This window comes from Serratia sp. PL7 (assembly GCF_945957435.1).
In genome coordinates this window covers 1-55,126 of record NZ_CAMFLB010000037.1, presented here as the reverse complement: position 1 = coordinate 55,126, position 55,126 = coordinate 1, and the positions used below count along the sequence as shown (strand labels likewise).

The window sequence follows — 55,126 nt, the reverse complement described above, 5'->3', positions numbered from 1 at the left end:
GGTTACCGCGGGCGAACGCTACAACAAAGTGATCGATATCTGGGCTGCGGCGAACGAACGTGTTGCTAAAGCGATGATGGAAAACCTGTCGGTTGAAGACGTGGTTAACCGTGACGGCGTGGTGGAACAACAAGTTTCCTTCAACAGCATCTTTATGATGGCCGACTCCGGTGCTCGTGGTTCTGCCGCTCAGATCCGTCAGTTGGCGGGGATGCGTGGCCTGATGGCCAAGCCAGATGGCTCCATCATCGAAACGCCAATCACTGCGAACTTCCGTGAAGGTCTGAACGTACTCCAGTACTTCATCTCCACGCACGGTGCTCGTAAAGGCTTGGCGGATACCGCACTGAAAACGGCAAACTCCGGTTATCTGACCCGTCGTCTGGTTGACGTGGCGCAGGACCTGGTAGTGACCGAAGACGACTGTGGTACTCACAACGGCATCATGATGACTCCGGTTATCGAAGGTGGTGACGTTAAAGAGCCACTGCGTGAACGCGTTCTGGGTCGTGTGACCGCTGAAGATGTCATCAAGCCGGGTACGGCTGACATCCTGGTGCCACGCAACACCCTGCTGAACGAGAAGACCTGTGACCTGTTGGAAGAGAACTCTGTCGACAGCGTGAAAGTCCGTTCCGTAGTTAGCTGTGAAACCGACTTTGGTGTGTGCGCCAACTGCTATGGTCGCGACCTGGCACGTGGTCACATCATCAACAAAGGTGAAGCCATCGGCGTTATCGCGGCCCAGTCCATCGGTGAGCCGGGTACACAGCTGACGATGCGTACGTTCCACATCGGTGGTGCGGCATCTCGTGCGGCAGCAGAATCCAGCATCCAGGTGAAGAACAAAGGTAACCTGAAGCTGAGCAACGTGAAGTTCGTTATGAACGCCTCAGGCAAGCTGGTAATTACCTCGCGTAATACCGAACTGAAGCTGATCGACGAATTCGGCCGTACCAAAGAAAGCTACAAAGTGCCTTACGGTGCTGTAATGGGCAAAGGTGATGGTGCAGAAGTTAACGGCGGCGAAACCGTTGCTAACTGGGATCCACACACCATGCCGGTTGTGACCGAGGTGAGCGGTTTCATTCGCTTCGCCGATATGGTTGACGGCCAGACCATTACCCGCCAGACCGACGAACTGACCGGTTTGTCCTCTCTGGTGGTACTGGACAGCGCAGAACGTACCGGTAGCGGTAAAGACCTGCGTCCGGCACTGAAAATCGTTGATGCCAAAGGCGACGACGTATTGATCCCAGGTACTGATATGCCTGCTCAATACTTCCTGCCGGGTAAAGCGATTGTGCAGCTGGAAGACGGCATTCAGATCGGTGCGGGTGATACCCTGGCGCGTATTCCTCAGGAATCCGGCGGTACCAAGGATATTACCGGTGGTCTGCCACGCGTTGCGGATCTGTTCGAAGCACGTCGTCCGAAAGAGCCGGCAATCCTGGCTGAAATCAGCGGGATTATCTCGTTCGGTAAAGAGACCAAAGGCAAACGTCGCCTGGTAATCTCTCCACTGGACGGCAGCGACGCTTACGAAGAGATGATCCCTAAATGGCGTCAGCTCAACGTGTTCGAAGGTGAAATTGTGGAACGTGGTGACGTTGTTTCTGACGGCCCAGAATCTCCACATGACATTCTGCGTCTGCGTGGTGTGCATGCGGTTACTCGCTACATCACCAACGAAGTGCAGGAAGTTTACCGTCTGCAAGGCGTTAAGATTAACGATAAACACATCGAAGTTATCGTTCGTCAGATGCTGCGTAAAGGGACCATCGTTAGCGCTGGTAGCACCGAGTTCCTGGAAGGCGAACAGGCTGAAGTATCACGCGTTAAGATTGCTAACCGTAAACTTGCTGCTGAAGGCAAGATCGAAGCAACCTTCTCACGCGATCTGCTGGGTATCACCAAGGCTTCCTTGGCGACCGAGTCCTTCATCTCTGCTGCATCGTTCCAGGAAACGACGCGCGTTCTCACCGAAGCGGCTGTTGCCGGTAAGCGTGATGAACTGCGCGGCCTGAAAGAGAACGTGATCGTGGGCCGTCTGATCCCAGCCGGTACCGGTTACGCTTATCACCAGGATCGTATGCGCCGTAAGGCTCTGGGTGAAACTCCGGTTGTTCCGCTGGTTAGCGCGGAAGAAGCGACAGCCAACCTGGCCGAATTGCTCAACGCTGGCAACCTGGGTGGCAGTGACGAATAAGTCACCTGATCCCTGACTGTACGTTTTGCAGTGAATGACTAAAGCCCTGGCTATCCTAGCCGGGGCTTTTTGTTGTACAGTGCTGTAAAGTTAAAATAACGGAACAGGCATGGACACCTCAACTTCAGTCAGTGGCAGCAGCGCTGCCAACAGCGAAATAACCTCACCAACCCAGTACTCTCAAAGCCGGGCGCGGCGTGCCGCCTGGGGCAGCTTTGTTGGCGCCGTAGTCGATTGGTACGACTTCCTGCTGTACGGAATAGTTGCCGCTTTAGTTTTTAACACCGAATTCTTCCCGCAGGTCAGCCCAACGATGGGCACGCTGGCCGCCTTTGGCACCTTTGGCGTCGGTTTCCTGTTCCGCCCGCTAGGTGGCATGGTGTTCGGGCACTTTGGCGATAAGCTTGGCCGTAAGCGCATGCTGATGATCACCGTCTGGCTGATGGGGATCTCTACGGCGTTGATCGGCTTGCTGCCCTCGTTCGATTCAGTTGGCTGGTGGGCCCCGGTCATGCTGGTGCTGCTACGAGCGGTGCAAGGATTTGCCGTGGGGGGCGAATGGGGCGGCGCTGCCTTGCTGGCGGTAGAAAGCGCGCCGAAGAAGAGAAAAGCCTTTTACAGCAGCGGCGTACAAATTGGCTTTGGCGTCGGGCTGCTGTTGGCTACCGGCTCGGTTTCCCTGGTCAGCCTGATAGGGAGTGAGATAAATGGAGTAGGTGGAGCGAGATAAATCGAAAAATACGGGCAAATAGTGAGAAATAACGTAATGGAGATTGTAATTGTATTTCACATACTGAAAGAGAACCAAGGGCGGAAAAATTTCATTCCGCCCTCAATTTTAGTCATCATCAGGGAACAGCTCAAGGCCTGGCTGTGAACGTTTCAGAATCCGTTTTTCCACACGCTTGATCACCTTACGCAGTCCACCTTCCGTCATGCCGTATGTGATGACCAACTGCTGCCAGGGCATCCTCTTGCGCCAGTCTTCGTAAATCTGAAGATCTCGCGCCGACAACTTGAAGAAATAGTCCTGCGGGAATGTAATCAATTGACCGGCGAAATGTTCACAAATGAAATTAGCTACATTAGTGCCTAACTGATCGGCAGAGTCAGTAGGCAGGCCGTGTTCCTGAGCGACCAGTGTTACATACTCTGCCAGTTCTGTAAGTAACCAATGCCGTTTTTCTTCCATCTCGCTCTTCATACTGACCTCGCCTACTTACGGCTCAACCACTGCTTAAGCTTCTCAATGGCTTGGTGAGCCTGATCTGGCTCTTGTTTCAACCAGATCAACCGAGCTACACCAGTTTCGCCCAGTAACCAGGCATCAAGGGCTTTCTGTGATTTATCTCGCACCAGGCCAGCTTTGGCCAGATCCTGCCACAACACCCAAATCTTGCGGCCCATAGGGAAATCAGCCATAGGCACTTCGCGAGATTTGCCTGAAAACTTGAACCCACGACCACGCAGGTGGGCGAGAACGTTGGCCAGTTGCCTATCATCCATCTTGCTGCATGAGTCTTTACCGGTCAGGTTCTGCAGCATCACGCGGTAGGCATCGTCGGATACTTCCAGTTTGTTTCTGGCGATATGTATCAACTGGATGGTTTTGGCCCGGTTCATGAGTCCTCCCCGTCATCAGGTGCAGTATAGGGTTCTGGTAAGTGTGACCAGGCAATCACATCATCGTCATTGTCATACCAGCCGCTAATAGATGAACAGGTATCAACATCGACATACCCATCAACAGTGGTAACGAGCAATCGAGTGTGCATAGGCGGTTCAAGGTCATTAATGTTCCATTTGATGGCTGTAGCGTCTGACCAAGCCACCGAACATAGGCGACCGCCTAAAATATCCATGCCAGCACTAACAGTTGGAGTTTGACCATCGGGAAAGTCGACAACAAAAGTGACCTTACTCATGAGCCCCCCCTTGTGGATACTTCCAACCACGGTTGCAAAACTTGGCTCGGGCCTCGCACCACAGCTCATTAACTTCGTGCCGTGCCGCAGCTGCTGCTTTGAGCCAAAGGGGCGCTGCATCATCAAAGCAGTTGTGCTGTTCAAAGCTACGGGCTTGGGACGCGAATAAGTAGTAATCGCCAGATGGAACTCGTAGTTCATTGCTCTTGCCATCACGGATGATTTTCGGCGCAACACGCTTCAAGGTTCCTGGCTGGCCATAGCAGCGTTCTTTACCTTTCCAGCCGCGCTGTAGCGTTCCTTTATTAAGATCTCTGGTAAGCAATGCACTAATGAGATGTGCTGTAATGCCTGTGTACGCCCCCAGTTCCTTGCTGGTGCTTGGCCCCAGAATGGTTAATGCCTGGCGCAGTGATTCTGTTTTATTCAAATTATCCACTATGACCTCCCGATCCGTGCATGTTCCTGCTGAGAACCATTCACTGCATGGTGCAATTTCGCTTCTTGGCCAGCCTGGTACCCGGCAGATTTGGCAATATCATCCCCTCTGCATTTTTTGGCAGTTCTGGGATCAAGGGTTTTATGCCCAAACTCACTCTTTAGCCGGTTGTAATAGGCAGTCATCAACGTTGTCTCTGGTTCGCTGACAATGAAACTTTCAATAACCTGCTGCGCACCCAGCACCCAACCTTCGCAGAACTGGTCAGCGCGGTTGATCTTGGTGCTGCGTTTAATACTTTTACGCTGCGAGGCACTGAATTCATTCCTGGCTTTAATTAACTGCCGGGAAAGCACATCAAAGCCGTATGCGGCAATTTGTGGACGTTCATTTGGGCCATAGAAAACAACCACTCGACGAGAGACGTTATAGGAGTGATAACAACGCACACCGAACGCACTGCAAATCATATTGGCCAGGGAAGTGGCATAAGCAGGGATTTTGACCGCATTGGTAGGTGCTCCCTTGCTGCTGAACTCATCGATATCCATTAAATCGACATCGGTTTCAGTCAGGTTATGCGCCCGCATCAGGTTTTGGGCCTGGCTAATGGCATTAGCCGCTTCATTTTGATTGGTACTGCGCCTGGCTAAATTCAGCAGTTTTTTAATTTTGGTAAGATACTTTTCGTTATTCATATATCACCTTAAAAAGTATATAAGAAGACAAAGCGATTAGAACCAAGTTGGAGTAAAAAAATATGGCTACGCCGACTGATACATTCCTGTTAAAGATTTTCATGGCAAATTCCCAATGCTATTGACTGGAAATTGGCGTAAGCCAGCCAAAACTGATTTACGCCATGTTTATTTACGTTTGCGGTTAGAGGGCTTCCAGGTCACCAGTAGGTACAAATGTGTTGTAGAGTTGCCCGCAATGCGGGCATTTTAGAACCAGGTCAACACACCAAACGCCATCATGTCCTTGCATGATATTTGCCTGTTCCAAGTCAAGCTCGTTGACTTCTTTCTTACAGCTTTTGCAAGATAGGCTCATTCGCTGCTCTCCTGCTCAAATGGAATGATGGCAAAATCTTCCAGGTCGCGATTAATCGTGATGCCTGGAATGTTTTTTACCGCGTCTGGTTCATTTAAAATTGCTTCCTTATTAATTTCATCCTTAGAGCGAATAAACCGAATAAGTTTTAATTTCTTCAGCGCCTCCATGACGGACTCAACACCTTTAATGGTGCAGCTCGGTGGCCGATTGCGCCAAACGATCTCACCTGTTGTCAGGTTTACGGTCTTGGTTTTGCCGTCCTGGGTCAGTTCCTTGCGGTTCGCCTCACACCAAGTCTGGAGACCCGTTTGGAAGCTGGCGATTTCAGCCTTTAGCCTTTCCATCTCAGGGGAATGATATTGAGTGACCGCCGCGATCTGATCATTCATTTCCGTTTCGGTGCGGGTTAATTGACGCTGTAAGTCACCAAGGGTTTTAATACCCTCGATTACCTCAGTTTTCGATTGAGCGACGTACAGAGCCGCCGCAGCTTTAAGCCGCTTTTTACCTTTAGCCATTTTGCTTACCTTCTAATAAAGAGTTACTTGGTTTGTGGTACTAACTCGAACGTGATGTCTTCTGGGTCGTTTTCATAGCAGCAATCTTGAACACCAAGACCATATTTACAGGCTATTTCACCGATGAGGCTATCCAGATCGACACCTTCTGCACAGATGCGCTGATATTTTTCAAAGTCGGCCTTATCCATCTCGACGGTTTTATCTAAATGGATATGTTGATTAGCGCTGATGCTTACTTTCACTTTTTCAGTCATCACCGCTCCTCCCAAACAATCCGACAATTGCCCATTTGGCACTGATACTTTTTAAAGGGGCCATTATCATCAGAGCCATGGCAATAACGGACAGCTTTGCCATCTTTAACCAATTGCTCAGTATTGCTATCAGCCTGGACAACCAACGTTGGGCGACTGTGCTGAACAATATCAATCCTGATTACTGTAAACCCGATGGCGGTGATTGCCGTTAGAGCATGACTTGCACTACCTAACGCCATCTGAATTGACATGCTATTAATATTGACTGTGAGGTTTTGACTCATATTCATAGCGAAATGCCCCCATTAATCCGTAAATAAAAGGCCGTGTGTATAGTCATAGGTATTAATAACAATGCTGTCATCCGACTCACGAGAGCTAATACCCAAGGTCTCTGATTTGCCGTAACATTCAGCACTGAGGTTGAGATTGCAATACCCAGCAGAGACGACTGTTGCATCCTCTATTCCTGGGTACGCAACCAGCATCCGCATCGCATTGACGACATCCGCATGTACCAGGTTATCAGGGAAAATAATCGGTATTTCCCTGGCCATCGGCTTATTTACGCGCAGCATGATGTATTTCATCTACAGCCCCTTAATAACGTCAGCATTGACCACCGGCACACCGAGTTTTTCCGACAAGTTCATTGCTGCGATGGTGAGATTACTGATGGCCAGCGGATACAGCAGGCTGATCACCCCTCTTTTGCCGCCCAGATCGTGACTCAATCTGGCCTTGATGGCATCGATAGCGCTGGCGTCGAGCACGTCGGCAAGTGGCTTGCCCAGGCGCTCAAACTTGAACTTCAAAAACGCCTCCAGATGCATACCAAGCGGCGGTAAGTTGACGACCTCGCACCGTTGGACGACCTCGCGCACTTCCATGCTACGTTCAGACAGCTTGTCAGCCAGTTCTGGCTGGCCAATCAACACGATACTGAGCAGTTTCTTGAAGCCGTTCTCCAGTTCGTAGAAGCGTTTCAGGTGCTTCAGCGTGGGCAGCGGCAGGGAGTGGGCCTCTTCGATGATCAGAACGTGGCTATACCCGGCGTTGCTGCTGTCTTTGAGTACCCGGTGTAGCTGGCGGTACCGTGCCTCCTGGCTTTGTTTGATGCCTTCCAGCGGGGCCAGGGTATTAATGATGGCTTCGGCAATGGATGCCGCTTTCAGGGTTTTCCCTTTCTTGTCATTGTCCTCCATGGCAATGATGTGCGGTTCAATCACCACTACTGGCGCTCGTTCGCTGTTGATACGGTCAATCAGGTCGCGGCGCAGGGTGGATTTGCCCGAACCTGACTCGCCAATTATCGCCACAAACCCGCCATGCTTGGCGGTCTGCAACAAGGCTTCACGCACATACCGAATGTCTGGTGTGGTAAACACATCATCGGCACTCTGCAGGGCATCATCGGCGAACGGGTCGCGGAATAAACCGAAATGCTTTTTGGTCGCTGGTAGTAACACCTGTTTTGCGAGTAACATATTGTCGTCTCCTTCTTCATTTGCCTGTTGCGAGACATCGGTGCGGGTGGTCTCCGCTGCCCGCACCACTTCAAAAGCGGCCACTGCATCTATGCCGCGTCCTGTTAAATAATCACTGATAGACTGGCGGATTTCCGCCGTGCGACGCTTAGGCCAGACGGCATGATTAACCAGTTGAGATATGGTTGGTTGAGACACCCGTGCTACCGCCGCGATGGCGCTCTGCTCGATACCGTGGGCCTGCATTAAACTCTTGAGTACCAGCATGATCCCCCCTTATTGACCGTTGACGACGCGAAAACCACCACGCTGTTGCTTTGCTTGAAGGTCGCTGGCCAGTATGTCCAGCTCCTCAGCAGGAACACCGTCAGGGAACCGTTCAACGATCTGACTGTAATAATGTTTGTGCCACTCCAGCCCCTGGGCAGTAAACCGCTCACGCAGCTGCTTGGCGGCTTCAACATGCGTCAGTGGGCGTTCTTCCATGCGTGGAGCACGTACCTGAGATTCCTGGCCACGTTTCGGCAGGTACTCAGGGTGTTCGACCTGTTCCATTTCCATATATGGGTTGAACCGGCCACCGAATGGCAGCGCTTTAGCCTTGCGGGCAGCGTCGGTTTCTTCCTGGCTGTTGGTGCCATAAACAAGCTGCTCAACCTCTGCACGGTTGCGCTGGGCATCGGTGTCAGGTATCTGGCCGTACTGCTGGCCAATAACGGATGCGGTAACGGAGTAGCCCCAATCGTCTTTGGCAATGGCATAAATGGGGTAATAGGTCGTAAAACCATCCTCGCCAGTCATGACCACGCGGGCCTCATCGTCATGCCAAGGGTTGCGGCTCACCTTAAGCAGGTCGCCAACACAGGCACCTGGGATATCTTTGACACAGAATGATTTGCCCCGGAAATTGACACGTAACTGAGCAGAAACCTTGCATTCTTTCGGGGCGCTGATGGCCAGTTCACGGCAAACCTCAACAGGGGGCGCTTTCACCAATTGCTCGGCGGTGATCTTTAACCAGGCATCAGTGCGGGGCATGCCATAGCGGCCATGAACCTTGGTGCGGTTGTAGTTCATGCGCCACAAACGGGCGAAGCTGTTGAGCTGATCAATGTTATCGACCCGAACGAACCGCAGTCCTGCTTCGAAGTCGCACTCGATAATGTCACGGGCTTTCTCTACTGCACCGGTGGCGCGGGCATTGCGGGCCTTGTGCTGAAGGCACTGAATACCCAGCGACTGGCACATATTGAGCAGACTGGCAGAGACCAGCGCCGAGCCGGGGTCGGTATACAGGATGGCCGGTACACCGTGCAGAACATCGGCACCGCCACGCTCTTGCATGGCGTTGATCATCACCGTTAAAAAGTTCTCGGCGCTTTCACCACCAAAGTGGTATTCGACGTAGATCCAGTGGGTGGTATGGTCAATCAACTCAAACGACCACACACGGTCATTGACGATGCGCTCCAGGTTTTTCGGCTTGTTCTTGTAGAATTCATCACGGCCCATAACGCGCAAGCCGGAGTCGCCCTTGGTTTTTTTGTCCGGGTTCTTCAGGTAATACAGCACACACAGCGAGGCATCGACCTGCCAAACATGGTTAGGGTGCAGGCTGGCCAACTCCAGTGCTGGTGCCGGGTTCTGTAACTGATCGTAATGCAGGCGGTACCCTATCAAGGCTTTGCTGATAGCGTCGATTGACAGCGGTAAAAACTCACCAGTCTCTTCATCGATCCGGCCAGCGGTGATCATGCCGTTGGTACGCAGGTGGTTGACCACGTTCTCCAGGCTATACAGTCGCTTGTCGTTGTTGCGGCGAGATTCCAGCCATATGCCGGATATCACCAGCGCATCGTCGCGGTTCAGTGCCGTCTTGCCTGCATCAGAACGCTTTTTGCGTGAGGTTGCAGGCTGTACAGACTTCAGCTTTTTCAGCAGCGTTGAACGGGACATCTGCAACTCCTTACAGGCAGACTGATAGATAGCTTCTTTGCCCCCATGGCCTGCCGCGCTGACAGCATCTGCAATGGCGACTAAACGTTGGATAAGGGCTGGACTCATGGTTAATGTCCGTTTATCTGGTTGGTGTGCGCGAAGGCTTCCTGCAGCTTTTCGCAAACGCGGTCAGACAACCCCAGCAGGAATTCAACCTCAGACCAGTTCTCATGCTCGGTATAGAAAGTGAGCATGGTGCTCCAGTTCTTGGCCTCTTTTACCGCCGCCAGAAATTGATCACGCTGCGCCTGTTCTGCCGGGGTGCGCTTTGGTGTGATGACAACCGCAGCCAAACTCACCGCTTCATCCTGTGACAGGAGGCGCTTACCGTTGGAACGAGTTGATTCCTGTAGTAACTGGTCAACTTTATTGTTTGAATTCATGACGCTTGCCCCTTCTGGATTTGATTGATTTTCTGCAGCAGCAGGCTTTCCAGAGCTGCCGCAAAAGGCTGGGCATCTCCAGCCAGGATAGTGATCTCACCGTGATAGGTGCAGATGGTGAAACCTTGTTGCATATCGGGTACATGCCATAGCAGGGCTGCGCTGAGCGACTCCACGCTATCAACGATGGGGGAGCTGGTGCTAGGCATTGTCAGCCTCCTCACTCTCTAGGCCGTTCTTCACCCAGTCAGGGCGTGGATCAAACGGCTTGTGCTCAGGCAGGTTGAACTGCTGGCGCAGTGCTGTGATCTGATTTTCGATGTCATCCAACATGCCGGTCATAAAACCGGCGTGGGCGATGCCGGAGCTTTCGGTATGGTCTACAAGGGCGGTAAAGCCGTTTTCCAGATTGGTGAGGTCAGCCAACACGGCATGCTGCAGGATATTGACCTCCTGGGTCAGTTCAGCGCCAACTGTCTCAGGGGTTTCACGCTTGACGCGGCGGAGGAGCTTTTCTTCTAGATCGGATTTTTCATCCTGAACCTTGTTCAATTTCTCTTTGCTTTCGGCCAGGGTTTGACGGCTGATCTCTAGGTCAGTAGCCAGGTTTTCCTTCTCTCTGGTGTGCTTGGCGATCATCTCTTCGGCCAGCTCCAGCAAGGCATTCTTGTCACCTTCTTTGGCCACTTCGATTAGGGCGTTTTTCTGGTCTTCCGGCAACCGGCGGTACTGGCGCAACTCGCGGTAGCCGATACCCATACGGGACATAGAATCGAGAGCTTCTTCACCAAAGGTGCGAAGGTTGGTGATATCTCGATCAACTTGGTCAACAGAACGCCCCAGAATGCTGCAGAACTCTTCCCATGTTCCTGAGAGAAACTCCGCACCGTGCGGATTTTTAGAACCTTTAAGTTGGCGGTAGAGCTTGTTTTCCTTAACAAAAGCTAATTTTGAAGTCCGCACCGTGCGGAAAAAATCCTCAGAAGCGCCAGCCATCTGGGCCTGGCCCAACAATTGGTTCAGCAGATCCCGCTCGTCATTAAATTCACTTTGAACCGTCGCCATGATGTTCTGAGTGTCTGTCAGGTCTGGATTAAGAGGAGTGTCCGGCAATAATTCAGCAGTTGGAGTTGGTTTACGTGCCATGAGTCTTGTCCTTTAGCGAGAGCCAGCGGTAATGCGCTGTGTGATTTCATCCATCCGCGATTGCATGCGGGCGATATGTTCGGCATGAGCCGTGGCGATCTGCAGCATCTGTACGCTATGTGCGTATCGACCATTATCAAGTTGTATGGCTAGCCCCTCAGCTACCAATGTGGCCAAGTCGCGACTGATATTGGCTGGAGAGACGTTCAGCGCTTTGGCGAGTTCACCGTTAGATAGGCCGGTCATGGTGTGACCCTTCAGCGCTATTAGCACTTTCAAGGTTCTCGATGCTGATGATGAGGTGCCGGGTTTTTTAGTCATCGCTTACTCCACGTTACTGAGGATGCCTGGGGTAACTTCTCGCCCAATAAGCACTGATAGCTCGCGCAAAATTTTGTATGTCAATCTGCCGCGAGGCAGCTCGCTTCTTCCTGCCCAGCGTGTTACCGCCTGGGTTACCGTACGTGGTTCGTAACCTGCGCTCAGTGCGAACTGACGGAAATTGCTTCCCCGCTCAATCAGACGGGCCTGGATCTGTCTTTTGTTCATAATCTAGTTGTTCCCATCGGGTTATCATGTAAACATTATGCATAAGCGTACTTATTCGGAACAAATAAAGCAAGTGGGATTTATTCGAAATGAATAACAAAAGTGTAGATGCCGTACTTTCGCGCTTGGCGGGGCTCCTGAATACAGAAAATGATAGTGACCTGGCGAGAATGTTAGGAATCAACAGGCAGACTTTAGCCAGTTGGCGTAAGCGAGACTCTGTGCCTTATTCTTTTTGCATAAATTTTGCCGAGGAAAGGGGGCTATCAATCGATTGGTTGCTGACTGGACGTGGGCAGACGATCGTTGAGCCATCCTCAACAACCCCATCAACTGAAAGTAACTACAGCCAAAGCGATTTAGCCTTGCTAGAAATGATTAATCAGCTTGACCCAGAGGCAAGAAGAGACCTGTTACGAAGCGCTGAGGAAAAACGGCAATTTATTGAAATGAAAAAGAAGGTTGAGGCGTTATCCATAGAGCTCGAGCGGAATAAAAATGCGGGCTAATTTGTTCTCATTAGGAACAATTTTCATTGTAAAATAACTTATAATATAAGGATGGCTATGAACGGGTTATTAAGATTACTCACCGCAACTTTGGTGATACTCGGCCTAACTGCTTGCGATACCGTCGATGAAAAAATGATAAGAGATGCCCAAAAGCTAATTGCTGAGCAACTGAAAGATCCAGGCACAGCGAAATTTTCTGGCGTCTATATTGTTCGTGAAGAGCAAGGCACTACAGACTCAGATGACGCGCTGAAAAATGTTGCGGTATGCGGCTATGTAAATGGAAAAAATGCATTTGGTGCATATGCTGGCGCTACGCGTTTTGTTGTGCTTTTTGCGGAAATTGAAAAATCAAAAAGTTACAGCGTTATCATTGCAAAGATGGAGGGAACCAGTCAGCCATCAAAGGATGCCACTGTCGAATCGAACAAAACCTCAAAGCCAGAGTCCGTATTTGATAAGATCTATTGGAACAAACGTTGTGTTGATGAGGTTCACCCTCCTGTTTTTTCTGGTGTTAACTGGTAGATTGAACTAGATGGCTCATTTGCGGTGGCGTCAAGACTATCTCTATTGAGCATAAAAACGATACCATGTGATGTTTGTGTTTCGACAATATGAAAGGGGTAAGGATGAAGAGTTTTTTATTTATTGTTTTTTCTCTGATTGTTTTATCAGGCTGTTCTACTAAAAATTATGGTCGGCAGGGTGAAATTACTCAGTACGAACAAGATACAATGACGTGCAGAGAAATTGAGCTGGAAGAAGCAAAGGTGCATGGATTCCTAGCACATGTTGATAAAGAAAGTCAGTTTGATGGGCGTTCAGTCCTTTCGTTTCTGGGTGACTTTGGTATTGGCAACGTTATGGAAAAAGACAATGCCATTAAAAGTGCTAACACCAGGCTGGCACAATTGCAGGTCCTTCGGACTAAACGTAATTGTACGTCAACACCTACTGCGGCAACCGCCTCACCATTAAAACCTGAGTAAAATCTCAAGTATTGGCCACCTACCTGTGGCCAATGTCGGTCTTCCTTACCAATTTCTGATCACAAGCTCTCGCTGCCTGCCGGAATCTCTTCCGGCTCCCCGCAGTGTGTAGTGAACATCTACGGTATCCATCGATAGCCCGGCAAAAACGTGACGCATCTCGGGGATATCGTTCACCGAGATCAGCATTTTTCCCTCTATCGATCTTGCTAGTTCGGCCATACGTGAGTAGTTCTCAAACCCAAACTCTACCCCGTAGCCCTCAGTTTGCCAGTACGGTGGGTCGCAGTAGATTAGCGTGTGAGGCCGGTCATATTTCTCAATACACTTTGCCCAGTCCATATGCTCAATGAACGTCCTGGCCAGGCGCATATGTGCCTGTGATAAGTCCTCTTCGATACGCAGCAGGTTGAACCTTGGCGGTGATGTCATTGCCGTGCCAAAGGTCTGCCCCTCCAGCTTGCCGCCGAACGCCTGCTTCTGCAGATAGTAAAACCTCGCAGCCCGCTGAATGTCGGTCAATGTCGCCTCAGGGGTGATCTGCAACCATTCAAACAACTGCCTGCTGACCAGCGCCCATTTGAACTGCTGAATGAAGGCTTCAAGGTGGTGCTGGATAACCCGATACAGGTTCACCAGCTCGCCATTGATGTCGTTGATCACCTCAACCTTGCTCGGGGTTTTGAGGAAATACAGTGCCGCTGCGCCGCAGAACGGCTCAACGTAGCAGGTGTGTTCAGGGAATTGCGGGAGGAGGTTTTTAGCCAAACGGCGTTTACCACCTATCCAAGGTATGATCGGTGTCGCTTTCATAAACTGTAAGCCTTTTTCATATGATGAAAATGCAGTAGGCTGGATCTGTCTCGCGAGACGGACTGAGCCTTCGGTTGCTCACAGGTGCGTTCTGTGTGTGACGGCCTGCCCAGTGTTGACGCACTGGGCGGGTCGCTCTTTCTTGTTGCGGGGGTAAACTGCGTGATTTATGGCAAGGGGTATTCTATCCGTGGATAGAATGATGGAAGTGAATGCATTCTGCCAACAGGTAGAATTACCATGAGGATGTTGTGGTGGATAAAACAAGAGAAGCCCCTATTCAGGAAGCATTTGACCACCTTCAGAAGCGTATAAAACAGCTCGAAATTGAAGCAGTAAAGCAAAAAATGCTTAATGAGATTTATGAAGCAATGATTGGATGTTTGATTTTGATTAATCCTAAGCCCGAAAAACTTGATGAAGTTTGGCGAACTATTGGGAAAGATATTGGTATTGGGCTGGCGTCTCGCTATACGTCTGCGTTTGGTGAATCACCTGAATTTAAGGAGGCTGTCCACTCGGTGTTGGACTCAGACTTCACAGGTTGGAAAGCGCTTATAAATGAAGTCATTGAAATCCGAAAACCTGGTACCGAAGAGTCGGCACCAAGCTAGTAGTCATTCGATTAGTTTGCATTGGTACTGATGGTGTTGCTATGGCTGTCAGTATCAATATTCCTTTCCAAATTTTTACCTTCTAGTATTTCTTGCAGTCTTTTCCTGAAATCGGGCTTTTTCAGGAGATCACGTATCAAATCAAGTGCAACATGTCTTGGCATAGTCGAAAACATTTTAACGCTCCAGGATGAATAGTTGACGCTGGCGGGGAAACTGTCGCATGCTAATTAGCCATCCCCTTGTACGCCTCCCCCATACACAGCTCTTTTATCCGTGTATAAATCACAATCCCTAAACCACCCGGCACAATGAATTCCTCTGTTGACCTATTCATCTCAACCAAGGAAGTCACCATGTCGTTCTTGAATAAATACCGCAGTTTCCGCCGTCAGCGCTTGTTGAGCTGGCTCATTGCCGCCGTTCTGTTGCTGGTGCTGATCGCGTTTCTGTCACCGGCACAAATCGGTGTCACGGTTTACAAGCTGGCCCTGGTCTCGATTGCCGTTGTGCTGGGCTATCACCTTGATCGTGGCTTGTTCCCCTATGCTAGCCCAGGCAGCTACCTCTCTCAGGACTGGAAAACCACACCGCCATTCATGGGGACTAAGGATGTTGAATATCCGATTGTCGCGGGTTACCAACTGGTCTTTGCCGCCGTTCTGCTTCGCCGCGCCATCATCGTATTGGCGGTGGTCATTGGCGTAACAATGGGGCTCTAACTATGCATTGGCCGCAAATCACCTGGATTGTTCTGGCTTCCGTAGCCCTTGTCATGGCGTTCCTCGCACACAACCTGCCACAAACGGGCAAGCATAATTTCTGGTTGCAGGCGTTCTCCACCGTGGTCACCGCCTGGCTCCTGTGGTGCGGCGGTTTCTTCTCCCAGGCCAGTGCTGCGGGTATCCCGCTGGAGGCTCAACAACACCAGCGGGAGTTGACCCGTAATGCCCGCGCCATCTGGGGGCTGGATGCACCGGTTGCGCTGTTCGCTGCGCAAATCCATCAAGAATCCACATGGAAAGCGACAGCTCGCTCGCCGGTGGGTGCGCTGGGTCTGGCACAGTTCATGCCTGCGACCAGTGACTGGATTGCGGGCGTTTACCCCAAATCTTTAGGGGCTAACCAACCGTACAACCCGTCATGGGCCATGCGGGCATTAGTCAGTTACAACCTGTGGCACTGGGATCGCATCCTGGGTACCACCAGTGATTGTGACCGCTGGGCCTTTGTGCTGTCTGCCTACAACGGCGGTCTGGGCTGGGTGCAACGTGATCGCAAGCTGGCTACGACCAAGGGACTCGACCACTCCCGTTACTGGGGGAACGTCGAGACCGTCAATGCCGGGCGAACGGCAGCGAACTGGCGAGAGAACCGGGGTTATCCGCAGCGGATTATCCAACGCTGGCAACCTCTCTATGTCGATGCTGGATGGGGACTGGGGGTATGCCATGAAGGTTAAGTACATCGTACTGATCGCAGCGGTTCTGTTTGGGCTGCTTTTCATCACTGTCGAATTTTCGCGGGAATATGGCTACCAGGAAGGGCTGAGTGACGCCAAGCTGGAATGCCTGGAAAACCAGTTATCTGACAGCAAACAGGCACTCAATTCATTCACTAAGGCGGCAGATCTTGCAGCAGAACGGGTCAGACAGGCAGACCGCAGCCTATCTGAACGCATCGCAGAGCAGGAACAGCGCGATGAACAGACCACGAGGGATATCAAGAATGCACTCAAAAAAACGGCTGCTGACCGTGTTAAATGCGTGTTTGATGACGACAGCATGCAGCAACTCGCCGCCGCCCGTGACCGCGCCACCGCTGCTGTTACCGGCGGGATTAACGGTCACCTGTCCGGTACCGCCACTCCCTGATGACAATAGCGCGGATGCCGCGTTCGTCACGCTGAAACGGATGTACGACATCTACGCAACCTGTGCTGGCCGTCATGTCGAGCTGGTCGATTTTATAGGCAAAAGACATCATGAACCTGGAAGAATTGAGTTTTAGTTTTAGCGCCGTGCAGTGGTTGCTGACCGTGGCTATCGGTATCTATGCCTGGGTTATCAGCCGACAAGCGGCGACCAACAGCGAGGTTCTGGAGCTGCGCACCCGTGTTATTGCCCTGGAGGAGCGAGTCAAACAGATGCCAACCCAACAGCAGTTGGCCCAACTGATGGTCCAGCTCGGCGCAACAGAAGCCCAACTGAATAATATCGGCATCCAGTTAGGGGCAATGTCGCGACGTGTTGAGAGAATTGACGATTTTTTGATGAAGCAGCGAGGTGGCAAATGAAATACCAGGATTTTTTACGTGAAGACATGCGCCTGGTGACTTTGCGCATCCTGTCTGAGATGCCGGGCTATACCTCTAACAGCTCGGTGATTTTTGAAGGGCTGACGCGTTACGGCCACAACCCCAGCCGTGACCTGGTCAAATCAGAGTTGCTCTGGTTAGAAGAGCAAGGGCTGGTTTCTACCGAAGATATCGGTACCGTACTGGTCGTTCGTCTGACAGCACGAGGCGCTGATGTGGCCGCTGGCCGTGCCATCGTTCCTGGGGTGAAGCGTCCAGGCGCGGGAGGTTGAGATGGGCCGTAAATCCACCATTCACAAGTTGCCCACTGATGCCAGGGAACATATCGACAAGCTGATGCGTGATAACAGCATGACCTTGGCCGAGATGCTGGCAGACATCTGTGAGCATTTCCCTGATGCCGCCGCCGAACTCAGTACCAGCACCCTTTGGCGCTATAAGAAAGCCGGTGGTTTTGAAGAGTTCATGAACCAGATGCAGCGCCAACAACAAGCGGCCCGTATGGCCGTCAGTGCCCTGGGCGAGAACCCGGACGACAAGGCCGGAACGCTCCTGGTGCAATCGGTGATGACGCTGGTGCAGTCTGCGGCCTTCGCCGCGCAGGGCGACACCCCGGACACGGAAGAAGTGCTGCAACTCTCAATGGCCATGAAGAACACCCTGCAGGGCAGCAAGCTGAGTCGTGAAGAGCGTTCAGCCGTGATCCGCGAGGCGCGTGAGCAGCAGTTGCGCGAGCAACAGGCCAATCTGGACAAGGTCGCCTCCGCGCAAGGGCTGAGTGAAGACCAGGTGCAGTTCTGGCGCGAAAGTGTCCTGGGGATCAAGTGATGAAACCATTAGCCTCAACGGTGCGTAACGTCGAGTGGGATGAATTGCCCGCCCGCGCCCGCGACATCCCGTTCGCCTTCAATCCGTTTGCGGAAGGGGTGTTGATGGCGCATCAGGTCGAATGCCTGAAGTACAACGTATCCATCCTGGCGATCCCCAAGGGGCGACGTACCGGCATCACGTTTGCCTGGGGGCTAAACTCCACGCTGATCGCCGGTGCTCAGAAAGCCGCTGGCGGTGATAACGTCTTTTACATTGGCGACACCAAGGAAAAAGGGCTGGAGTTTATTGGCTACGTGGGGAAGTTTGCCCGCGTTATCGCCAGGCAGCAGTCGCAGGATATCTCCAACATCGAAGAGTTCCTGTTTGAAGACCAGGATGGCAAAGGCAATACCCGGCAGATCACCGCCTACCGAGTGCGTTTTGCCAGTGGATTCCAGGTCACCGCGCTCTCCTCTCGCCCGGCGAATATCCGTGGCCTGCAAGGCGTCGTCATTATCGATGAGGCCGCGTTCCACCAGGATGTTCAAGGCGTGCTGGATGCGGCAACAGCCCTCCTTATCTGGGGCGGGCGTATCGTGGTTATCAGCTCTGAGAATGGTAAGAACAACCCGTTTTATCAGTTCTGTACAGACATTGAAGCAGGTCGATATGGTGATGATGCCGCCGTTCTGCGGATCACGTTTGATGATGCGGTGACCAATGGCCTTTACGAGCGCGTATGTGCAATGAAAGGCGAAGTCGCCACGATTGAAGGTAAAAAGACCTGGTATAACCGCATCCGTAATGCCTATGGCCCGCGTAAGGCGGCAATGCGTGAAGAGTTGGACGCCATCCCCCGCGATGGGAACGGGGTGTGTATCCCCGGAGTGTGGATCGAGCGGGCCATGCCTGAAGAGCGCCCGGTCATTCGTCTGGCGCTGGACGATGAATTTATCAATAAGGGTGAGGGGGAGCGCGAATCCTGGGGTAATGCCTGGATTGAGCAGAACCTTGCCCCTGTCATGGCCACACTCGACCCTACGCTGCGGCATGTGTTCGGCATGGACTTTGCCCGCCACCGTCACTTCTCAGTGATCTGGCCCATCGCTATCACCCAAAACTTACGCCGCGTGGTGCCGTTCGCCCTTGAGCTGAACAACGTGCCTTCCGGCCTTCAGCAACAGATCCTGTTCTGGTTTATCGACCATTTACCCCGTCAATCCGGGGGCGCTATCGATGCGACTGGCCCTGGCATGGTGTTGGCCGAGTACACCGCAGACCGCTATGGCAGGCCGCGTATCGCTGAGATCAGCCTGAACCGGGCGTGGTACGGCGTGTGGATGCCGAAGTTCACTGGGCTGTTTGAAGACAACATGATTGACCTGCCGCGTGACGAGAACATTGCCCAGGACTTGCGGACGGTGGAAACCATCGACGGTATACCGATGGTGTCAAAGCTGGAGAAAAAAGACCTGAAGGACGCTGAACTGGTGCGGCACGGTGACTCGGCCATCGCCGGTTGCCTGGGAAATTACGCCACGTTGAATCTGGCTGTTGAGATTGAATTTCAGTCTACAGGAGCGCGTGACATCTTCCGGGTGTTGTCAGGCTATGGCTCAAGTCACGGTGGTGAATTTACGGAGACCGGCTTCGGTACCGTGCGTGGTAGTAATGATTTCGGAGGGTTTATATGAGTCTGTTGGGGAAGCTTAAAGGTGCATTTAAACGCCCTGTGCTGGGTCAGGAAATTGCGACCACCGGTGATGGTCGTGATATCACTCGCCCGTGGGTAGGCTCCTTGGCCTTGGCCGATGATAGCGTGCTGATGAACCGGGGTGCACCAGATCTCAAAATCTACCGTGAAGTGCTGAGTGATGATGAGGTCAAATCCGCGTTCACTCAGCGCCAGGATGCGCTGATCTCCCGCGAGATCAAGGTGGATGCTGGTGGGGATCGTCCGATTGATATCGAAGCTGCAGATGCCATGCAACGCCAGATTGATGCACTAGGCTTTGACCGTATCACCCGGCTCATGCACTACGGTGTGTTTTACGGTTACGCGGTGTCTGAGCTGATTTATGGAATACGCGACAACCTGCTGTGGATCGATGAGGTCAAGGTGCGAGACCGCAGGCGGTTTCGTTTTACGCCCAAGGGCGAACTGCGGTTGCTGACACCGGGCAACATGTTCACCGGCGAACCTTGCCCTGCGCCTTATTTCTGGTCATTCGCGACCGGGGCTGACCATGATGATGAACCGTATGGCCTTGGCCTGGCCCACTGGTTGTACTGGCCCACCTTCTTCAAGCGCAACGATATCAAGTTCTGGCTGATATTCCTGGACAAGTTCGGTATGCCGACAGTTGCCGGTAAACATCCACCAGGGGCAACGCCAGAACAAAAACGTGACCTGCTGGCACTGACCCGTGCCATATCTACCGACAGTGGCGTGGTTATGCCAGAGGGCATGGCCCTTGAGATGTTGTCTGCATCGCGTTCTGGCGCAGCGGATTATGAATCCATGTACAAAGCGATGAATGAAGCCATCCGTCGCGTGGTTGTCGGGCAAATTTCCAGTTCTGGCGGAACCTCAAAAGGTATCGGCGGCGATGAGTCCTTGCAGGCAGGTATTCTGGCCAGCATTGCAAAATCTGATGGCGATGTGATTTGTGAGTCCTGGAACCGTGGCCCCGCCACCTGGCTGACCGAACTTAATTTCCCTGGTGCAGCCGTTCCCCAGGTATCCCGCGTCTTTGATGAGCCGGAAGACCTGAAGTCCCGCGCCGAACGTGACAAGTCTATCTCTGAGACCACCGGCTACCGCCCGACATTAGCCTATGTGAAAGACACGTATGGTGGCGATTGGGAGCCAAAGCCAACCAGTGATACGCCGCCAGTAGCACCTGCAGGCAACAAGCCCAGCGAATTCGCTGAGCATAGCCACCCACAGGACGCACCCGCTGCGATGGCCATCCGTCTGAACAATGAATTGACCCCGGTCACCGATAGGTGGATGCAACAACTGCAGGAACTGGTAGACAATGTGGACTCCCTGGAAGCCTTGCGGGATGGCCTGGATAAATTGGTGCCGGATATGACGCTCGATAAGTATGCCGAGGTGTTGGCGCAGGCGATGTCCGCTGCCGCACTGGCGGGTCGCTATGAGTTCCTGGAGGCAGTCAATGGCCGGTAACGTTGGCTATGGTTCGCTGCCATTCAGCGAGCAGATTGCCTTTTTCCAGCGCAAGCTCAATACCAAAACCGATGCCTGGACAGATGTCTACGGTGCAGCCCATGACCATGAGTTTATGGTGGCCGGGGCCAATCGCGATGACCTGCTGGCCGACCTGCGTAAGGCGGTAGAACGGGCAATTACCGAAGGTCGAACGTTGCAGGATTTCCGCAAAGACTTTTCAGGTATCGTCGCGCGTTACGGCTGGAGCTATAACGGCGGGTTTGAGTGGCGTACCCGTGTTATTTATGAGACCAATCTGCGCAGCAGCTACATGGCCGGACGCTTTCAGCAGCTGATGGCCATGCGGGAAACGCATCCCTATTGGGAGTATGTTCATAGTGACGTGGTCGAGGAACCCCGTGAGGAACACCTTGCCTGGAACGGCATGATCTTACGGTGGGACGACCCGTGGTGGGTAACCCATTTCCCAATCAACGCCTGGGGATGTCAGTGTAGCGTTATCGCCTGTACCGAAGATGACCTGCGGCGCATGGGCAAGTCAGGCCCAGATACTGCGCCGCCGATCAAATGGGTTGAGCGCACAATTGGCCAGCGCAGCCCCGGTGGCCCGCGCACTGTTTTAGTACCTGAAGGCATTGATCCAGGGTTTGAACATACGCCTGGCCGCAGCCGTAACTTTAGTGGCCAGGTACCGCCACCGCGTGGTAGTCGCCCATTGCCCCCTGAGCATCTTCCGCCTTTAGACCCTTTACCCACTGCGCCTTCGCCTATTTCCCCTCCTGACCCATTGCCAGAGCCGCAACCGGTCACGCCGCCAGACTGGGAAGGCAACGCCATTGAGGAGTTTCTGGGGTCGTTTAAGGCATCGTTCACACGTGCGGCCGCTTTTCTCGATGCTGTTGGCCAGCGCCTGGCGATAGGCTTGGGCATGTTTTGGGGCAATGACGGGAACCCGGCTGACTATGCCGAGCCAGCATCGCTTGATACAGCCACCGCATTGCCGCTGATTGCTCAGGCAATCCAAACCCCTGACGAGATTTGGGTGCAGATAGTCTGGCTGGCCGACGTGCAACTGGCCGTCGTTCGCCGTCGTTATCTGGCCCGTTTCCAGGTAAGTGGTCAGGCCGAACCGGTGGCGGTGGTGTTCGAAGTGGGCCGTGATGGTTGGGCAGGTAACGTGTCAACGTCTGAGGCGATGCTGCAGTCATTGCGCCAGGGCGTGAGACTCTATCAACGGAAGGTAAACTGATGGCCGGTGCAACACTGACGTTTGATTATCAAGATGCGTTATCCACTCTGCTGGCCACTCATGCAGCATTAAGCGATCCAACACCGTTGTTGTCAGACATGGGCGAGAAGCTGCTGGAGTTTCACCAGCAGCGGTTCCGTGACCAAACGGCTCCCGATGGTACGCCGTGGGCTCCCTTATCGGCACGGTACAAAAAGCGTAAGCGCAAGAACCAGGACAAAATCCTCACGCTGGATGGCCCACTGCGTAATACCTTGCGTTGGCAAATCGCCGCGCAGGAGCTGCTGTTCGGCACTGACCGACCTTATGGCGCCATTCACCAGTTCGGCGGGACAATTGAGATGCCTGCCCGCAGTCAGCAGGCGTACTACCAGCAGGATCGTATTGCTGCCGGTGACCACCGGTTTGTCCGCAAATCGAAATCAGACTTTGCACAGTGGCATACGCTCCCTGCTTACAAGATCACTATACCTGCCAGGGAATGGCTGGGCGTCTCTGCCCAGGAGGGTGATCGTCTGGTCGAGCTGGCCAGAAATTACCTGCAGCGTTCACTAAAACAGTAACCGTCACCAACGCGCCGTAGTGACTTCTATCAGCCTGAGTGGCATGATGGGGCCAATGTGAACACCAAGCCGTATTACAATACGTTCTAATACGGCTCTCGGTGATGTTCCACCCTCCTGAATGATCTCACTGTCGTTATTCCCCCTGTCGGTAATTTAGTCCGAGGATAAATTACCGTTTGTACCGCCCTCGTTACGATGTCGCCATCTACAGTGATGGACGATAACCGAAATGCCACAATCAACCTCTACAGCCACACTTTCTGTTTTTGCTCCCGGTACCCACACCGCAATGGACGGGCGCTCTGTCACGTTCACGCTGGATGATTGCATTGATCTGGCCAGCAGTTACGACCCTGCGCTTTCTGAAGCACCGTTTGTGATCGGGCATCCGAAGCTCACCGCACCGGCTTATGGCTGGGCTGCTCGTTTCGAGGTGCGCGATGGCCTGGTCTACACCGAACCCAAGCAGGTCAACGCTGACTTTGCTGAAGCCTTCAATGCTGGCAGCTTCAAGAAACGCAGTCTTTCCCTCTATTTGCCAGATTCACCAGGCAACCCCAAACCCGGTCATTACTACCCGCGCCATGTGGGTTTTCTCGGCGCAACGCCTCCGGCTATCAAAGGTCTGCCGGATGTGTCGTTCTCTGAGGCTGATGCCCCGTTGGAGTTTGCCATTCCCTGGGAAACCGAGCTGCTGACCGACATGTTCCGGGGCTTGCGTGACTACCTGGTTGAAAAGGAAGGCGCGGAAAAAGCCGACCAGATTTTACCCCAATGGCGCATCAAATCGGTTGAGGAGCTTGCTGCTCGCGCCGCAGAAGATGCGCAAATCTCACCACTGGCGTATGCCGAGGAGTCCAATGTGTCAAAAATCGATCCGAGTGCATCCAGTGCAGCAGTTGATCTCGCTGCATGGAAGGCTGACCTCGATGCCCGAGAAGAAAGGATCAAGCTTAAGGAAAAGCAGGATCAGGAAGCTGCAGCAACCCAACGCCGTACTGACATTACCTCATTTGCCGATGGCCTGGTCACAGCGGGTCAACTGCTGCCACGCCAAAAAAACACGGTAGTGGAGCTGCTCGTCAGCTTGGCCAATGAACCTATTTCATTTGCCGATGGTTCCACCACCGTTAGCAAAACGCCGGAAGAGTTGCTGCGTTCGGTACTGAGCGAAAAGCCCAAGCTGCTCGATTTCAGTGAGAAATCGGGTCAAGGGGCTGAAGGCGACGCGCTGGATTTTGCAGACGTCAATGCCGTAGCGGAAAAGGCTCGCGAGTACCAGGAGGCGGAAGCCCAAAAAGGCCGCACCATCTCCATGACCGCTGCCGTCAACCATGTGAAAGGGGGTAACAAGTGAATATTCCAGGTTTGACCACCGGTTCACGGGCGGAGGGTGCTATCGCTGCCCGCAGCCTGGTGAACCACGGTACTGAAGAAGGTTTTTCCGCGCAGGCGATGGACGGCACCAAATTGATCACCGGCGTCACCACCATTGTTCCCGCAGATGATGGCGAGGTGTTCGACATCATCCGCAGTGGATTGGCATTGGTGATCTACGGTGCGGATATCGCCCTGGGCGATCCATTGACAGCAAACGCTGATGGGCTTGCCGTTCCTGCTGCTGCAGGTGATTGGGTCATCGGTTATGCCGAGATACCTGGCGCAGAGGGCGATATCGGCTCGGTGTGGATTAACCCTGGCAAGTTGGCTGCAGCGGCACCGTAACACACGTTATAAACCGCCATGATTCGCCGGGATCGGCTCCGGCACCCATTCTTATCTGGAGAATTACAATGGCTCAATTTCCATTCCCCGTTGATCCCCATTTGACGGCGATTTCCATTGCATATCGCAACGTTTCATTGATTGCCGATGACGTATTACCCCGCGTTCCAGTCGGTGTTAAGTCATTCAAGTGGTGGAAATACGACATTGCTCAGGGCTTCACGGTGCCTAATACCACTGTTGGCCGTACCTCACAGCCTAACCAGGTCGAGTTCCCGGCAGAAGAAGAAACCAGCTCTGCGGAGGATTTTGCCCTTGATGCACCGATCCCTCAGGACGACATCGACAACGCACCGAAAAATTATGATCCATTGGGCCATGCTACTGAGCGAACGTCGGATCTGATCGCCCTTGATCGCGAAGTCCGTGCCAGCAAACTGGTGTTCTCTCCGAATAGCTACCCTGTTGGCAACCGTCAAATCCTGGCTAGTGCCAATCAATGGAGCCATGCAGACAGTAACCCGTTAGTCGGTATTACCGATGCGCTTGATGAGTTGGTGATGCGGCCAAATATCGCCATTTTGGGACGCGTTACCGCCACGGCTTTGCGTCGCAATCCAAGCATTGTCAAAGCCTATCACGGCACGTTGGGTGACAGCGGTATGGTGCCGATGGCCTTCCTGAAAGACCTGCTGGAACTGGAAGACATCTATATCGGTTCAGCCTGGGTCAATATCGCCCGTCCTGGCCAAAAACCAGTACTGGTACGTACCTGGGCAAATCATGCTGCCTTCCATTACCGCAATCGCCTGGCCAACACCCAGGGCGGTGTGACATGGGGCTTTACGGCGCAGTTTGGCAACCGTATTTCCGGCTCTATCGCTGACCCAAATATCGGGATGCGCGGTGGCCAGAAAGTGCGTGTCGGTGAGTCAGTAAAAGAACTGTGCGTGGCTAAAGATGTTGGCTACCTGTTCCAGAATGCCGTGGCGGGGTAATCAATCCATGCCAGTGATCAAAGCCCAAAGCTCCCACCGCCAGCTCACCGATGCCGAGCTGGCGGCGATGGAGGAACTCACCGACTTGGGCAACCTGGTTGGTGATTACCTGGATGGCCTGGCCGAAAACCCGGATATCGATCCGCGCTGGTTGGCCATCGCCCGCACCAACTTGCAACAGGGTTTCATGGCAGCAAAACGCGCTGTCGCCAAACCCGCTGCATTTTGAGGAAGCGTGTCATGACAACGGCCTGGTATGTAACGCTCGCGCACCTTGCTGAACGACCTGGTGCGGTCGAACTCTCTCAAACGACCCAGCAAGCAGGAAAGCCTCCGGCCCGCCCAGAGCTTCTGGATGCGCTATTACGCGGTGAAGACACCAGCCCTTGGCCTCCGGCTGAAGTCGAGGTTGCTCTGGCCGCTGTTGAACGCATCGGAGAAGCGGTTGAGAAAGCGCAGTCGCTGATTGATGGCTTTCTCCGCCAGCGTGGCCACCGCCTGCCGTTGACAGTTATCCCGCCGATCCTCTCTGGGTGGGCATTGGATATCACCCGCTATCGGCTCCATGCTCATCGCATTACTGATGAGAAGACCGACCCCATTGTGCGTGATTATCGCGATGCATTGAGGCTGTTGAGGGATGTCGTCAAGGGGGATTACAGCTTGGGGATCGAAGATCCACTGCCTGCGGCTGGGGGCGGCCCAAACATTACCGGCCCTGGTCGCACCTTCAGCATGGGCTCCTTGCGGGACTTCGGCAAATGAGCAGCGCCCCGTTTGATATCAACCTGGTCGTTGAGCGGTTGCGGGCGATTGACCCACAACCCTTCAGCCAGGTCGGCACCATTGTGGAGTACGGCAAAGTCACCGACCTATCAGGTTTTGCGATGCCAGGCGCTTATGTCCTGATGGGGCCGGAACGGGGTACCCCTGGCAACGGTAGTCGTGCCCAGGTTGCAGAAGCGGTTATCGGCGTAGCGATTTCAGTTCGCAACTATGGCCAGGGAGCCGAGGGGTTGACGCATCAGGTTAACCCGCTAATCAGTACCGTGCGTGAACATCTGATTGGCTGGGTACCCAACAAGTTTTGCACCACCGGCATTCAATGGGTGAAGGGCGATGTGTTGGATTATGACGCTGGAACCCTAGTCTGGATGGATGTCTTTATGGTGAACCACGTTATCGGGGGCATGAGATGCAAAAAGTAACACTGAATGGGCCACATACCCATCAGGGGAAACCCGTTACGGCGGGTGACACCATCGATGTCAGCGACGAAGAGGCCAAGTGGCTTGAACGGCGCGGACGTATCGCACCACCTGCAGTGAGCCACAGCCCCATCGTGACCGCACCGCAGACAGGCAAAAAAGCAAAATCGGAGAACGACGATCATGTCGCAGATTGAAACCTATCAATACAACCAGGGCAAGGTCTACCTCGCCCGCCGTGATGCTTACGGCAAGCCACTGGCCTGGCGCTGGATCGGCGATGTGTCCGTACTCTCACTGGCTCTGTCAGTAGAGAACCTGTCCCACAAAGAGTCTTACTCTGGGCAGCGCATGACCGTTCGTCGTTTCCCCATCAGCAAAGACGGCACAGTGAGCATGACCTGGCATGAGTTCTCTGCCGATAACCTGGCTCTGGTGTTTTACGGTGAGCGAGTGGTGATCCCTGCAGGTACGGTCACAGGGGAACCGTTGCCAACCGGGATTGAGGCGGGGAGTCGAGTCACGCTGGAACATCAAAATGTCAGCGATGTTGAGATCGGGACTTTGGTACCGGGTGTAGATTTCGATATTGATGTCCTGTATGGCGCGATTGATTTCCTGAAAACGCCAGCCCCCGCTGCATTGCCGCTCACCGTCAGCTATTCCTATGCCGGGAGCACCAATACCGAGATGTTTACCCAACAACCCGAGCCACTTGCGCTGCGGTTCGACGGTATCAACCTGGCTGAAGGGGGGGCGGCGGTCATTCAGATCCTGCACAAAGTGGTCTTTGACCCGGCAGCGGCGCTGGCGATGATCAACAGCGATACCTCGCTGGCGGGGCTGGAAACGACGGCAGGTGTGCTGTTCGATACCAACCGCCCAGCTGACCCGGTACTCAGCCGCTTTGGTCGCATCATCCACGTTGCGGAGCCTGCAGAATGAGCCGGAAAACCAAAAGACCAAGGGGACCAGCAGCAAAACCCGTGGCGGTAGTACCTGATGCCAGTGATGACGTGTCAATTCTACTGCCCAACATCAATGTCACCATCGCTGGCACGCTCTTGACCGTGCGTGAGTTCACGCTGGACGATTCGCTTACCTTGCATGCCGAACTGAAGCCCATCATTACCAGCCTGGCAGATGTGATGCAGTCGGAGTATCCGGGGTTTGAGGCCGTGATGGATGTTCTGGCACAGCATGCGCATTCGTTACCGCTGTTATTGGCCCGCAGTTGTGACCAGCCATCGGAATGGGTACGCGGTCTGCCCGCCAGTGAGGGCTCGACGCTGATCGATGTGTTCTGGACGGCGAATCGGCGTTTTTTTATGAGTACTGCCATTCGGCAGGTAACGATCCGGGCCGCACTAAAGAAACCGTCAGTTTCGGCAGAGTCTTCGCCACGCTGATCCGCGCAGGCCACAACCCGGATAGGCTCGCCCACTACACCCATCGCCAGTTGATGCTGTATTACCGGGAGGCGTTGCATCTGGATAACCAGGACAGCATCGCCCGGATACTGGATGTCTATGCCGGGTTTGCGGGTGGCAAGGATGCCAACACACGTATCAACGCCCTGAAAAAGTAACTCAGGGCAATTCTCTTCCTTTATATAGGGTGCTGTCATGGCCGCTGGAAACTCTACCCTCAATCTTGCGTTACGTATCACTGCCGACATTAATGATGCCAAACAAAGCCTGGCCTCGTTGGCTGATGATATTAAAACAGTGGGCGCTGCAGCAGAGGTCAGTAATTCGCAGTGGGCAGCAGCAGCTGAGGGTCAAAAAGCCGCTGCCGAGGCTGCAAATCAGCAATCCCAGGCACAAAGAGCGGCTACAGACGCTACCGAGCAACAGGCGCAGGCCAGTCAAACTCAGGCCGATACCTCACAACAACAAGCTCAGGCACAGCAGGCCAATGCAGATACAGCCCGGGAGCAAGGGCAAGCTCAACAAGCGGTGGCTGATGCCGTTCGCCAACATACAGACGCTGAGCAAACTGCGACTAATGCCACTCGGCAGCAGACTGATGCACAGCAAGCCGCTGCAGAGGCTGCACTCAAAAACACCCAATCACAGCAGACACTGAACAGCGAACTGAATACCTCGGCGTCTCAATCACAGCGCGCGGCCCGTAGCTCTGAAGAGGTTACCGCTGCCTGGCATGCGCAAAGTGCGCGTGGCCATGAGTTGTACCAACAGGAACAGAAGGTTGCACAGGCTGAAGAGGCCGCAGCCAAAGCCGCTGAGGGCCATGCCAAAGAAGTCGACAAGCTGAAGAAAGACCTGGACAACCTGCTGGGCAGTATTGATCCCGTCACGAAAGCGTTCGCCAAGCTGGATGCGCAAGAAGAGAAACTGCGTAAATCCTATAAATCTGGCCTGATTGATACCGGTTCGTTTGATGACTATCTGGCGAAGATACAGGCTCAACGTGATGCGTTGGGGGACATGTCTGATAACCCATCAGCAAACGCACCAGGTATGTCCGGTGCGTTGCGTGAGCTGTCAGAGTTGATCCGTGAGATCACTTCTGGTGACTGGCAATCCACGCTTGATGGTCTTGACTATTTTGGGACTCGTTTGCGGGCTTTGCCTGCACTCATTACCCCAGTCAGATTGGGACTTGGCCTCACTGCTGGTGCCGTGGTCGGTGTAGCAGCGGCTATCTACTCGGTAATGGAAGACCAGGACAGGTTCAATACCAGCATTCAGCAGACAGGCAACTATGCCGGAGTTACTGCTGGCCAACTGGAGATGATGGCGCAGGCCGGTGGTGATATGACCGGCGACTACAGCCAGATGCGCGATATCCTCAATGGCCTGGTCAGCAGCGGCAAGTTTACCGGTGAAACGCTGGAGTCAGTTGCACAAGCGGCATCAGTGATGGCCGAACTCACTGGCCAATCAGCTGATCAGGTGGTTTCCGAATTCGTCAAGATGACCGACAGCGCCTCTGACTGGGCCAGAAACAGCAGCGAGCAATACCACTGGTTAGACTCTGAAACCTATCAGCGTATCCGATCACTGGAGGAACAGGGCCGCACTGAAGATGCTATTGAACTCGCCTCACAAAAATACAAAGAGGCAGCATCTGATCGTTTGGTAGACCTCGAGACGAAACTGAACTGGGTGGCCGCAGGCTGGAAAAACGTTAAAGACCGGATGAATGAAGCGATCCAAACTGCAAAAGGTGAGCTATCCGGCGCATTGGGTCTGGATTCTGAAACTGAAGCACGAGCAAAGGAAATTAAGGAACTTAGAGCCCGGATCAACGCAGCAGGCAGTGAAATGGAAATTGCTGCCCGGGGGCCACAATACGCTGAGTCACTGACTCCTTTTAAAGAGCGTTTAGCACTCTTAGAGGAAGAACAAGCTGCTGAGGAGGAAATCACTAAAGAAAAGGCCAAACAGCAGAAGATTGAAGATGATGCCATCGCTGCTTCGGATGCGATGAAACGTACCTGGGACAGCAACAAGTCAGAGATCGACAAAGAAGCCGAGGCGCTGGACAACCTCCAGAAAAAATACCAGAAAATGTGGGCTTCTGAAGGAACTCGCGAAGGACCAGGCGGTTTGCGAGACCGAGGTGTTACGTCTACTGACGGTATCAACTTCTCGGGTGGCCAGTGGGATATTGATGCGAAAGCCTTAGATACGTCAGCGAAAAAAGCCAAACAATTTAACGAGCAACTTCAGCGGCAATTAGATCTCAAGAAAGATAATACTAATGCGGCACGTGTCGAGTATGAAATTGAGCATGGCTTATTAAAGAACGCCACTGAAGAAGCGCAGAGCGACGCTCGCGTTCGAGCCGAAATATTGGATGAAGAAATTGCACGGCAAAAAGCAGCAAAAGCCGGAGCAGCCTCGGATAAAAAGTCCTTTGCCGAAAACCAGCGTTTTGTTGAGCAACTAGAGAAACAGGCAACCAAACGTACAGAGGGGGCAGCGGCTCTCCGGGCTGAAGAGATCGCCACCCGCAATTTAACGGCAGCACAGCGCCAGGCGGCTGAAACAGCGAACGCCGCTATCAATGCCCGTGAGTTTGCGACCCAGAACGTTCAGTTACAGCTCGAATATATGCGGGCTACCGGCGACACGGCGGGAGCCAGTTTGCTGCAGGCCAAAGAAAAGTTTGCTGAGTTACGTACCGAGTTTGAGGCCAGCGGTAACACTGAAGGGTTGAGTTGGCTCGACAAGCTGTTGCCAGTCACCGAAACAAAAATTCGTGTCGATGACATGAAAAAGCAGCTCGACGATCTGTTCACCTACCAAGCCCAGCAAGAAACCAGTATCCAGGCGCAAGTCCAGGGCGGTTTGCTGTCCGAGCTGCAGGGACGTCAACGGCTGATCGAGTTGCATCAAGAAGTTGGCGACAAGGTGAAAGCCTACCTGCCGCAACTGAAAGAAATGGCCGACCTACCTGGTGAAGCGGGCGAGAAAATCCGCGAGATGATCCGCCAGTTGGAGGGGCAACTCGGCAAACTCAGCCAGGCTGGTAATGAGCTGACAGTTGCATTCCGTGACGGTCTGCAGAGCGGTATCGAAAGCTCCCTGCTCGGGTTGGCCAAAGGCACAATGAGTCTTTCCGATGCTGTGCGCAACCTGGCACTGAGTATCGTCGACAGCATGGCCAAAATCGCCGCCCAGCAATTGGCTCAAATGGCTACATCCAGCCTAATAGGGTCATCGGGCGGTATGGGGGGCATGATCGGTGCGCTGTTTGCCGCCGACGGTGGCCATATTCAAGGGGCGGGTACCTCAACCAGCGATTCTATCCCGGCCATGCTCTCAAACAACGAGTTCGTGACGCGAGCCGCAGTGGTTCAACAGCAAGGCGCACTGGATTTCCTGCATGACTTCAACCGTCACGGCATGGCTGCGTTGGAAGGCTGGATGCCGCGAGTTCGCCATTCCACAGGTGGTCTTGCCGGTATTCCGGCTCCTGCAGCTGCGGCACCGATGTCGCTGCCGGAAACTAAAACGGCTAGCTCAGCGGCTACCGTGCCTGAGCAACCACTGTTCCAGCAAACATTGGTCTTTAATGCCGGTGATGCGATGTCTGCCGGATTTAATAGCCTGAGCGGTAAACGTGCAGCCATGACATTCCTCCAGGCTAACGCCCCTACGATCCGTCAAATGATGGGGATGAAATGATGAGCCGCTTACCCTGGCTGGCCGAGCCGAACTGGCAAGGCGGCATCACTGAAACGCTGGAGTGGAAGACCGACGTTCTGCCATCGCCTACGGGAGCCGAGCAGCGGATTGCCCGCCGTCTGTCTCCCCGCCGCACCTTTGAGTTCAGTATCCTGGTCGGTAACAACGACAAACAGCGGTTTGAAAATGCCCTGTTCATTGCCGGTGCTACCGAGTGGGCAATGCCGGTATTTGCCGATGTGGCCGTGCTCGATGTCGATCACCCTGCAGGCACAACGCAGATTGCCGTCTCCACATTGGGCCGCGACTTTATCGTTGGCGGTTCGGTGTTGCTGATGTCTGGTCTGGGTCTGTCAGCTGATATTGGCCTGGCGACCGTTATCGGCATTTCAATGTCAGCGATCACCCTGGCTACACCGCTGCCGGTGACCTGGCCAGCAGGTTCTTGTGTGTATCCATTGCGCCCTGCAGTGCTCACCGACCCGCCGTCATTAACCCGGCACACCGACAGTCTGTTCTCAGCTCAAATCCGTTTCCGGGTGACCGAGCATAACGCCAACAGCGACAGCATCCAGGCATTACCCGTTTACCGTAATCATCCGGTGCTGGAACCGACCTCAGACTGGAACGAGCCGGTTACCGGTCAATACCTGCGACTGTTGCAAGAACTGGACAACGGCTCCGGTATTCCCGTTCGCACGGACACCGCCCGCCGTGCCTTCACGTTGATGAACCACCACTGGGTATCAGTCGGGCGTGAGAAACAGGCAGCACTGCGCCGGTTGTTCTACTTCCTGCGTGGCCGCCAGCGTGCAATCTGGGTATCCAGCGGCAGCAACGACTTTACCCCGGCCTCTGGGCTGGCGAACGGCATGATTGATGTCGAGTATGCGGCGTTCGCCGAGCTTGGTGTGGTCAATGGCCGTTGTGATCTGCGTATTGAGCTGGCTGACGGCACCTGTCTCTATCGCCGGATCACCGGTGTGGCCATCATCAACTATGGCGTCGAGCGCCTAGCGCTCGACGGTGCCCACATCACTGTCGCCATGGAGCAAATCGTTTCCATCTCTTACCTGACGCTGTGTCGTCAAGAATCCGACTCTATCGCCTGGCAGCACGTCACCGACGCTGATGGCCTGGCCACCGTTTCAACCACATTCAGGGGGATCAGAGATGAGCTGGAATCAGTTTGAGTATTCAACCGCCGATGGCCGTCCCGTTACGCTCTATGAGTTTATCCGGGGCAATGTGGTGTTTTACCGCTACACCAATGCTGACCGTGATATCGAGGTCGGTGGCCATATTTGGACGCAAACCGCCATCAGCGACAACGGCTTGAGTGCCGGTAGTGGCAACAGCCTGGACATTACAGCGCCGGTCGATAATGCCGTGGTGCAGTTGTTCCGGGGCATCCCGCCAAGCAGTCCGCTGCGCATCCGCATTCACCGTTTTCATATTGATGATACGGCTGCTGAGTTCCGCACCGTCTGGGTGGGTACGGTTAAAGAAGTGAAACGCGAAGCCATTGATCGCGCCCGCATGTTGACGTCCAGCCTGGCGAGCACATTCAACCAGGTTGGGTTACGTCTGACCTGGAACCGAGCCTGTCCTTACGCCCTTTACGACCATAACTGCAAAGTCAATCAACAGCAGTTTGCCGTTGGCGCAACCATCCAGGCGCTGGACGGTGCCGGTGTGACCGTCAATTTGCCTGGCGGACTGGCTGAAGACCATTTTTCTGGAGGCTATATCGAGTGGGTTATTGATGGGGTTATCGAGCGGCGCGGAATGAAAGCGCAGAACGGCAACCAGATAGGGCTGCTTGGCGGCACTGTGGGATTGTCCGTTGGTCAGGCGGTGACGTTGTACCCCGGTTGCAACCGCACAATCGACGTCTGTGCAGCCAAGTTCGCCAATCACCTGAATTACGGCGGGACACCCCACATGCCAGGCAAAAGCCCTTACACCATTATTAAACTGTTTTAGGAGGAACTTATGGAGCCGTTCAGTTGGATGGCGGTGGCCAAGTTTGTTGCAACCTTGGTCGCCTCATACGTAATCAGTGCCGCACTGGCCCCCAAAGCGAAAAACAGCAGCCCAGAAGCGGCGACCGAGGACGACTGGGAGATGCCACAGCCAACCGAAGGAACTCCACAGTGTGTTTTTTTCGGCGATTGCTGGACAGAAGACTGGTTTGTTCTCGGTTATGGCAATTATCGCTATGACGCCATTCGTAAATAAGGAGCACAACATGCTGATCACGATGGAACACATTCGCGCTGCTGGCGGTTGTGCCTGGGGGCTTCGTTCGTTCTTTACCCGCTATAACCTCGATGTTGAGGCGTTTATCGCTAACGGGGGTATTGAGTCAGACCTTCTTATGGCCACCGGCGATGCACTGGCGATCCGCGTTGTTGAACAGGCACAAGCAGCGGCAGATAACGGAGACGCAAAATAATGGGTGGCAGCAAAGGGGGCGGCGGCAAAGTTACGGTTGGATACCGCTATTCCTGGGATATCCAGGCGGGTCTCGGGCGTGGGCCAATCAATGAGATTGTCGCTATTACTGCGGATAAAAAGACCGTATTTGCCGGTTATGAGGGGCAACTCTCCAGCAGCACCTCCATCTTTATCGATAAACCGAACCTGTTTGGCGGTGACGACACAGGCGGCGAAGGTGGCATTCAAGGGGTATTCGAAGTCGCGATGGGGGAAGCTGATCAGGTACCGACCCCGAATGTCCTGAGGCTCTTATCTGGCCTGGTACCGGGGTTTCGAGGCATGGTCACTACGTTCTTCAGTGGGTTGATCAGTTGCTACAGCGCCAGCCCAAAGCCCTGGGCTTATCGCAATCGCCGAACGACTAAAGGGTGGGATCGCGATATCGTCTGGTACCCAGAGAAGTGCCTGATACGCCTTGAGAACACTCAGGCTCAGATTGATGGCCAGGACGAAATGACACCGGATGTTATCGCTAATCTACGGGCTATCCATGCGATGAACCCGGCGCATATATTGGTTGAATGCGCGACCAATCGCGACTGGGGCCGAGGGTTGTTGCTGAATGAAGACCTCGACCTGGACAGCTACCGTTATGCTGCTGACCAACTCTATGCCGAAGGGTTTGGTCTGTGTTTTCGCTACAACCGCCAGGACAGCCTGGATACATTCGTCCAGCAGATGCTGGACCATATCGGTGCAGCCCAGTACGGTGACCTGTCCATGGGCAAGACGACGCTGAAACTCATCCGCGATGACTACAACCCGGATGATTTGCCCCTGTTTACCTATGACAACGGCATCATCGCCGTACAGGACGATGACAGTACCAGTTCAGATACTGCCCCTAATGAAATCACGGTGACCTATCATGACCCGGTCACCAATTCAGACGGCGAAGTTCGGGCGCAAAACTTGGGTTCAATTCAGTCTGTCGGGCTTATCAGCAGCAGCGTTGAGTACAAGGCCATACCGACGCATGACCTCGCGGCCAGGGTCGCCCAGCGCGATCTGGAGGTAGGTTCTGCCGGGATAACTCGCCTGGTTATTCAGTTTGACCGGCGCGGTGGCCAACTGACACCTGCAAGCTGTTTTCGTGTGTCGCTGCCCGACCGTAACATCGTCAATATGGTGCTGCGTGTCAGCAAGATTGATGAGGCCGATAACGGCACACTGACTATCACTGCAGTGCAGGATGTCTTTGGGCTTCCAGCCACATCCTACAGCAGTGGTCAGCAAGGCAGTGGCTGGACGCCGCCCAATAAATCAGCCGTCCCGGTTTCTGATCTGCAACTGGTCGAACTGCCGTATTTCAGCCTGGCAGCAACGCTCAGTGCTGCTGACCTGTCGTTCGTCAGTCCAGAGGCGTGTTATCTGGGGGTAATGGCCACTGCGCCGACGTCGTTCTCAGTCAATTATCATCTGCAGTCTCGCGCTACCGGTGCTGAGTTTGCCGATCGGGGCCGTGGTGACTGGACAGCCACCGCCACATTGCTGTCTGAGGCTGGAGCCTTGGACACAGAACTGCTTGTTTCAATGACGTTCCCGCCCGCTGTTGGCAGCGGAGTCATCATTGATAATGAAGTCCTCCGTGTTGACGCTGTTGACCTGGTCACTGGCAAATTGATGGTTGGCCGTGGCTGTGCGGATACCTTGCCGCGCAGGCATGCTGCTGATACACATCTGCGATTCCTGGGGAGTGTTGTTGAAACTGATGGTCAAGAGTATATGCCTGGCGAATCGGTCGACGTGCGCCTGCTGACGCGAACCAGTATTGCAACACTGGATGCTTCGCTGGCTCCAATATCCAGTGTGCAGATGAACCAGCGCCAATTTCGGCCCTATGTACCCGGTGATATTAGGGTGAACGGCGTCAGTTATCCTTCAGTTGTTGAACGGGCAGGCATCTACGTACTTTCGTATGCACACCGTGACCGTGTATTACAGGCAGATCGGTTATTTGATTGTACTGAAGGAAGTATTGGTCCTGAGCCTGGCGTGGCATACACCATTACGCTCACTCACCAGGACTCGTCAGAGGTCGTTTGGTCATTGGAGACAACAGAAGCGAGCGTTGAACTGCCGTATGAGTCAGCCGGTATTATTGCCATCGGTGCTGCTGTGCATATCCTAACGCTCAGTAGTACACGAGATGGCATAGAATCGCTGTATCGTTACCAGGCTATTCTCCCGCGTGGCTGGTACATTCCCGTCGTTCCGATTGAGCCACCAGAGCCTGAGGACGCGCCATGAATGAAACGTACTATTATGGCCAGGGTAAAGTGTATTTAGCCCGTAGGCTCAATGATGGCTCTTCATTAAATTGGCGCTGGGTCGGTGATGTTTCCGATCTCACTGTTTCTCTGGTTGTTGACCGTAAAACAAAAAAACAGTCCTATGGTGGGCAACTGGCAGTTTCTGAGTATTACATTATCGAGCAATCCGGGTCAGTAGCCGCTGTTTGGCATGAGCTTAGTCCGGAAAATCTGTCTGTTGTATTGCAGGGTAATATTGTTTCAACAGAGGCTGGCCGTGAGACGGAAACCTTAAAGAATGTCATTGCAGGAGGCTGCTATTCGTTACGTTATCCTAATATACGTCGCCTGGTGATTGATGGGTTAAAAGCCGATATTGACTACACCGTTGATACTCTATTTGGAACCATAGAGTTCTTGGTAACCCCTAGAGTGCAGCCTGTGTCCGTCTTTTATACCTACGCAGGAAATATCAATACGGCGCTCTACACGAAAAAACCAGAACAACTAGCACTGCGTTATGAGGGTATCAATCTGGCCGAGAACGGCATTCCGGTGTTAGTCGAACTTTACAAACTGGAGTTTGATCCGATTTCTGCAATGGCGCTAATTAATAACAGCACATCATTGGCGGGTTTGGAAACAAACGCAATGTTAATGCTGGACTCTTCCCGAGCCGCAGATGATGAATTAGGTCGATTTGGTCGTGTGACGAGTATCGCGCAAGTAGAGGCAGCGGTAACCACACAAACCGATATCGTTTATAACACCGCCTCATTAAATGGTGAGTTAATTACTATTTATCCAAAACCGCGTAACTGAGATGACTGCTATGGACATTCAACATCATTCAATTTTAACAACAGCTGGTACAGAATATTTTGCCCAGGCTATTGCAACAGGTACGCCGGTTATTGGTGCGGAGTTCTTACTGGCGGTAGGTGATGGTGATGGTCAGCAATATGAACCTGACACATCGCAAACCAATTTGGTCGCTGAAAAATGGCGCGGTAAAATCAATGATATCTATACAAATGAGAATGACGCTTCACAGATCATTGTCGAAGGTATCGTACCAACCAGTGTCGGTGGCTGGTTTATTCGTGAATGGGGTGTGTACAACAAGGAAGGTGTACTGATTGCTGTAGGCAGCATGGATGATACCTACAAATCGGTTATCTCATCAGGTATCGGCAAGCAGATCATCATTCAGGCTATTCTAGATATTGATAATGCTGCGGTACTAGAGCTAATTATTGATGGAAATGTGGTTGTTGCCAGCAAAAAATATGTTGATGACTTAGATAAAAAGCATCGGGCTGACCTCGCAAGTATTGATGGGGGGCGTCAGATTGGCTTACAGCAAGGTGGTAGCGTTCAGGATGCTCTTTCATTCCGTACCCCTAGTATGGCTGGGGCTAAGGGAGATGGCGTTCGTAATGATACTGCTGAGCTGCAAGCTATCATTAACAGTACGGCTGCAGATTCTATTACCATTGATTATGCAGGTTCGTCTGAAGGTGCTGTCTCTATGGTTAGAGAGTGCATTCTGAATAAGGTTTATAGAATTACCGGACCAATCATTATCGATGCGACAAAGGTGAGGCTTGGACAACTTGGTGGTGCAGGAATATTTGTTGATCCGACAGGGAACTACCCAAACGGCTATGCAATTAAAGTCACTGGCGCTGCCAATTTAGCTGCATATCATGGCCATGTTGCTGCTATTTTTAACGGTGTCCATTTCTATTCATACGGTAGGTCTGTAGATGTGTTTTATGTCGAGAATGCAGTGACAAATTCAAATAACAATGGTTCGGCCTTGCATAACATCATCGGTTGTTCATTTCGTGGGTTTCGTGAAATTTTTACACATGGCGTTGGCGGTTGGGGGTGGAATTGGTTTGGTTGCCAAGTCAGTAACTGTGATACATGGATGAACTTGCGTAAAAAAAATGATACTTATGAGCGACACTCGTTTGACTCGTGCATTTTCCAAAATGGTGGCGTGGCGTTTATAATTGACAACGTTGAGGGCAAGGTGTACTGGCATAAAGGCTCAATTGACTATTGTATTGCGCTGGCTCATATCTCAGCAGGCCACATCGAATCAAATGGGCATCATGAGTTTTCTGCACGTACAACGCCGTTGGTAAAGATCACAGGTCAAAATGCGTCAGCTTCTATTTCTGGGACGTTGTTTATACGTAACAATACTGCGTCAGAGTATTATATGTTCGAACAATATAATGATAATCAAGTAGACATAAGCAATCTTTTTATCAACTCAGATGGTATTAACCTTGCATCTGGAAGACTGTCCAACTTCAGGCTTAATAAACGAGCAATTGCATTGCGTACAGATGCTGCTCGATACATAGCATATAACTCGGCTGATGAGCGCCAGATAGATGGCTCAGTGATCTACCCTGACTATTCGTTATCAGAGACAACGTATCACTCAGTGTCGTTTTCAAACGGTGAACTGGTTGTTCAGTGCTCAGGTAGTGGTGTTCCTGGCTACTTGTTTATTGACATACCTATCGCTGGTAATGAGTACATAGCATTTAAAGTGACGGCAAGGAATACATCAGAAAACGGTAAAATTTTTCTTGAAAAGAAACTGCTTTCACTCAACAAAAGGGAGGTGGCTGATTTTTCTAGTAGCGGTACTACAGTATGGGCCCCTGGTGGCGCAAGTGCTTTATATGTCAACGGTGGCAGCATGACAGTATTCAAAGTTGATAAGAGTGCTGGATTTTTGCGGACAGTGTTTAACCTAGCTCAAATGCATGCTGGAGATATGTTCATTGTGTCCAGCCTGAGCACATTTAGGTTCTGAAGCGGAGGTATAATGGAAAGTAATTTAGTATCCATATCGTTCACTGTAGGCTCAACAGTCACCTGTTTTGACAATAGTGATAATGAGGAGATCCTCATCGTAGGTGATGAATACATCATAGAAGGTGTTTATGGTGATTCTGGTGAGTGGCTACTGAAACTAGCGGGTGTTGAACCCGTGGTGTTTTACTGGAGGTTTGTTGATCCTGAGACTGATAGTTTCAAGTAAGGGCAATCCCATACGAAGGCTTCCTTTTAGCCTTCGTAATTCCTTTTCATATGTTTAAAATTTTTTCTCTTTTATTTATCGCGCATTCTTATGTCAATTTATCGCGCGCGGCATCATCAGCCACTTCACCAGCAATGCGGACTTTATCAACTGGGGCTGGCGTTTGCCGTTCCTGTTCAGCCTGGTGCTGGTTGCCATTGCCTGGTGGATCCGTAACGGCATGGACGAGTCGCAGGAGTTTGAAGCCAATAAAACGCTGCACGAACGGGCCGAGAAAATCCGCAAGTTCCCAATATTTGAGGCACTGCGCCAGAATCCCAAAGCCTTTTTGTTGATCATTGCCCTACGCTTTGGCGAACTGCTGACGATGTATATCGTCACGGCCTTTGCCATGAACTACTCAACCACCCATCTTGGTCTGTCACGGGATCTGTTCCTGAACATCGGCTTGTTGGTGGGCGCAGTGAGCTGTATCTCGATCCCATGCTTCGCTTATTTGGCTGATAGCTTTGGCAGACGGCGGATCTACGTGACGGGGGCATTGATTGGTGTTGCCAGCACGGTACCGTTTTTCATGGCGCTCGAGAGCCGTAACACGGTGATGATTATCTTCTTTGCCATCATGCTGGGAAATATGGCGCACGACATGCTGGTCAGCGTGCAGCAGCCGATGTTTACCGAGCTGTTCGGCACGGCATACCGTTATAGCGGAGCCGGAGTGGGCTATCAGGTCGCTAGCGTGGTCGGCGGTGGATTCACGCCGTTTATTGCCGTGTTGCTGGTGGAGTTGATGGACGGCTCCTGGCATCTGGTTGCCGCCTATCTGGCGCTGGGGTGCCTGCTTTCCGCCATTGTGGGGATGCGTATGAAACCCCAGACGGCCGAATAACACAGAGGAACCGGAAGCGTGCGGCCAGTCCCCGCACGCTCCGGCGTTTGGTAAGCAAGGCTATCAAGAGGGGGGAGATAGCCTTGGTTGGCTTAGGAACGCTTGCCAACACCGCCACTATAACGAGGCCATTTTTCCCTGCCAGTTCGCCTTGGCGGCTTTGCGCAGTGTTTCCAGAGCTATTGGCTCGATGGTGTAACCGTTACAGGCAGTTGCGTAGCGCGTCCCAGATAATCATCCCAATCTTTCCACACCGGCTGTAGCCCAGCGGCACCGATCGCCTGTGCCACCTGCTGCGGCGTTCGGCTGTCGTGCGGTTCGAACTGTTCCAGCTCTGGCGGCACATCGTCGGCATAGCCACCCGGCTGGGTTTTGGAACCGGCACTGACGCTGTTGATGGCTACCGGGATCATATTGTCGCGGAAGAAGGCCGACTCCCGCGTAGATAATGAAAGCTCAACGTCAGGAGCGAATAACCGGAAAGCACAGATCAACTGTACCAGTTGCGGTTCACTCATGATCGAGGCCGGCTCAATACCACCGGCGCAGGGCCGCAGGCGAGGGAACGAGATGGAGTAACGGCTCTGCCAGTATGTTTGTTGCAGATAAAACAGATGCTCTGCCAGCAGATAGCAGTCCGTGCGCCAACTGCTGGAAAGCCCAATCAGCGCCCCTAGCCCGATCTTGTCGATCCCGGCGCGCCCCAGACGATCCGGCGTACTCAGCCGCCAGTGAAAATCCTGTTTCTGGCCACGTAGGTGATGCTGCTGATAGGTCGCGGGGTGATAGGTTTCCTGATAGACCAACACGCCGTCCAGCCCAAGGGCTTTCAGCTCGGCGTAGTCTTGCTGCGCCAGAGGCTGCACCTCCATCATCAGCGAACTGAAATGACGGCGAATGGCGGGCAGATGCTGGCGGAAGTAATCCATGCCGACTTTGCGCTGATGTTCACCGGTCACCAGCAGCAGGTGCTCAAATCCTAATGCCTTGATGGCTGCGCACTCCCGTTCGATCTCTGCCGCATCCAGCGTTTTGCGCTTGAGGTGGTTACTCATCGAAAAACCGCAGTAGGTACAATCGTTGGCACACAGGTTAGAAAGATATAACGGCACATAAAAGCTCACCACGTTACCGAAACGCTGGCGGGTGAGCTGCTGTGCTCGTTGCGCCAGGGGCTCCAGATAGGGAGCGGCGGCAGGGGAGATCAGTGCCATAAAATCCTCCCGTGTCAGCTTGGGGCTATTGAGTGCCTGCTCAACGTCACGCGCCGTTTTGCTGTTAATGCGCAGCGTCAGGTCATCCCAATCCCACTCTAGCAGGCGCTCGCTAAAATCACTGGCCATCAGCGTGTCTCCTCTGAATGACTGAGAAACGCCGTCAGCGGACTGGATGCGGCGGCGATCGACTGGCGGCTGCCTAGCCCGGAGTTGCGTGCTAGCTCTCCGGCCTCTAGCGCCAGGCGGAAAGCCTGGGCCATTTGCACCGGCTCCCGCGCCACGGCGATGGCGGTATTGACCAGTACCGCATCGGCTCCCAGTTCCATCGCCTCTAACGCGTGGCTTGGGGCACCGATCCCGGCATCAATCACTACCGGCACTTTGGCTTGTTCAATGATGATCTCAAGGAAATCACGGGTCAGTAAGCCACGGTTAGAACCGATTGGCGCGCCGAGTGGCATCACGGCGGCACAACCCGCTTCCTCCAGCCGTTTACACAGCACCGGATCGGCACCGCAGTAAGGCAGTACCACAAAGCCCTGTTTGACCAGGGTTTCCGCCGCCTTGAGCGTTTCGATCGGATCTGGCAGCAGGTATTTCACCTCTGGGTGTATTTCCAGTTTGACCCAGTGAGTCCCCAGCGCTTCGCGCGCCAGCCGGGCGGCAAACACCGCCTCATCTGCCGTTTTTGCCCCGGAGGTGTTGGGCAGTAATTTCACGCCCAATCGTTGCAGCGGTGCCAGAATGGCGTCATTCCCGCCGCGCAGGTCGACGCGTTTCATCGCCATAGTGACCAGTTGTGAGCCGGAAGCTTGTAGCGCAGCCAGCATTAACTCGGGCGTGGCGAATTTCCCCGTGCCTGTAAACAGGCGTGAGGTAAAGGTGGTATCGGCGATGTGCAGCATGTCAGCCTCCGGCAATCGCTTGAAACAGCAAGATATCATCACCGTCCTGCACCTGACGGGTGGCCCAGTCGTTGCGTGGAATGATGACCTGATTGATCGCCAAGGCGCAGCCTGGCTGGTGGCGTTCCAGCCGTTCGAGCAACGCGCCGATGCTTAACGGCTGCTCCAGCTCCAGCGGTTGATCGTTGAGCGTAATCTTCATGCTGGCTCTCCGCAGTGGAGGCAGGTGCTGGCCTTACTCAGTTGCAGGGTGCTCCAGCTTTGCTGCTTGCCGTCGAACAGGCGCAGCTTGCCGCTAAGGGAGGAGGGTATTCCAGCCAGCATTTTTATCGCTTCCAGCGCCTGCAGCGTGCCGATCACGCCAACGACCGGGCCGAGCACGCCCGCCGTGCGGCAGTTGCGCTGCGGTTCGGTTTGCTCCGGGTAGAGGCAGGCATAACAGCCATGGGCATAGGGCGGTTCGATAACCAGCAACTGGCCGCTGAACCCCACCGCGCTGCCGCTGATCAACGGCACGCTGGCTTGGATGCAGGCGGTATTCACCGCATGACGGGTGGCCATGTTGTCGCTGCAATCGAGCACCAGATCGGCACGGGCGACCGCATCGCTCAGCGTTGCCCCTTGCAGGCGTTGCTCCAGCGCGATCGACTCCACCAGAGGGTTCAGCGCTTGCAGATGCTGCTTTGCCAACTGAGCCTTGTTGGTGCCGATATCACCGGTGCGGTACAGAATTTGCCGTTGCAGATTAGTGAGGTGGAGCTGGTCATCATCGGCCAACAGCAAGGTACCAACGCCAGCGGCAGCCAGATACAGCGCTGCCGGAGAGCCTAATCCTCCTAATCCGACGATCAGCACCGTGGCTTGTGTCAGCTTTTCCTGCCCCTCGGGGCCGACGTCTTCCAGCAGCAGTTGCCGGCTGTAGCGCAAGAACTCTTGGTCATTGAGCATCGCATGACTCCCTGCCTTCAATCAGTTGCAGCAGCGTTGCCGTAGCGGCGCGCCAGTCTGATGCCTGGGTGATGGCGCTGACCACGGCCACGCTGCCAACGCCGCAGGCCAGCACGGCGGGGACGCGCTCGATGCTGATCCCGCCAATGGCTACTGTTGGATACTGCTGTAATCCGGCGACGTGGCGTTGCAACTCGGCCAAGCCTTGCGGCTCAGAGGGCATCTCCTTGGTTTGCGTTGGGAAGATATGCCCCAGTGCGATATAGGAAGGTTTGACGGCGATCGCCCGGGCCAGCTCGGCATCGTCATGGGTGGAAACGCCCAAACGCAGTCCTGCCCGATGGATGGCCGCCAGATCGGTGGTGTCTAAATCCTCCTGGCCCAGGTGTACGCCATAGGCCCCATGTTTGATCGCCAGCCGCCAATAATCATTGATAAACAGCCGGGCCTGATAGCGCTTGCCAAGGGCAATAGCGGCGGCAATATCGGCCTCCACTTGCTCGTCTGGCAGATCTTTGATGCGTAGTTGGATAGTGGTAACGCCTGCCTCCAGCAGGCGGGCGATCCATTCAACACTGTCGACGACCGGGTATAAACCCAGCTTGTGCGGTGTTGCAGGGAAGGGAGAGGTGAGGTTAGTCATTATTTATCTCCTCCTGCAAATTGGCCGCACTGTGGTACAGCTCGCTGCCGCGTGAGCGGAATTCAGCCGACATTTTCTCCATCCCGGTCAGTTGCACTTCGATCGGTTTGGCAGCCTCTTGTGCGGCGGCATAGTCACGCACTTCCTGGGAAATCTTCATCGAGCAGAACTTCGGCCCACACATGGAGCAGAAGTGGGCGATCTTGCCGGATTCTTGCGGCAGCGTTTCGTCGTGATAGGCGCGGGCGGTTTGTGGATCCAGCGCCAGGTTGAACTGATCTTCCCAACGGAATTCAAAGCGCGCCTTGGACATGGCGTTATCGCGGATCTGTGCGCCCGGATGGCCTTTTGCCAAGTCGGCGGCGTGAGCGGCGATCTTGTAGGTGATCAGCCCCTGCTTCACGTCTTCTTTGTTAGGCAGCCCCAGATGCTCTTTCGGCGTCACGTAGCAAAGCATCGCGCAGCCGAACCAGCCGATCATCGCCGCGCCGATCCCTGAGGTGAAATGGTCGTAACCCGGAGCGATATCGGTGGTCAATGGCCCCAGCGTGTAGAACGGCGCTTCATGGCAATGTTCCAGCTCCTCGGTCATGTTGCGGCGGATCATCTGCATCGGCACGTGGCCAGGGCCTTCGATCATCACCTGCACGTCATATTCCCAGGCAACCTTGGTCAGTTCACCCAGCGTATGCAGCTCAGCGAATTGCGCTTCGTCATTGGCATCCTGGATCGAACCCGGGCGCAGGCCGTCGCCGAGTGACAGCGAGACATCGTAAGCGGCGCAAATTTCGCAGATCTCGCGGAAGTGCTGATAGAGGAAGTTTTCCTGATGATGCGACAGGCACCACTTCGCCATGATCGAGCCGCCACGGGAGACAATGCCGGTCAGGCGTTTGGCGGTCATCGGCACATAGCGCAGCAACACCCCGGCGTGAATGGTGAAGTAATCGACGCCTTGCTCAGCCTGTTCCAGCAGGGTATCGCGGAACATTTCCCAGGTCAGGTTCTCCGCCACGCCGTTCACTTTTTCCAGCGCCTGATAGATCGGCACTGTACCAATCGGCACCGGGCTGTTGCGCAGGATCCATTCGCGGGTTTCATGGATATAACGGCCCGTGGAGAGATCCATCACGGTGTCAGCGCCCCAGCGGGTTGACCACACCAACTTCTCGACTTCCTCTTCAATCGAAGAGGTGACCGCCGAGTTGCCGATATTGGCGTTTACCTTCACCAGGAAATTACGGCCAATAATCATCGGCTCGGATTCCGGGTGGTTGATGTTGGCGGGGATGATGGCGCGGCCAGCGGCCACTTCCTGGCGCACAAATTCCGGCGTGATGTTTTCCGGTAGATTTGCGCCCCAGCTCTGGCCAGGATGCTGGTGGCGCAGCACTTCACCATGAATGCGCTCACGGCCCATATTTTCGCGAATGGCGATAAATTCCATCTCTGGGGTGACAATACCGGCGCGAGCGTAATGCAACTGCGTAACACATTTACCCGGCAAGGCTTTGCGGGGCAGCGGCAGGTGCTCAAAGCGCAGATGGTCTAACCCAACATCGGCCAGTCGTTGCTGTGTGAAGCCGGAACTGACGCCGCTTAACGCTTCGGTATCGGCACGTTCGGCGATCCAGCTCGCTCGTACTTTTGCCAAGCCACGATGTACGTCGAGCACCGCCTGCGGATCACCATATGGCCCTGCGGTGTCATACACCGGAATGGGTTCGTTCTGTTCATATTGGGGCTGATCTTTGTTGCCGCCGATCAGCGTCGGGCTGAGCTGGATCTCACGCATCGGTACCTGGATATCGCTGCGCGAGCCAGCGAGATAGATCCGCTGTGAGTTGGGGAAGGTAACGCCTTGCAGAGAGTCGATAAAATCTTGCGCCTGGTCACGCTGTTGTTTACGGGCACGAGGTTGGTTCACGGTAGACATAGCAAATTCCTATCAGTGTAGTGATGTGTGGAAAATTGCTTGTCTGGAGCTCGGAGGGAGTAATGATGGTAGCCGGTAAGGCAGGCACAGCCCCTGGTGGGAGCATCTTGCCTATGGCGATAGATTACTCTTGTTCCCTTCGCGGGTATTAACCCGATCAGGTTCCGCGGATCCCGAATTAACGGTCTCAGCCTGGCTAATTTGATGAAAAATCAGCGCTAGGCACTCCGACAAGAGCCCTCAGTATAAGAGGGTCAACAAAAACCACAAGCCCTCCCCCGTCATCTTTCAAGCCGTAGCGTTGTTGACCGCCTGGCTACGACTTGAAATCTATAGGGGGATAATTAGGCTGGATGAGACATAGATTCAGTATTCGTGGTGCCCGGTTGGCCCTGCTGCCAGGTTTCTGTCGCCAGCTGGATCAACTGATCTTCCAAAGCGAAACGTGACGCCAGGGCTTCGCCGATATCTGACAGTGCCTGATTGAGTTCTTCACACACGTCCTGATCGATAACGACTTCGGTGTAGCGGTCATGGAACGCCATCACGATTTCAGTATTGCCCTGTAATTTTGGGTAGAACTTGGTGGCTAGCGCCATCTTGGGGCTGGCAGAGCCTTCCACTTGTTTGATAATTTTGTCATAAATGTGAAAATGCCCGGCAGAGAGATAATCCACCAGATTCTGGCAAAAGTTCTCCAGCGCTTTTTCATTGAGCGGCGTATGCTTTTCTTTGTTGGGTTTAATGCCGACTAGACTGCAATAGGCTACCAGCAGCTGTTTGCGGGCCTGTAACCATTGATCGACTAATTCATTACTGCCACCAACGCGCTGAGTCAGGCTTTCCAATCGGTTTAGCATGATTGACTCCGTGTGTAAGAGAAAGAAAAAGTGGTAAGTTAATAAAATGTAACAAAGAGCATTCCTAGATTGCCAGTGAAGCAGAGGTTGTGCAACAACATATGGAACTTGCATTAACGGGTAACGAAAATGGCTGGTGGATCGTCAGCCATGAAAGCAAAATTTGGTTACCAAACGGTGAATTGCCGTTTGGTTCTGCCGCATTATTTTCCTTGCAAGGCCGACCGGCTCGTCAGATTGGCGAATGGGAGGGAGCACCGGTCTGGCTGGTGCGCCAACCGATGCCGAAAGAGATGGGATCGGTGCGGCAACTGCTCAGTCTCGATCGTGGCCTGTTCCAACTGGCCGGGCGCGGCGTACAGCTGGCCGACTTTTACCGCTCGCACCGGTTCTGTGGCTACTGCGGTCATGAGATGCACCTTAGCCGAACCGAAAGCGCCTGTCTTTGTGATAACTGTCGCGAACGTTATTACCCGCAGATTGCCCCTTGCGTGATTGTCGCCATCCGCCGCAATGATGAGATCCTGCTGGCACAGCATGTGCGCCACCGTGGTGGCATCCATACCGTGCTGGCGGGGTTTGTCGAGGTGGGGGAAACCCTGGAGCAGGCCGTGGCGCGCGAGGTGATGGAGGAGAGCAATATTGCCATTACCAACCTGCGCTATGTGACCTCGCAACCCTGGCCGTTCCCTCATTCGCTGATGATGGCGTTTATGGCCGAGTATCAGAGCGGCGAACTGCTCCACGATCCGAAAGAGTTGCTCAATGCGGGCTGGTATCGCTATGACCAACTGCCGCTGCTGCCACCGCCTGGTACCGTGGCGCGCCGCCTGATCGAGGACACCGTGGCGCTGTGTCGGGCAGAATAATGTACAATGGCGGCAGATAATCAAGGGAGCCCAAGAAATGAATGAGTTGAAGAACGATCGCTACCTGCGTGCGCTACTGCGCCAGCCGGTGGATCTCACCCCTGTATGGATGATGCGCCAGGCCGGTCGTTATTTGCCAGAGTACAAAGCCACCCGTGCTCAGGCCGGGGATTTCATGTCGCTGTGCAAAAATGCCGAACTGGCCTGCGAGGTGACATTACAGCCCCTGCGTCGTTATGCGCTGGACGCCGCCATCCTGTTCTCCGACATTCTCACCATTCCCGATGCCATGGGGCTTGGGCTCTATTTCGAAACCGGGGAAGGTCCGCGTTTTTCTTCGCCAATCACCTGCCGTGCCGATGTAGAGAAGCTGCCTGCATTCGATCCGGAAGATGAACTGGGCTATGTCATGAACGCGGTGCGCACCATCCGTCGTGAATTGAAGGGTGAAGTGCCGCTGATCGGTTTCTCCGGCAGCCCATGGACGTTGGCGACCTATATGGTTGAAGGCGGCAGCAGCAAGGCATTCACCAAGCTGAAGAAAATGATGTATGCCGAGCCGCAGACGCTGCATTTGCTGCTGGATAAACTGGCGGACAGCGTGATCCTGTATCTCAATGCCCAGATCAAGGCCGGGGCGCAGTCCGTAATGGTGTTCGACACCTGGGGCGGCGTGCTGACGGGGCGTGATTATTGCGAATTCTCACTGCACTATATGCATAAAATTGTCGATGGCCTGCTGCGTGAAAATGACGGACGCCGGGTGCCGGTGACGCTGTTCACCAAAGGCGGCGGCCAGTGGCTGGAAGCGATGGCGGCCACGGGTTGCGATGCGCTGGGCCTGGATTGGACCACCGATATTGCCGACGCGCGCCGCCGTGTGGGCGATAAAGTCGCGCTACAGGGGAATATGGATCCTTCCATGCTGTATGCCGCACCGGAACGCATCGCCCAGGAAGTGGAAACCATTCTGGCCGGTTTTGGCCAGGGCGAAGGTCATGTCTTCAACCTTGGCCACGGTATTCATCAAGATGTGCCACCGGAACACGCCGGGGCCTTCGTTGAAGCGGTGCATGCGCTGTCGGCCAAATACCACCGCTAAACCGCAAGGAGACGCTGTGATCGATACTCAGGCTCTGCGCGCCGAACAGCTAAGGCGCGCCGGGGAAGTCATTCGTCACGATGATTTTCTGCAAGACCCACCGGCGTTTATCGCCGGTGCGGACGTCGGTTTTGAACAAGAGGGTGCGGTAACACGCGCCGCCATTGCTATCCTGCGCTATCCTTCACTCGAGCTGGTGGAGTATCAAATCGCTCGTATCAGCACCACCATGCCTTATATCCCCGGATTTCTCTCGTTTCGCGAGTACCCTGCGCTGATCGCCGCCTGGGAGCAACTGCAACAGAAACCCGACCTGATCTTTGTCGATGGCCACGGTATTTCCCATCCAAGACGCCTGGGGGTTGCCAGCCACTTTGGCCTGTTGGTCAACGTGCCGACCATTGGCGTGGCCAAGAAGCGTTTATGTGGTAAATTTTCCCCGCTGGACGCTACCGTTGGCTCGCTGGCCGCGCTGGAGGACAAGGGTGAACAGTTGGGATGGGTATGGCGCAGCAAAGAGCGCTGTAATCCGTTATTTATCGCCACGGGCCATCGCGTGAGCACCAACAGCGCCTTGGCTTGGGTGCAACGCTGCATGGCAGGCTACCGTTTGCCGGAGCCCACGCGGTGGGCCGATGCCATTGCCTCACGCCGCCCGGCCTTTGTACGCTGGTTACAGCAGCATCCAGAGGTGTCGTAATGAGCGATTTCGGGTACACTGCGCGGCAGATAATGAGTAAGAGAGTAGACAATGCTACGTAACCCGATTCATTTACGCTTGGAAAAGCTGGAAAGCTGGCAGCATTTGACCTTTATGGCCTGCCTGTGCGAGCGTATGTACCCGAATTACCAGATGTTCTGCCTGCAGACGGAGTTTGGCGACCCGGCTGTTTATCGCCGTATCCTGGACTTGGTCTGGGAAACGCTGGTGGTGAAAGACGCCAAGGTCAACTTTGACAGCCAACTGGAAAAGTTGGAAGAGGCGATCCCGTCGGCAGAAGATTACGATCTTTACGGCGTTTACCCAGCGATTGATGCCTGCATTGCATTAGGGGAATTGATCCATTCGCGCCTCAGCGGAGAGACGTTGGAGCACGCCATTGCCATCAGCGAAACCTCAATTCGCACCGTGGCGATGTTGGAAATGACCCAGGCTGGCAAAGAAATGACCGACGAAGAGTTGAAAATTCTGCCTGCCGTTGAGGAAGAATGGGACATTCAATGGGAGATTTTCCGCCTGTTGGCCGCCTGCGAAGAGCGTGATCTGGATCTGATCAAAGGGTTACGATCTGACCTGCGAGAGGCCGCGGTGAGTAACATTGGGATAAATTTAACGCAATAAGGCAAGAAAACGTGATTTAACGTCTGATTTGTCGTGCCTTAAGGCTTCACATCCGCACCCTGTCTGGTCTACATTTGGGGGGCGAAAAAAAAGTGGCTATCGGTGCGTGTATGCAGGAGAGTGCTGTCCATCGGCATATCCGTCGCACTCGATGCTTTGCAAACGATAAACACACTGTAAGGATAACTTATGAACAAGACTCAACTGATTGATGTAATCGCAGAGAAGGCTGACCTTTCCAAGGCTCAAGCTAAGCTGGCTCTGGAATCTACCCTGGCTGCCATTACTGAGTCCCTGAAAGAAGGTGATGCAGTACAATTGGTTGGTTTCGGTACTTTCAAGGTAAACCATCGTAGCGAGCGCACTGGCCGCAACCCACAGACTGGTAAAGAAATCAAAATCGCAGCAGCTAACGTGCCTGCGTTCGTTTCTGGTAAAGCACTGAAAGACGCGGTCAAGTCTTAATCGCGTGTTAGTGAAAGGTTTAAACAGGGGGGCGTCGGCGCCCCTTTTGTTTATTCAACGGGCACTCATGGCGGTTACGGTTGTTGCTGCCTTGAGTGCTTGTAGTTTCCATTCTGCCCCGCCAACCTTTACCGCCAGCGGCTTTGTGGCCGACCAGGGGGTAATGCGTGTGTGGCGGATGGATGACGGCCAGCAGCAGCCTGTGGCGCTGTTGAGCGTCTACAGCCCTTATCGCGGGCCGGGTACCGTCACAACGCTGTATGAATATCAACATGGCGTGTTGTACCAAATCAAACGCACCGATGCCGATGGCGATCGCGACTCCATTCAACTGCGTTTTACCGCCAATGGTACTGTCAGCTTTATGCAGCGCCAACTGGCCACTCAGCGCCAGAAACTCTCCAACGATGAAGTCGTGCTCTATCAATATCAGGCACGGCGGATACTGGAATTGAGCGATGCGCTTAATGCAGGTCGAGTTCGACTGTTACAGGGGCACTGGCAGCAAGGCGCGGTGAAGCTGTGTAACGGCGAAGTCGTGAAGCCAGGTTTGGACCAACAGGCTGAAGAGTGGATCATGCGGCGTGCGGCCAACAGCAGTCAGCCAGTGAACGTAGCCTGGTTGGATGGGCCGGAAGGTCGTGAGCTGTTATTGGTGGCAAATAATGATTTCTGCAGTTGGGAACCCACCAAAGATACCCTTTAGCGCATAAAAAAGGCTCTGCGAACAGAGCCTGGCTGTTATCTCAACTAGCTGTTACTGCTCGCGTGCGATAGCACGGTAACCAATATCCTTGCGGCAGAAACTGTCTTGCCACTGAATACCTTCCGCTAGCTGATAGGCTAACTGCTGAGCCTGAGCCACCGTTGCGCCCAAAGCCGTAACGCAAAGCACACGCCCGCCGTTGGTCACAACGTCATTCCCTTGCATACGCGTTCCGGCATGGAACACTTTGCCATTGGCATCTTCTTGCTGAGGCAAGCCGTGGATCACATCCCCTTGGCGATAATCCGCAGGATAGCCGCCGGCCGCCAACACCACGCCGAGAGCAGGGCGTTCATCCCACTCGGAAGTCTTCTCATCCAGCTTGCCTTCAGCCCCTGCCAGGCAGAGTTCAACCAGGTCGGAGCGCAGGCGCAGCATGATCGGCTGAGTTTCCGGGTCGCCAAAGCGGCAGTTGAATTCGATCACCTTGGGTTGACCATCCTCAGCAATCATCAGGCCAGCGTACAGGAAGCCGACATAGGTGTTGCCTTCCGCCGCCATGCCGCGCACGGTTGGCCAGATCACCTGCTCCATTACGCGCTGGTGGATTTCATCCGTCACCACTGGCGCTGGCGAGTAGGCGCCCATGCCGCCGGTATTCGGGCCAGTATCGCCGTCACCGACACGTTTATGATCCTGGCTGGTGGCCATTGGCACCACATTCTCGCCATCGACCATGACGATAAAGCTGGCTTCTTCGCCTGTCAGGAACTCCTCGATCACGATGCGATGCCCAGCGTCGCCAAACGCATTGCCTGCCAGCATATCCTGAATGGCATCTTCGGCTTCCTGCAACGTCATCGCGACGATCACGCCTTTGCCTGCCGCCAGGCCGTCTGCCTTGATAACAATCGGCGCGCCTTGGCGGCGTACGTAGTCCAAGGCGGGCTCCACTTCGGTAAAGTTCTGGTATGCAGCGCTTGGGATCGCGTGGCGAGCCAGGAAATCCTTGGTAAAGGCTTTGGAGCCCTCAAGCTGTGCTGCAGCCTGTGACGGGCCAAAGATTTTCAACCCGGCAGCCTGGAAGGCATCTACCACACCGATCACCAGCGGCGCTTCCGGGCCTACGATGGTCAGACCGATGGCGTTGTCCTTGGCAAAGGCAACCAGCGCCGGGATATCAGTTGGGGCGATATCGACGTTGGTCAGATTGCTTTCCAATGCGGTGCCCGCATTACCCGGTGCAACGTAAACCTTATCTGCCAATGGCGATTGGGCCGCTTTCCAGGCCAGCGCATGTTCACGCCCGCCGTTGCCAATAATTAAAATATTCATCAGGTGCTCCATAAACGGCGTGCGCATTGAGCGCACGCAGCAAAAGGGATTAATGGCGGAAGTGGCGCATGTCGGTGAAAATCATCGCGATGCCGTGTTCGTTGGCCGCCGCAATCACTTCATCATCACGAATCGAACCACCCGGCTGGATCACGCAGGTAATACCAACCGCTGCAGCCGCATCAATGCCGTCACGGAACGGGAAGAAGGCGTCGGATGCCATGGCGGAACCTTTGACTTCCAGCCCTTCGTCAGCGGCTTTGATCCCGGCGATCTTGGCGGAGTAAACGCGGCTCATCTGCCCGGCGCCTATGCCGATGGTCATGTTGTCGCGTGCATAAACGATGGCGTTGGATTTGACGAACTTGGCCACTTTCCAGCAGAACAGCGCATCACGCAGCTCCTGAGCGGTTGGCTGGCGTTCGGATACCACGCGCAAATCGGCTTCGGTCACCATACCCAGATCGCGATCCTGCACTAACAGACCACCGTTGACGCGCTTAAAGTCCAGCCCGGCGACGCGCTGTTGCCATTGGCCACAGGCCAGCACGCGTACGTTCTGTTTCGCTGCCAGCAGAGTACGTGCTTCTTCACTGATGCTTGGCGCGATGATGACTTCAACAAACTGACGGCTGATGATCGCCTGTGCCGTTTTGGCATCCAGTTCACGGTTGAAGGCAATAATGCCGCCAAAGGCTGAGGTTGGGTCGGTTTGGTAGGCGCGCTCATAGGCAGCAAACAGGTTTTCACCGATAGCCACGCCACAAGGGTTGGCATGCTTGACGATCACGCAGGCCGGCTCGGCAAACTCTTTCACACATTCCAGCGCCGCATCGGTATCGGCGATGTTGTTGTAGGAAAGTGCTTTACCCTGTAGCTGGTCGGCGGTGGCCACGGAGGCCTCTTGCACATTCTCTTCTATATAGAAGGCAGCTTGCTGGTGGCTGTTTTCACCGTAACGCATGTCCTGCTTCTTGATGTAGTTCAGGTTCAGCGTACGTGGGAAGCGGCCGGAAGGCTGTTCGGTCTCACCGTGATAGGCTGGCACCAGGGTACCAAAGTAGTTGGCGATCATGCTGTCATAGGCGGCGGTATGCTCAAACGCTTTGATAGCCAGGTCGAAACGGGTTGGGTACAACAGTGAACCGTTGTTGTTATCCATCTCGGTGATCACTGCGGCGTAGTCACTGCTCTTGACCACGATGGCCACGTCTTTATGGTTCTTGGCGGCCGAGCGCACCATGGTTGGGCCACCGATATCGATATTCTCTACGGCATCTTCCAGCGAGCAATCTGGGCGAGCTACGGTTTGCGCGAAGGGATACAGGTTTACCACAACCATATCGATCGGTTGGATCGCATGTTGTTCCATGATGGCATCGTCCTGGCCGCGACGGCCCAGAATGCCACCGTGCACTTTCGGGTGCAGGGTCTTGACTCGTCCGTCCATCATCTCCGGGAAGCCGGTGTAGTCGGAAACTTCGGTAACAGGCAGACCGGCATCGGCCAGCAGGCGGGCAGTGCCACCGGTAGAGAGTAATTCGACGCCTCTCTGGGAGAGGGCTTCGGCGAATTCAACGATTCCGGCTTTGTCGGACACGCTGAGCAGGGCCCGGCGGATTGGACGAGGTTGTTGCATGGTTTTATCCCTTGGCTTTGAGTCGCAATAAAAGAGCGTTACGTGGATCTCCACCTTGTTGCTTCTTATATAGAGGGGATTTCTTCCTATATAGAGAAGGACAGGAACAGATTCAGGTAGCGCCCCGATAAAAACGGGGATTGTTTCGTCGCGGGGAATTGTAGCGAAAACGTTTGCGTGGCGCTCGTAAATTTTCCGACCAAATGCGTTCTGTGGATAAGTTAGTGCATAACCGGGTATAAGGACGGGTTTTGCTGTGGAATGCAGCAAACGGTGATTTTTGTTGAAAATACCTGTTGCGGCCTGCGTGGAAC

General features: G+C 53.8%; 65 protein-coding genes, 2 pseudogenes and 1 riboswitch (1 of these 68 cut by a window edge). Of the genes and pseudogenes, 42 read left to right on the top strand and 25 right to left on the bottom strand.

Features of this window, described 5'->3' with window-relative positions; translation table 11 throughout:
* Together rpoC and N6G83_RS50475 are read left to right on the top strand one after the other, a co-directional pair.
* On the top strand, positions 1-2,209 hold the 3' portion of the coding sequence (gene rpoC, locus N6G83_RS50480) for a DNA-directed RNA polymerase subunit beta' (RefSeq protein WP_024531019.1). Its footprint begins 2,015 nt before the window's first position; 2,209 of the gene's 4,224 nt are visible here — the last part of the coding sequence; its start codon lies beyond the left edge, outside the window; it ends in the stop codon at positions 2,207-2,209.
* Positions 2,210-2,318: 109 nt separating this feature from the next.
* Positions 2,319-2,912, top strand: a pseudogene (locus N6G83_RS50475) (MFS transporter); the annotation flags it as partial.
* A gap of 135 nt (positions 2,913-3,047) precedes the next feature.
* Here the strand turns inward: N6G83_RS50475 and N6G83_RS50470 are convergent.
* The 15 genes from N6G83_RS50470 to N6G83_RS50400 form a co-directional block, all read right to left on the bottom strand.
* Positions 3,048-3,413, bottom strand: coding sequence for a Mor transcription activator family protein (locus tag N6G83_RS50470; protein ID WP_260524287.1), 366 nt, complete (start codon positions 3,411-3,413; stop codon positions 3,048-3,050).
* An 11-nt stretch (positions 3,414-3,424) separates the two neighbouring features.
* Positions 3,425-3,832: a gp16 family protein gene (locus tag N6G83_RS50465; RefSeq protein WP_260524286.1), complete on the bottom strand. Its 408-nt coding sequence runs from the start codon at positions 3,830-3,832 to the stop codon at positions 3,425-3,427.
* Positions 3,829-4,134, bottom strand: a complete 306-nt coding sequence (locus N6G83_RS50460; protein WP_260524285.1) for a hypothetical protein — start codon at positions 4,132-4,134, stop codon at positions 3,829-3,831. Before N6G83_RS50460 ends, N6G83_RS50465 begins: the two co-directional genes overlap by 4 nt.
* Positions 4,127-4,573, bottom strand: a complete 447-nt coding sequence (locus tag N6G83_RS50455; RefSeq protein WP_260524284.1) for an ANR family transcriptional regulator — start codon at positions 4,571-4,573, stop codon at positions 4,127-4,129. The genes N6G83_RS50460 and N6G83_RS50455 overlap by 8 nt, the downstream gene beginning before the upstream one ends.
* The gene (locus tag N6G83_RS50450) at positions 4,573-5,271 is read right to left on the bottom strand and encodes a DUF2786 domain-containing protein (RefSeq protein ID WP_260524283.1); all 699 of its coding nucleotides are present in this window, start codon (positions 5,269-5,271) and stop codon (positions 4,573-4,575) included. The genes N6G83_RS50455 and N6G83_RS50450 overlap by 1 nt, the downstream gene beginning before the upstream one ends.
* Positions 5,272-5,625: 354 nt before the next feature.
* Complete coding sequence (locus N6G83_RS50445) at positions 5,626-6,150, bottom strand: host-nuclease inhibitor Gam family protein (protein ID WP_260524282.1); 525 nt, start codon at positions 6,148-6,150, stop codon at positions 5,626-5,628.
* 23 nt (positions 6,151-6,173) lie between these two features.
* On the bottom strand, positions 6,174-6,407 hold the full coding sequence (locus N6G83_RS50440; protein ID WP_260524281.1) for a hypothetical protein: 234 nt from the start codon (positions 6,405-6,407) through the stop codon (positions 6,174-6,176).
* Complete coding sequence (locus N6G83_RS50435; RefSeq protein WP_260524280.1) at positions 6,407-6,700, bottom strand: hypothetical protein; 294 nt, start codon at positions 6,698-6,700, stop codon at positions 6,407-6,409. Before N6G83_RS50435 ends, N6G83_RS50440 begins: the two co-directional genes overlap by 1 nt.
* 15 nt (positions 6,701-6,715) lie before the next feature.
* Complete coding sequence (locus N6G83_RS50430; protein ID WP_260524279.1) at positions 6,716-7,000, bottom strand: hypothetical protein; 285 nt, start codon at positions 6,998-7,000, stop codon at positions 6,716-6,718.
* Complete coding sequence (locus tag N6G83_RS50425; RefSeq protein ID WP_260524278.1) at positions 7,001-8,164, bottom strand: ExeA family protein; 1,164 nt, start codon at positions 8,162-8,164, stop codon at positions 7,001-7,003. It lies immediately after the preceding gene.
* A 9-nt stretch (positions 8,165-8,173) separates the two neighbouring features.
* Positions 8,174-9,961 (bottom strand): integrase catalytic domain-containing protein, encoded by a 1,788-nt coding sequence (locus tag N6G83_RS50420; protein WP_260524277.1) that lies wholly within the window; start codon positions 9,959-9,961, stop codon positions 8,174-8,176.
* Positions 9,962-9,963: 2 nt separating this feature from the next.
* On the bottom strand, positions 9,964-10,278 hold the full coding sequence (locus tag N6G83_RS50415) for a hypothetical protein (RefSeq protein WP_260524276.1): 315 nt from the start codon (positions 10,276-10,278) through the stop codon (positions 9,964-9,966).
* Entirely contained in the window at positions 10,275-10,487 is a 213-nt protein-coding gene (locus tag N6G83_RS50410) for a hypothetical protein (RefSeq protein ID WP_260524275.1), read from the bottom strand. Before N6G83_RS50410 ends, N6G83_RS50415 begins: the two co-directional genes overlap by 4 nt.
* Positions 10,480-11,424, bottom strand: coding sequence for a hypothetical protein (locus N6G83_RS50405; RefSeq protein WP_260524274.1), 945 nt, complete (start codon positions 11,422-11,424; stop codon positions 10,480-10,482). The genes N6G83_RS50410 and N6G83_RS50405 overlap by 8 nt, the downstream gene beginning before the upstream one ends.
* 12 nt (positions 11,425-11,436) lie before the next feature.
* Positions 11,437-11,745: an HTH domain-containing protein gene (locus N6G83_RS50400; protein WP_065683172.1), complete on the bottom strand. Its 309-nt coding sequence runs from the start codon at positions 11,743-11,745 to the stop codon at positions 11,437-11,439.
* Between the two features lie 317 nt (positions 11,746-12,062).
* On the opposite strand from N6G83_RS50400, the gene N6G83_RS50395 reads away from it, so the two are divergent.
* The 3 genes from N6G83_RS50395 to N6G83_RS50385 all read left to right on the top strand — a co-directional run bounded on the left by N6G83_RS50395 (position 12,063) and on the right by N6G83_RS50385 (position 13,477).
* Positions 12,063-12,482 (top strand): helix-turn-helix domain containing protein, encoded by a 420-nt coding sequence (locus tag N6G83_RS50395; protein WP_260524273.1) that lies wholly within the window; start codon positions 12,063-12,065, stop codon positions 12,480-12,482.
* Between the two features lie 57 nt (positions 12,483-12,539).
* Positions 12,540-13,013 carry a hypothetical protein gene (locus N6G83_RS50390; protein ID WP_260524272.1) on the top strand — a complete coding sequence of 158 codons (474 nt, stop codon included), beginning with the start codon at positions 12,540-12,542 and terminating at the stop codon, positions 13,011-13,013.
* A 104-nt stretch (positions 13,014-13,117) separates the two neighbouring features.
* Positions 13,118-13,477, top strand: coding sequence for a hypothetical protein (locus tag N6G83_RS50385; RefSeq protein WP_260524271.1), 360 nt, complete (start codon positions 13,118-13,120; stop codon positions 13,475-13,477).
* Between the two features lie 45 nt (positions 13,478-13,522).
* Here the strand turns inward: N6G83_RS50385 and N6G83_RS50380 are convergent, their stop codons facing one another.
* On the bottom strand, positions 13,523-14,290 hold the full coding sequence (locus tag N6G83_RS50380; RefSeq protein WP_260524270.1) for a DNA adenine methylase: 768 nt from the start codon (positions 14,288-14,290) through the stop codon (positions 13,523-13,525).
* Between the two features lie 254 nt (positions 14,291-14,544).
* On the opposite strand from N6G83_RS50380, the gene N6G83_RS50375 reads away from it, so the two are divergent.
* From N6G83_RS50375 to N6G83_RS50225, 31 genes and pseudogenes are all read left to right on the top strand, one after another.
* The gene (locus tag N6G83_RS50375; RefSeq protein WP_260524269.1) at positions 14,545-14,904 is read left to right on the top strand and encodes a hypothetical protein; all 360 of its coding nucleotides are present in this window, start codon (positions 14,545-14,547) and stop codon (positions 14,902-14,904) included.
* Positions 14,905-15,260: 356 nt separating this feature from the next.
* Positions 15,261-15,626 (top strand): putative holin, encoded by a 366-nt coding sequence (locus N6G83_RS50370; protein WP_260524268.1) that lies wholly within the window; start codon positions 15,261-15,263, stop codon positions 15,624-15,626.
* Positions 15,627-15,628: 2 nt separating this feature from the next.
* The gene (locus tag N6G83_RS50365; RefSeq protein ID WP_260524267.1) at positions 15,629-16,366 is read left to right on the top strand and encodes a transglycosylase SLT domain-containing protein; all 738 of its coding nucleotides are present in this window, start codon (positions 15,629-15,631) and stop codon (positions 16,364-16,366) included.
* The gene (locus tag N6G83_RS50360; protein ID WP_260524266.1) at positions 16,356-16,778 is read left to right on the top strand and encodes a hypothetical protein; all 423 of its coding nucleotides are present in this window, start codon (positions 16,356-16,358) and stop codon (positions 16,776-16,778) included. Before N6G83_RS50365 ends, N6G83_RS50360 begins: the two co-directional genes overlap by 11 nt.
* A 110-nt stretch (positions 16,779-16,888) precedes the next feature.
* Entirely contained in the window at positions 16,889-17,200 is a 312-nt protein-coding gene (locus N6G83_RS50355) for a DUF2730 family protein (RefSeq protein ID WP_025121745.1), read from the top strand.
* Positions 17,197-17,493 (top strand): hypothetical protein, encoded by a 297-nt coding sequence (locus tag N6G83_RS50350; protein WP_025121744.1) that lies wholly within the window; start codon positions 17,197-17,199, stop codon positions 17,491-17,493. The genes N6G83_RS50355 and N6G83_RS50350 overlap by 4 nt, the downstream gene beginning before the upstream one ends.
* A 1-nt stretch (position 17,494) precedes the next feature.
* Positions 17,495-18,049 carry a phage protein Gp27 family protein gene (locus N6G83_RS50345; RefSeq protein WP_161714105.1) on the top strand — a complete coding sequence of 185 codons (555 nt, stop codon included), beginning with the start codon at positions 17,495-17,497 and terminating at the stop codon, positions 18,047-18,049.
* Positions 18,049-19,725 carry a hypothetical protein gene (locus N6G83_RS50340; RefSeq protein WP_260524265.1) on the top strand — a complete coding sequence of 559 codons (1,677 nt, stop codon included), beginning with the start codon at positions 18,049-18,051 and terminating at the stop codon, positions 19,723-19,725. Before N6G83_RS50345 ends, N6G83_RS50340 begins: the two co-directional genes overlap by 1 nt.
* The gene (locus N6G83_RS50335; protein WP_260524264.1) at positions 19,722-21,224 is read left to right on the top strand and encodes a DUF935 domain-containing protein; all 1,503 of its coding nucleotides are present in this window, start codon (positions 19,722-19,724) and stop codon (positions 21,222-21,224) included. The genes N6G83_RS50340 and N6G83_RS50335 overlap by 4 nt, the downstream gene beginning before the upstream one ends.
* Positions 21,214-22,476, top strand: a complete 1,263-nt coding sequence (locus N6G83_RS50330) for a PBECR2 nuclease fold domain-containing protein (protein WP_260524263.1) — start codon at positions 21,214-21,216, stop codon at positions 22,474-22,476. The genes N6G83_RS50335 and N6G83_RS50330 overlap by 11 nt, the downstream gene beginning before the upstream one ends.
* Positions 22,476-23,039 carry a phage virion morphogenesis protein gene (locus tag N6G83_RS50325; protein WP_260524262.1) on the top strand — a complete coding sequence of 188 codons (564 nt, stop codon included), beginning with the start codon at positions 22,476-22,478 and terminating at the stop codon, positions 23,037-23,039. The genes N6G83_RS50330 and N6G83_RS50325 overlap by 1 nt, the downstream gene beginning before the upstream one ends.
* Before the next feature lie 232 nt (positions 23,040-23,271).
* A complete protein-coding gene (locus N6G83_RS50320) occupies positions 23,272-24,399 on the top strand; it encodes a peptidase (RefSeq protein ID WP_260524261.1) in 1,128 nt (375 codons plus the stop codon).
* Entirely contained in the window at positions 24,396-24,767 is a 372-nt protein-coding gene (locus N6G83_RS50315) for a hypothetical protein (protein ID WP_260524260.1), read from the top strand. Before N6G83_RS50320 ends, N6G83_RS50315 begins: the two co-directional genes overlap by 4 nt.
* Positions 24,768-24,835: 68 nt before the next feature.
* On the top strand, positions 24,836-25,765 hold the full coding sequence (locus N6G83_RS50310; protein WP_260524259.1) for a phage capsid protein: 930 nt from the start codon (positions 24,836-24,838) through the stop codon (positions 25,763-25,765).
* 7 nt (positions 25,766-25,772) lie between these two features.
* Positions 25,773-25,994, top strand: coding sequence for a hypothetical protein (locus tag N6G83_RS50305; protein ID WP_260524258.1), 222 nt, complete (start codon positions 25,773-25,775; stop codon positions 25,992-25,994).
* Between the two features lie 11 nt (positions 25,995-26,005).
* The gene (locus tag N6G83_RS50300; protein ID WP_260524257.1) at positions 26,006-26,530 is read left to right on the top strand and encodes a gp436 family protein; all 525 of its coding nucleotides are present in this window, start codon (positions 26,006-26,008) and stop codon (positions 26,528-26,530) included.
* A complete protein-coding gene (locus N6G83_RS50295; protein ID WP_025121733.1) occupies positions 26,527-26,973 on the top strand; it encodes a hypothetical protein in 447 nt (148 codons plus the stop codon). The genes N6G83_RS50300 and N6G83_RS50295 overlap by 4 nt, the downstream gene beginning before the upstream one ends.
* A complete protein-coding gene (locus N6G83_RS50290) occupies positions 26,961-27,170 on the top strand; it encodes a hypothetical protein (protein WP_260524256.1) in 210 nt (69 codons plus the stop codon). Before N6G83_RS50295 ends, N6G83_RS50290 begins: the two co-directional genes overlap by 13 nt.
* Complete coding sequence (locus N6G83_RS50285) at positions 27,157-27,918, top strand: hypothetical protein (protein ID WP_260524255.1); 762 nt, start codon at positions 27,157-27,159, stop codon at positions 27,916-27,918. The genes N6G83_RS50290 and N6G83_RS50285 overlap by 14 nt, the downstream gene beginning before the upstream one ends.
* The gene (locus N6G83_RS50280) at positions 27,915-28,382 is read left to right on the top strand and encodes a DUF6631 family protein (RefSeq protein ID WP_260524254.1); all 468 of its coding nucleotides are present in this window, start codon (positions 27,915-27,917) and stop codon (positions 28,380-28,382) included. Before N6G83_RS50285 ends, N6G83_RS50280 begins: the two co-directional genes overlap by 4 nt.
* Positions 28,383-28,435: 53 nt before the next feature.
* Entirely contained in the window at positions 28,436-28,561 is a 126-nt protein-coding gene (locus tag N6G83_RS50275; RefSeq protein ID WP_260524253.1) for a hypothetical protein, read from the top strand.
* Between the two features lie 37 nt (positions 28,562-28,598).
* Entirely contained in the window at positions 28,599-32,132 is a 3,534-nt protein-coding gene (locus N6G83_RS50270) for a phage tail length tape measure family protein (protein WP_260524252.1), read from the top strand.
* Positions 32,129-33,325 carry a hypothetical protein gene (locus tag N6G83_RS50265; protein ID WP_260524251.1) on the top strand — a complete coding sequence of 399 codons (1,197 nt, stop codon included), beginning with the start codon at positions 32,129-32,131 and terminating at the stop codon, positions 33,323-33,325. The genes N6G83_RS50270 and N6G83_RS50265 overlap by 4 nt, the downstream gene beginning before the upstream one ends.
* Positions 33,306-34,118 carry a phage BR0599 family protein gene (locus N6G83_RS50260; protein ID WP_260524250.1) on the top strand — a complete coding sequence of 271 codons (813 nt, stop codon included), beginning with the start codon at positions 33,306-33,308 and terminating at the stop codon, positions 34,116-34,118. The genes N6G83_RS50265 and N6G83_RS50260 overlap by 20 nt, the downstream gene beginning before the upstream one ends.
* 9 nt (positions 34,119-34,127) lie before the next feature.
* On the top strand, positions 34,128-34,373 hold the full coding sequence (locus N6G83_RS50255) for a hypothetical protein (protein WP_074030533.1): 246 nt from the start codon (positions 34,128-34,130) through the stop codon (positions 34,371-34,373).
* A gap of 10 nt (positions 34,374-34,383) precedes the next feature.
* Positions 34,384-34,590, top strand: a complete 207-nt coding sequence (locus N6G83_RS50250) for a hypothetical protein (RefSeq protein WP_025121725.1) — start codon at positions 34,384-34,386, stop codon at positions 34,588-34,590.
* Positions 34,590-36,884, top strand: coding sequence for a phage tail protein (locus N6G83_RS50245; RefSeq protein ID WP_260524249.1), 2,295 nt, complete (start codon positions 34,590-34,592; stop codon positions 36,882-36,884). Before N6G83_RS50250 ends, N6G83_RS50245 begins: the two co-directional genes overlap by 1 nt.
* Complete coding sequence (locus tag N6G83_RS50240) at positions 36,881-37,708, top strand: hypothetical protein (protein WP_260524248.1); 828 nt, start codon at positions 36,881-36,883, stop codon at positions 37,706-37,708. Before N6G83_RS50245 ends, N6G83_RS50240 begins: the two co-directional genes overlap by 4 nt.
* A 10-nt stretch (positions 37,709-37,718) precedes the next feature.
* Positions 37,719-39,728 carry a phage tail protein gene (locus N6G83_RS50235; RefSeq protein WP_260524247.1) on the top strand — a complete coding sequence of 670 codons (2,010 nt, stop codon included), beginning with the start codon at positions 37,719-37,721 and terminating at the stop codon, positions 39,726-39,728.
* 12 nt (positions 39,729-39,740) lie between these two features.
* Positions 39,741-39,956, top strand: a complete 216-nt coding sequence (locus N6G83_RS50230; protein WP_260524246.1) for a hypothetical protein — start codon at positions 39,741-39,743, stop codon at positions 39,954-39,956.
* A gap of 112 nt (positions 39,957-40,068) precedes the next feature.
* Positions 40,069-40,845 (top strand): annotated as a pseudogene (locus N6G83_RS50225) (MFS transporter); the annotation flags it as partial.
* 179 nt (positions 40,846-41,024) lie between these two features.
* On the opposite strand, the gene thiH reads toward N6G83_RS50225, so the two are convergent.
* The 7 genes from thiH to rsd all read right to left on the bottom strand — a co-directional run bounded on the left by thiH (position 41,025) and on the right by rsd (position 47,354).
* Positions 41,025-42,188, bottom strand: a complete 1,164-nt coding sequence (gene thiH / locus N6G83_RS50220; RefSeq protein WP_199063493.1) for a 2-iminoacetate synthase ThiH — start codon at positions 42,186-42,188, stop codon at positions 41,025-41,027.
* Positions 42,188-42,967 (bottom strand): thiazole synthase, encoded by a 780-nt coding sequence (locus N6G83_RS50215; RefSeq protein ID WP_211134656.1) that lies wholly within the window; start codon positions 42,965-42,967, stop codon positions 42,188-42,190. Before N6G83_RS50215 ends, thiH begins: the two co-directional genes overlap by 1 nt.
* Before the next feature lies 1 nt (position 42,968).
* A complete protein-coding gene (gene thiS / locus N6G83_RS50210) occupies positions 42,969-43,169 on the bottom strand; it encodes a sulfur carrier protein ThiS (protein ID WP_024531023.1) in 201 nt (66 codons plus the stop codon).
* Positions 43,166-43,915 (bottom strand): HesA/MoeB/ThiF family protein, encoded by a 750-nt coding sequence (locus N6G83_RS50205; protein WP_024531024.1) that lies wholly within the window; start codon positions 43,913-43,915, stop codon positions 43,166-43,168. The genes thiS and N6G83_RS50205 overlap by 4 nt, the downstream gene beginning before the upstream one ends.
* Positions 43,905-44,558 (bottom strand): thiamine phosphate synthase, encoded by a 654-nt coding sequence (gene thiE / locus N6G83_RS50200; protein ID WP_024531025.1) that lies wholly within the window; start codon positions 44,556-44,558, stop codon positions 43,905-43,907. The genes N6G83_RS50205 and thiE overlap by 11 nt, the downstream gene beginning before the upstream one ends.
* Positions 44,551-46,494, bottom strand: a complete 1,944-nt coding sequence (gene thiC / locus N6G83_RS50195; RefSeq protein ID WP_248006595.1) for a phosphomethylpyrimidine synthase ThiC — start codon at positions 46,492-46,494, stop codon at positions 44,551-44,553. The genes thiE and thiC overlap by 8 nt, the downstream gene beginning before the upstream one ends.
* 117 nt (positions 46,495-46,611) lie before the next feature.
* A riboswitch (TPP riboswitch) is annotated at positions 46,612-46,734 on the bottom strand.
* Positions 46,735-46,838: 104 nt separating this feature from the next.
* Positions 46,839-47,354, bottom strand: a complete 516-nt coding sequence (gene rsd, locus N6G83_RS50190; protein WP_211134657.1) for a sigma D regulator — start codon at positions 47,352-47,354, stop codon at positions 46,839-46,841.
* 101 nt (positions 47,355-47,455) lie between these two features.
* Between rsd and nudC the strand changes: the two genes are divergently transcribed.
* From nudC to N6G83_RS50160, 6 genes are all read left to right on the top strand, one after another.
* Positions 47,456-48,223 carry an NAD(+) diphosphatase gene (gene nudC / locus N6G83_RS50185; protein ID WP_211134658.1) on the top strand — a complete coding sequence of 256 codons (768 nt, stop codon included), beginning with the start codon at positions 47,456-47,458 and terminating at the stop codon, positions 48,221-48,223.
* 37 nt (positions 48,224-48,260) lie between these two features.
* Positions 48,261-49,325: a uroporphyrinogen decarboxylase gene (hemE, locus tag N6G83_RS50180; RefSeq protein ID WP_024531029.1), complete on the top strand. Its 1,065-nt coding sequence runs from the start codon at positions 48,261-48,263 to the stop codon at positions 49,323-49,325.
* 16 nt (positions 49,326-49,341) lie between these two features.
* Entirely contained in the window at positions 49,342-50,025 is a 684-nt protein-coding gene (gene nfi / locus N6G83_RS50175) for a deoxyribonuclease V (RefSeq protein ID WP_024531030.1), read from the top strand.
* Positions 50,026-50,076: 51 nt separating this feature from the next.
* The gene (locus tag N6G83_RS50170) at positions 50,077-50,667 is read left to right on the top strand and encodes a YjaG family protein (RefSeq protein ID WP_021808056.1); all 591 of its coding nucleotides are present in this window, start codon (positions 50,077-50,079) and stop codon (positions 50,665-50,667) included.
* A 189-nt stretch (positions 50,668-50,856) separates the two neighbouring features.
* On the top strand, positions 50,857-51,132 hold the full coding sequence (gene hupA / locus N6G83_RS50165) for a nucleoid-associated protein HU-alpha (RefSeq protein WP_021182173.1): 276 nt from the start codon (positions 50,857-50,859) through the stop codon (positions 51,130-51,132).
* A 67-nt stretch (positions 51,133-51,199) separates the two neighbouring features.
* A complete protein-coding gene (locus N6G83_RS50160) occupies positions 51,200-51,838 on the top strand; it encodes a DUF1481 domain-containing protein (protein ID WP_029711974.1) in 639 nt (212 codons plus the stop codon).
* A 51-nt stretch (positions 51,839-51,889) separates the two neighbouring features.
* On the opposite strand, the gene purD is transcribed toward N6G83_RS50160, so the two are convergent.
* Positions 51,890-53,173 carry a phosphoribosylamine--glycine ligase gene (gene purD, locus N6G83_RS50155; protein WP_024531032.1) on the bottom strand — a complete coding sequence of 428 codons (1,284 nt, stop codon included), beginning with the start codon at positions 53,171-53,173 and terminating at the stop codon, positions 51,890-51,892.
* A 49-nt stretch (positions 53,174-53,222) separates the two neighbouring features.
* Complete coding sequence (purH, locus tag N6G83_RS50150) at positions 53,223-54,812, bottom strand: bifunctional phosphoribosylaminoimidazolecarboxamide formyltransferase/IMP cyclohydrolase (protein ID WP_024531033.1); 1,590 nt, start codon at positions 54,810-54,812, stop codon at positions 53,223-53,225.
* Positions 54,813-55,126 lie beyond the last annotated feature (314 nt).

Bases quoted from the DNA above. Each gene is read 5' to 3' on its own strand.
- N6G83_RS50470 (WP_260524287.1), bottom strand. From the start codon at position 3,413: ATGAAGAGCGAGATGGAAGAAAAACGGCATTGGTTACTTACAGAACTG.
- N6G83_RS50465 (WP_260524286.1), bottom strand. From the start codon at position 3,832: ATGAACCGGGCCAAAACCATCCAGTTGATACATATCGCCAGAAACAAA.
- N6G83_RS50460 (WP_260524285.1), bottom strand. From the start codon at position 4,134: ATGAGTAAGGTCACTTTTGTTGTCGACTTTCCCGATGGTCAAACTCCA.
- N6G83_RS50450 (WP_260524283.1), bottom strand. From the start codon at position 5,271: ATGAATAACGAAAAGTATCTTACCAAAATTAAAAAACTGCTGAATTTA.
- N6G83_RS50445 (WP_260524282.1), bottom strand. From the start codon at position 6,150: ATGGCTAAAGGTAAAAAGCGGCTTAAAGCTGCGGCGGCTCTGTACGTC.
- N6G83_RS50440 (WP_260524281.1), bottom strand. From the start codon at position 6,407: ATGACTGAAAAAGTGAAAGTAAGCATCAGCGCTAATCAACATATCCAT.
- N6G83_RS50435 (WP_260524280.1), bottom strand. From the start codon at position 6,700: ATGAATATGAGTCAAAACCTCACAGTCAATATTAATAGCATGTCAATT.
- N6G83_RS50430 (WP_260524279.1), bottom strand. From the start codon at position 7,000: ATGAAATACATCATGCTGCGCGTAAATAAGCCGATGGCCAGGGAAATA.
- N6G83_RS50425 (WP_260524278.1), bottom strand. From the start codon at position 8,164: ATGCTGGTACTCAAGAGTTTAATGCAGGCCCACGGTATCGAGCAGAGC.
- N6G83_RS50420 (WP_260524277.1), bottom strand. From the start codon at position 9,961: ATGAGTCCAGCCCTTATCCAACGTTTAGTCGCCATTGCAGATGCTGTC.
- N6G83_RS50415 (WP_260524276.1), bottom strand. From the start codon at position 10,278: ATGAATTCAAACAATAAAGTTGACCAGTTACTACAGGAATCAACTCGT.
- N6G83_RS50410 (WP_260524275.1), bottom strand. From the start codon at position 10,487: ATGCCTAGCACCAGCTCCCCCATCGTTGATAGCGTGGAGTCGCTCAGC.
- N6G83_RS50405 (WP_260524274.1), bottom strand. From the start codon at position 11,424: ATGGCACGTAAACCAACTCCAACTGCTGAATTATTGCCGGACACTCCT.
- N6G83_RS50400 (WP_065683172.1), bottom strand. From the start codon at position 11,745: ATGACTAAAAAACCCGGCACCTCATCATCAGCATCGAGAACCTTGAAA.
- N6G83_RS50395 (WP_260524273.1), top strand. From the start codon at position 12,063: ATGAATAACAAAAGTGTAGATGCCGTACTTTCGCGCTTGGCGGGGCTC.
- N6G83_RS50390 (WP_260524272.1), top strand. From the start codon at position 12,540: ATGAACGGGTTATTAAGATTACTCACCGCAACTTTGGTGATACTCGGC.
- N6G83_RS50385 (WP_260524271.1), top strand. From the start codon at position 13,118: ATGAAGAGTTTTTTATTTATTGTTTTTTCTCTGATTGTTTTATCAGGC.
- N6G83_RS50380 (WP_260524270.1), bottom strand. From the start codon at position 14,290: ATGAAAGCGACACCGATCATACCTTGGATAGGTGGTAAACGCCGTTTG.
- N6G83_RS50370 (WP_260524268.1), top strand. From the start codon at position 15,261: ATGTCGTTCTTGAATAAATACCGCAGTTTCCGCCGTCAGCGCTTGTTG.
- N6G83_RS50365 (WP_260524267.1), top strand. From the start codon at position 15,629: ATGCATTGGCCGCAAATCACCTGGATTGTTCTGGCTTCCGTAGCCCTT.
- N6G83_RS50360 (WP_260524266.1), top strand. From the start codon at position 16,356: ATGAAGGTTAAGTACATCGTACTGATCGCAGCGGTTCTGTTTGGGCTG.
- N6G83_RS50355 (WP_025121745.1), top strand. From the start codon at position 16,889: ATGAACCTGGAAGAATTGAGTTTTAGTTTTAGCGCCGTGCAGTGGTTG.
- N6G83_RS50350 (WP_025121744.1), top strand. From the start codon at position 17,197: ATGAAATACCAGGATTTTTTACGTGAAGACATGCGCCTGGTGACTTTG.
- N6G83_RS50345 (WP_161714105.1), top strand. From the start codon at position 17,495: ATGGGCCGTAAATCCACCATTCACAAGTTGCCCACTGATGCCAGGGAA.
- N6G83_RS50340 (WP_260524265.1), top strand. From the start codon at position 18,049: ATGAAACCATTAGCCTCAACGGTGCGTAACGTCGAGTGGGATGAATTG.
- N6G83_RS50335 (WP_260524264.1), top strand. From the start codon at position 19,722: ATGAGTCTGTTGGGGAAGCTTAAAGGTGCATTTAAACGCCCTGTGCTG.
- N6G83_RS50330 (WP_260524263.1), top strand. From the start codon at position 21,214: ATGGCCGGTAACGTTGGCTATGGTTCGCTGCCATTCAGCGAGCAGATT.
- N6G83_RS50325 (WP_260524262.1), top strand. From the start codon at position 22,476: ATGGCCGGTGCAACACTGACGTTTGATTATCAAGATGCGTTATCCACT.
- N6G83_RS50320 (WP_260524261.1), top strand. From the start codon at position 23,272: ATGCCACAATCAACCTCTACAGCCACACTTTCTGTTTTTGCTCCCGGT.
- N6G83_RS50310 (WP_260524259.1), top strand. From the start codon at position 24,836: ATGGCTCAATTTCCATTCCCCGTTGATCCCCATTTGACGGCGATTTCC.
- N6G83_RS50305 (WP_260524258.1), top strand. From the start codon at position 25,773: ATGCCAGTGATCAAAGCCCAAAGCTCCCACCGCCAGCTCACCGATGCC.
- N6G83_RS50300 (WP_260524257.1), top strand. From the start codon at position 26,006: ATGACAACGGCCTGGTATGTAACGCTCGCGCACCTTGCTGAACGACCT.
- N6G83_RS50295 (WP_025121733.1), top strand. From the start codon at position 26,527: ATGAGCAGCGCCCCGTTTGATATCAACCTGGTCGTTGAGCGGTTGCGG.
- N6G83_RS50290 (WP_260524256.1), top strand. From the start codon at position 26,961: ATGCAAAAAGTAACACTGAATGGGCCACATACCCATCAGGGGAAACCC.
- N6G83_RS50285 (WP_260524255.1), top strand. From the start codon at position 27,157: ATGTCGCAGATTGAAACCTATCAATACAACCAGGGCAAGGTCTACCTC.
- N6G83_RS50280 (WP_260524254.1), top strand. From the start codon at position 27,915: ATGAGCCGGAAAACCAAAAGACCAAGGGGACCAGCAGCAAAACCCGTG.
- N6G83_RS50275 (WP_260524253.1), top strand. From the start codon at position 28,436: ATGCTGTATTACCGGGAGGCGTTGCATCTGGATAACCAGGACAGCATC.
- N6G83_RS50270 (WP_260524252.1), top strand. From the start codon at position 28,599: ATGGCCGCTGGAAACTCTACCCTCAATCTTGCGTTACGTATCACTGCC.
- N6G83_RS50265 (WP_260524251.1), top strand. From the start codon at position 32,129: ATGATGAGCCGCTTACCCTGGCTGGCCGAGCCGAACTGGCAAGGCGGC.
- N6G83_RS50260 (WP_260524250.1), top strand. From the start codon at position 33,306: ATGAGCTGGAATCAGTTTGAGTATTCAACCGCCGATGGCCGTCCCGTT.
- N6G83_RS50255 (WP_074030533.1), top strand. From the start codon at position 34,128: ATGGAGCCGTTCAGTTGGATGGCGGTGGCCAAGTTTGTTGCAACCTTG.
- N6G83_RS50250 (WP_025121725.1), top strand. From the start codon at position 34,384: ATGCTGATCACGATGGAACACATTCGCGCTGCTGGCGGTTGTGCCTGG.
- N6G83_RS50245 (WP_260524249.1), top strand. From the start codon at position 34,590: ATGGGTGGCAGCAAAGGGGGCGGCGGCAAAGTTACGGTTGGATACCGC.
- N6G83_RS50240 (WP_260524248.1), top strand. From the start codon at position 36,881: ATGAATGAAACGTACTATTATGGCCAGGGTAAAGTGTATTTAGCCCGT.
- N6G83_RS50235 (WP_260524247.1), top strand. From the start codon at position 37,719: ATGGACATTCAACATCATTCAATTTTAACAACAGCTGGTACAGAATAT.
- N6G83_RS50230 (WP_260524246.1), top strand. From the start codon at position 39,741: ATGGAAAGTAATTTAGTATCCATATCGTTCACTGTAGGCTCAACAGTC.
- thiH (WP_199063493.1), bottom strand. From the start codon at position 42,188: ATGGCCAGTGATTTTAGCGAGCGCCTGCTAGAGTGGGATTGGGATGAC.
- N6G83_RS50215 (WP_211134656.1), bottom strand. From the start codon at position 42,967: ATGCTGCACATCGCCGATACCACCTTTACCTCACGCCTGTTTACAGGC.
- thiS (WP_024531023.1), bottom strand. From the start codon at position 43,169: ATGAAGATTACGCTCAACGATCAACCGCTGGAGCTGGAGCAGCCGTTA.
- N6G83_RS50205 (WP_024531024.1), bottom strand. From the start codon at position 43,915: ATGCTCAATGACCAAGAGTTCTTGCGCTACAGCCGGCAACTGCTGCTG.
- thiE (WP_024531025.1), bottom strand. From the start codon at position 44,558: ATGACTAACCTCACCTCTCCCTTCCCTGCAACACCGCACAAGCTGGGT.
- thiC (WP_248006595.1), bottom strand. From the start codon at position 46,494: ATGTCTACCGTGAACCAACCTCGTGCCCGTAAACAACAGCGTGACCAG.
- rsd (WP_211134657.1), bottom strand. From the start codon at position 47,354: ATGCTAAACCGATTGGAAAGCCTGACTCAGCGCGTTGGTGGCAGTAAT.
- nudC (WP_211134658.1), top strand. From the start codon at position 47,456: ATGGAACTTGCATTAACGGGTAACGAAAATGGCTGGTGGATCGTCAGC.
- hemE (WP_024531029.1), top strand. From the start codon at position 48,261: ATGAATGAGTTGAAGAACGATCGCTACCTGCGTGCGCTACTGCGCCAG.
- N6G83_RS50170 (WP_021808056.1), top strand. From the start codon at position 50,077: ATGCTACGTAACCCGATTCATTTACGCTTGGAAAAGCTGGAAAGCTGG.
- hupA (WP_021182173.1), top strand. From the start codon at position 50,857: ATGAACAAGACTCAACTGATTGATGTAATCGCAGAGAAGGCTGACCTT.
- N6G83_RS50160 (WP_029711974.1), top strand. From the start codon at position 51,200: ATGGCGGTTACGGTTGTTGCTGCCTTGAGTGCTTGTAGTTTCCATTCT.
- purD (WP_024531032.1), bottom strand. From the start codon at position 53,173: ATGAATATTTTAATTATTGGCAACGGCGGGCGTGAACATGCGCTGGCC.
- purH (WP_024531033.1), bottom strand. From the start codon at position 54,812: ATGCAACAACCTCGTCCAATCCGCCGGGCCCTGCTCAGCGTGTCCGAC.